The organism is Oceanobacillus chungangensis (assembly GCF_003369565.1).
In the GTDB taxonomy this organism is placed as follows: domain Bacteria; phylum Bacillota; class Bacilli; order Bacillales; family Amphibacillaceae; genus Oceanobacillus; species Oceanobacillus chungangensis.
The window spans coordinates 1-57,671 of the sequence record NZ_PIOD01000014.1; the positions used below are offsets into that span (position 1 = coordinate 1).

Here is a 57,671-nt window from a genome sequence, read left to right on the forward strand (position 1 = left end):
GATTAAGTCCAGTCGATTACCGAACTCAATCAACCCAATCAGCTGCATAATAAAAACTCTAACTTATAGGGGTAAGCACCATCCTCTTAAATAGAATCCAGTCTTTCTTCTTTATTTAGCCTTTAACGTTGTTATTCTTCTTAAAAATAGGAAGGAAAGACAATATACTACTATCCCTACACCAAGTAATTGATAGAAGAATGTTAATTCAATATCTGTGAATAATTCGACAACAAAGTCGATAATCCATCCCTGTGCAAGTCCTAGAAGTAAGACTACAACTAGCCCGCCAACTACAATTCCCCCACCTAATAATCCGTATTTATAAAATAGTAATCCAATGACAAACAAGAGTGAGAATGAGAAAAATAGAATGGACGTATCAATGACAACACGATTCAACCATGTATCTCCTAATAATTGAGCAGGATGAAAGAAATTAATCGAATAAATTTCTGTCACATTAACAAACTTGACGATAATCGATTGTAATGTATTTGCTAGTATTGCTTTAGCAAGCGCTAGGCCAAAGAAAAACAAACCAAAACTAATAAAAATATTCTTTCGAGTCGCTCCTAATTTTAGTGAAGACGGAACATTCTCTTTTACCATCAAGAATCCTGAAATACCCGCAAAAATATAAATACCGACTGATATGCCAAAATAGAATATGGTATCTCCAGTACCAAGTAAAAAATAGGAAATTGTTAATATAGCGACTAAACAACTTAGTAATATCGTCCAAAAGATTGTCAGCGAATAACGTATATCCGTAATAAAAAAGTATAGTAACCCATTTATTTGTTTTACCATTATTTATGCCCCCTTCTTTCTTTCCGTTAAATAAATCATTAACTCTTGAATAGGTACACCTTCTACTTTTAATCCATGCATTTTTGCTTCCTCGACAGTGCAATAAACATAAGCCGTCATCATGCCAGCAAGCTGCTTTTTCTCAATTACTTCTTTACCTGAGATGAATGCTTCAACTTCATCAATCGTTCCTGAAACTGCAATTGTGTTACTACGAAGGATATCTGATTCCTCCTGTAAAACTAAGGTTCCTTCCCGCAGAATCAGAACCTCTTCAAACAATAAGCTCACTTCATCAATTAAATGTGTTGAGAAGATAATCATTCGCGGTTCTTCCTGATATTCTTCAAGCATAATTTCATAGAATCTCTTTCTCGATGGTGCATCGAGACCAATATATGGTTCATCAAAAATTGTAATTGGTGCCTTACTTGCTAAGCCAACTGTAATTCCTAGTGCCGATTCCATCCCCTTCGAAAGCGTCTTGACCTTTGAATTAGGATCAAGATTATATTCTTTAATTAAGCTATCCGCAAGCACTTGATCCCAATTTGGGTAAAAGAAGGAATAAATCTTAAGCACATTCTTTACTTTTAAATCCTTTTTAAAATTCTGCCCTTCTTTAATTAAGCATATCGATTCGGTTAAGCGCTGATTATCGAATGGATCCTCTCCATCAATTAATATCTCTCCACTGCTTGCTGTGATATGCCCGGATAATATATCCATAAAAGTCGTTTTCCCAGCGCCATTCCTGCCAAGCAATCCATATATTTTTGGATCATCCAGTGCAAATGAAATATTATTTAATGCAAGCTTATTTCCATATTTCTTACTTAGACCTTTAACTTCAATTTTCATTAAACTCATCCTCTCTTTTCACCATGTCCATGAGTTCCTCTAGACTAATTTGTAACTTATTGGCCTCACTTTTTAATGGCAGCATATAGTTTTCATAAAACGTTTTCTTCCTGCTTTCAATCAATAATTGCTTTGCATCATCTGTTACAAACATGCCAACACCTCTTCTTTTAAAAAGAATCTCTTCCGCGACAAGCTCATTAATTCCTTTTGCTGCAGTAGCTGGGTTGATCTTATAGTAAGCAGCAAATTCATTCGTCGATGGTACACGTTCTCCTGCTTTAATTGTTCCATTGATAATGGAATCTTCTAGCTGCTCTTTAATTTGCAGGAAAATTGGTTTGCTTTCATCTAATGAATTTTTCATTTTAGTTCATTCCTTATATGGTTAATTACTTATGTAACTAACCATATAACAACATATCTAAATTGTCAATCTTTTATTAAAAATATTTTGGTAACGTTAATTGCAGTTGCTTATGCCAATTGTCTGATTGGCTTATGAATCATTAAAATGGGTTCTTTTACTAGACGCACTAGCAATCCTTACGTGTTTAGAAGAAGTGTTAATGGGAATATAACCATCATAACCGTTAAGGAGGTATTTTTAATGGCTAAACAAATTATTGGAAGTTATAGTACAGAAACCGGAGCTATTGCAGCAGTAAACAATTTCAAAGAGAACGGAATGCTGGCAGAAGACCTTACAATTCTTACAAATCACAGTGTAGATATCGACAGAATTGAAAACAATACAGATGTAGATGTAAAAGTAGGAGGAAATACTGCAGAAGATGAATCTTTCTGGGAAAGCATTAAGAAATTCTTTACAGATGAGACTACGGATGCAAATCCATATGAACAACTAACAAATCTTGGCGTATCGTCCTCTGATGCAGCGGCATATCAGGACGATTTAATTTCTGGGAATATCTTAGTAATTGTTGATGATGATACGAGGACAGGCTTTATCCCGGATACACCCGATAGTGGGCTATCTGCTTCTGGATTCAATGTAGCACCTGAAGATGAATTGGTCGGAAATAATGATCTTTACTCAGAAACTGAAAAAGTGAAACGTCGTGAAGAGGAACTTCAAATCAACAAAAATAAAGTTCAGAGCGGTGAGGTTCATATTGATAAAACGGTAACTGAAGATTTGCAGAATGTCCAAGTTCCTGTTGAAAAAAATGAGGTCCATGTTGAACGCAGAACTGTTACAGATTATGAAGAATCAGCTAAGCCTATTGGGGATGACGAATCAATCCGTGTTCCAATAGTAGAAGAAGAAATTGAAGTGAAGAAGAAGCCTGTCGTCAAAGAAGAAATTGTGATTGATAAATCAAAAAACCTTGACACTGAGCATGTCGCAGATACTGTAAAGAAAGAGCTTGTTGACGTAACAGATGAATACGGAATCGATCTTGAAGATAAAATTGGTAAGGACAAAAAATATCGGACGGGCACAGATAAGTTGGAAAGATAAAGCGAAGCATCATTCAGTCGGTGGTAGTTGAAGATTAGATTTTAACAGACAGTTTGATCCCTTTCCGAAAGCTTTGGTGAGGGATTTACTGCCTGTTACATACGTGATAAATTTAATAAACTGGTTTAATCTAGCCTCGGGATCATGTCTCAGGGCTTTTCCATTTTTCCAGATTCGACTCGTCTAGAGGGGGAAACTAGACGAGCCAAACATGTAAAAATAATTATATTCACAAGAAATAAGTCCCGCACACAATAAAGTGTACAGAACCTTATTCTTCTGTTTTCTTAGGTTCGTTTTTCGGCAGTCGCCCAGCCTTTTTGATCGACTCCCTTAATAAGAACTCCAAGTGACTATTTACGCTTCGAAATTCATCCTTTGCCCATGACTCTAAGATATCATATAGCTTCGGGTCTATACGCAATGGAAAATTCTTTTTCTTAGCCATAAAAACCCTCTTTTATTGATATAGTGTTCCAGTATTTACCACTGGTTGTGTTCCCTTCTCCGATACAATAGAAACAAGTAGATTATTAATCATGGAAACCTTACGTTCGTCGTCTAACTCAACAATTCCATCTTTCTCAATTCGTTCAATCGCATCCTGTACCATACCAACTGCCCCATCAACGATTTGCTTTCTTGCAGAAATTATCGCACTTGCTTGTTGGCGTTGTAACATTGCTTGAGCAATTTCAGTCGAATAAGCTAAATGGGTTAATCTCGCTTCAATTACTTCAACACCCGCAACCTTCAATCGTTCCTGCAATTCCACCGTTAATTCATTCGAAACTTCTTCAGCATTTCCACGTAATGTAAGCTGCTCTTCTCCAAAAGAATCGTAAGGATACTTCGTTGCAACCGTTCTGATTGCCGTTTCACTTTGAATTTCAACGAATTTCTCGTATTGATCCACATCAAATACCGCTTTAGCCGAGTCAATTACTTTAAAAACAATGACAGCAGCGATTTCAATTGGATTTCCATTGACATCATTTACCTTCATCTTATTGCTATTAAAATTTCGAACGCGAAGCGATATCGTTCTTCTTAATGAAAATGGGACAGTCACAACAATCCCTTCATGTCGGATTGTTCCCATATATTTCCCTAGAAATATTACGACTACCGACTGATTAGGCTGTACAATTGTAATACCACTTCCTAATGTGATTACCACAACTAATAAGATTCCGCCGATAATAAATTGCTGCCCAATAAAACTGAATACAGTAGCTGCTAAAAGGATTGCAATGATTAAAATACCTAACATTCCATTCAATGACCAAGCTTTTCTCTCCTGAATCATAAAACATCCCCCTCACTTATTATGAACTCTATTTGATACTATAATGATATCACTTTGGAATCATATTGTAAATTTTGAAGGAGGATTACTTTGCTATGTTTTCAATCGGACTTTTTTCAGGTATAATCATATAATTTTCTCCGTTTGTAATAATTCTCAAGCTACCAAATACTCCAGTCGAATAAATCTGCGCATCGATCCGATCTAAATTGTTAATAACCCTTTTAACTGGATGTCCATAGTCATTGCCGATTCGATATGTAAGTATGGCAATCTGTGGATTTACTTCATTCAGAAAACGGAATGCACTACTCGTATCTGATCCGTGATGGGCAATTTTAATTATTTCAGCTTCAAGGTTATGATTTTCTAATAAGTTCTTCTCCTGCTCCATTTCTACATCACCCATTAGTAAAAAATCCATTTTCTTAAAGCTGATTTTCAGGACAAGTGACGATTGATTATTGTTTTTGTTTTTTCCATTTGAATTTAAAACCTTTATCCGTAACTCTGGGTCCAACTGAATTCGATCATTTGTCTTTGCGACTTTTGTTGGTATCCCTTGTTTACGAATCTCCAATGCGTAATTTGCGTAAGTATTAGTGAAGTGCAATTTACCAGAATCTAGTATTTGTTTAACTTTCACTGCTTTCATGACTTCTTTAAGCCCACCAATATGATCGACATCTGGATGGGTAGCGATAAGCAGATCAATGTTATTGATTCCTAGTTTATTTAAATAGGCAACAACCTTTTTCCCTGCTTTAGGTGGACCGCCATCAATCAGAATCGTTTTTTCTGTTGGGGTCTGGATTAGAATGCTGTCGCCTTGGCCAACATCGATAAAGTGAACTTGCATTTCTGACAAGCTGTCACTACATAACTGATGTGACGGATAGAAAATAATAAAACTAATAGGTAATAGTAGCATGAGTGTAATCTTATTTTTCATCGGAGCCATCCTTTAATTAAAATGACGTTCGATATTAGCTTTTCACGAGGAGATTTAATTTATCCTAACGAAGTTAAAAAGAAGGCAAGAAGAATATTCAATGTGCGAGGCGACTCCATGTATATTAAAAAAAGTGGCTGTCACCAAGCCCTTCGATGACATCTTAAGTTGCACTTATTCGTTAAGCCAGTTCTTATTCTTTCTTAACTAAGAAAAACCCCGCTGAATATTATCAGCGGGGTTTTCTATCAAATACTATACCATTTTCACAACTATTTCGTCGTCGACTACTTCAACATTAACTTTTTCAACTTTGTCATGTTCCAAAATTAAATCAGTTAATTGATCTTCAATTTTATCTTGAATTACACGTCGCAATGGTCTTGCACCGAAGCGTTCATCATAACCGCTTCTTACTAATGCTTGTTTTGCTTCGTCTGTAATCATAATGGTCGTATCATTCTCTTCAAGTCTATCTTGTAATTCAACTAGCATAAGGTCAACAATCTTCAACAAGTTTTCTTCAGATAATTGATTGAAGTTAACGATTGTATCAAAACGATTTAGGAATTCAGGTTTAAAGTATGCACTTAATCTTTCTAATGTCGATACAGATTCGTGTTTTCCTTGATTAAATCCAACGCTAATTTGTTTATCACCTGTACCTGCATTACTTGTCATAATAATAACCGTTTCCTTAAAGCTAACTTTACGTCCTTGTGAATCTGTTAAATGTCCATCCTCCATAATTTGTAAGAAGGTATTCAACACGTCTGGGTGTGCCTTTTCAACCTCATCCAATAAAATAATGGAATATGGATTACGTCGAACACGTTCAGTTAATTGACCTGCTTCTTCATGTCCTACATAGCCTGGAGGTGAACCAATAAGTTTAGACACCGAATGTTGTTCCATATATTCACTCATATCAAGACGAATGATTGAATCACGGGAACCGAATAATTCATCAGCAAGTACTTTCGTTAATTCCGTCTTACCAACACCAGTTGGACCTACAAATAAGAAGGTACCGATTGGACGATTTTTAGATTTCAAGCCTGCACGACTGCGTCGGACTGCTTTTGCTACTTTATTTACAGCCTCATCTTGTCCAATAACCTTTTCACTTAATGCTTGCGCAAGGTTTTTCATTTTTTCTTGTTCATCTGCTTGCATTTTCGTTACAGGGATACCTGTTTTTTCTTCTACAATCAATTGAATGTCACTGACATCAACTTCAATTACTTTTTCATCATCTGATGCTTTTTCTAATTGTTTTTGTAGCTGAATTTCTTGATATCTCAAGTTCGCTGCACGTTCATAATCTTCTTTCTCAGCTGCTTGATGTTTTTCCTTTGTAATCTCATCAAGTCGCTGCTTAATTGAAGAAGAATCTACAGACGAATTTTTTAAATTTAATCTTGAACCAACCTCATCCATTAAATCAATGGCTTTATCTGGTAAGAATCGATCTTGGATATAGCGGCTAGACAAATTAACGAATGCTTGGATCACTTCATCTGAATAGTGAACCTCATGGTATTTTTCATATCGGTCTTTAATTCCATTCAAGATTTTCACTGTGTCTTCTTGAGTAGGCTCATTTACCGTTATTGGTTGTAAACGTCTTTCGAGTGCAGCATCTTTTTCAATTTGACGATATTCTTTTAATGTTGTTGCACCAATTAATTGTAAATCACCACGTGCTAACGCTGGTTTTAATATATTTCCCGCATCCATTTGTGAACCTTCTGCTGTTCCAGCTCCAACAATCAAGTGGATTTCATCAATAAATAGGATGACATCATCACGTGATTTAAGTTCATCAATTAATTTTTTCATGCGTTCTTCGAATTGTCCGCGAATACCAGTATTTGCAACTAGTGATGCAACATCTAGTAGATATACTTCTTTATTCAGTAGTTTCGTTGGCACATTACCTTCGACAATCTTCAATGCAAGTCCTTCAGCTATCGCTGTTTTACCAACACCAGGTTCACCAATTAGAACTGGGTTATTCTTGTTTCTTCTATTTAAAGTTTCGATTACACGTTTAATTTCATTGTCACGTCCAATTACAGGATCAATTTTACCAGCTCTTGCTCCATTGGTAAGGTTACTTCCTAATTGATCAAGTAAACTATTTCTATTGGCAGTTTGTTTTTGCTTTGTTTTTGCTCCCACTTTAGCATCTCCATTTCCATTACCTTGAGCAAAGAAATCCGAAGCATCATTAGCAAAACCGAATGGGAAACTAGTTGAATTCATCATTTGACCTTGGAGTTCACGGAAACAATCATTACAAAGGTGTATTTCCATTTTTTGATTATTCATCATCATTGCTGCGTTAATGTTGGCTTCATTGACACCACATTTTTGACATAGCATATTCCATTCCTCCTAGAAAAAATATATTTAAAGTTAAGTTTTTAATATTTGACTTTGACTATCTTTGACCTTATAAATCCATTATACTCTGACCTTTTTTGACTTTCAAGTATTTTGTTTATTTTTTTGATTTCCTTATATTAATGAATAGTAATCTTTGAGCAAGTGAATCAAGAACTATAAAGTCAGATGTCAATTATTGAATTTGACTATCTTTGACCTTATGAACATATTATAACTTGACCTTCTTTGACTTTCAAGTGTTTTGATTCACTTTTTTGATTTTTGAGAAGTGTTTATGAGGGTCGTAATTAGTGTTTTATAAACATAGTCGAACTAGTGTAGTGTGACAAGGGCTCTCGGACAATAACTCCAGAAATACACTTCGCTTTCCGCGGGGAGCTGGTGAGCCTTCTCGTGCTAACGCACTTCGTAGTCTCACCTAGGCTCTTCTTCCCGCAGGACAAGGAAAGCTTCGGCAGCGTTACATCGCACGAAGAAAATAGACCTTTATTTTCGAGGAGTCTTCTTGTATTTCTTCCGCTGGGGATAGGACTGAATCAATAAATCAGAACTACTTACCCAATAATTATTGTCGTTTATTTAGCGAAGAAATAAAGACTTTGCGTAGCAACAACTATCCAGATCTCAAATTATTTTTATTAGTTAACAGTTTATATTAACTTCTAATAACTATCCTTTCAATAAAAAATAGAGGCAGACTCAGTTATCTATACGAGTCTGCCTCTATTTTTTATTTAATTATTATAAATCCCTTTTGGCAGAAGATCCTTGAATAGTAGATCATCTAGGCTTTTAAAGGTGTACCCTTGCTTCTTCAGTTCTTGAATAATTTGCTCAAGCGCTGCAGCATTATCAGAAGAAATGGCGTGTAAAAGGATAATCGCACCTGGGTGGATCTGTGCCATAACCTGATCATATGCATATTGAGCGCCCTTTTGTCCCTTTACATTCCAGTCATTAAATGCTAGTGACCAAAAAACATGAATTAGCCCTAGCTCATTTGCCCATTGCAACGTTTGTTCACTAAAGGTCCCTCTTGGCGGCCTGAGAAATTTTATTTCTTTTTGCTTGGAGACGTTGGAAACAGCTTCTTCTAATGTTTCTAGTTCCTTTTTCATTGCATCTTTGGATAAAATCGTGAGATCTGGATGGTGATACGAATGGTTTCCTATTATATGTCCTTCATTGACCATTCGCTTAACTAGATCCGGCTCACTCTTTACATAATGTCCTGTTACAAAAAACGTTGCAGGTACAGATTCCTTTTTCAATACATCTAAAATGTCTGAAGTAAATCCATTCTCATACCCATTATCAAAGGTTAGATAAACATCCTTTTCTCCAGAATGATCCACAAAATATGCTCCATATTTTGCTAGCATTTCTTGATACTTACCGACTTCAGGTATTTTATGTTCGTTATTTTTCATATATCCCCAGCCAAATCCACCTGCCGCTACTTGAACAGGACTAAGGAAAATAAGACTGAAGATAAGAAGATAAATAAACGGTGTACTATTTTTTCTACCCATAACAACCCACCTATATTTTCTTCTTACCTTGTCCTATCTTAATCGAAATTATGCTATAAAATTAATGCTGCAACCCAGCCAAAGATAAACAACGGAATATTATAATGAATAAAGGTTGGGACACATGTATCCCAAATATGGTTATGCTTCCCGTCAGCGTTTAATCCTGCTGTTGGTCCAAGTGTACTATCTGACGCAGGTGAACCCGCATCTCCGAGTGCTCCAGCAGTACCGATAAGGGCAGCAATTGCTAATGGCGAAAAACCTGCCGCCGCACAGATAGGCACATAAAGCGCTGCAATAATTGGCACCGTTCCAAATGATGAGCCAATTCCAAGCGTTACAAGCAACCCAACTAATAATAGAATAAAAGCTATAAGGGCTTGATTGTCACCTAGAATGCCGGACGATACGTCAACAAGTGCTGTTACAGCGCCAGTTTCTTGCAAAATCATACCATAACCTGATGCGACTAGCATAACAAATGCAATGGTCCCCATCATTCCGATTCCCTCTGTCATCACTTGATCCCCTTTACGGAATGGAATGACGAGCAATATGAATAGCAATAGTAAACCAGTTAATGCACCAGCAATTAGATTATCAGTGATGATTTGAACAATAAAGGAACCAAGAATGGCGAAGAGCGTGAATAAATGCTTCTTATTAAAAGTAACTTCTATATCTTCCTCTTTAATATTGGTCGGTACTGCTCCACCAGCGCCAGGTATTGCATCGCGCTCCTTACGATAAGTGATAAAAATAGCAACTAGTAGACCGAAGATCATCCCAAGGCCGGGAATAAACATTGCCTTCGTGATCTCTCCTATCGTTATTGCTACCCCACTACTTTCCATTCCTTCCTTAATAATTCCATAAAATATAAGTCCAAAACCTGCTGGAATCATAATGTATGGCGTCTTCAAGCCAAAAGTTAGTGCAACTGCCACTGCGCGACGATCAATACGCATTCTATCAAATAATTTTAATAATGGCGGAATTAAAATTGGAATAAATGCAATGTGGATTGGCACAAGGTTTTGCGATAAGCAAGCAACACCTGCGATAACGAGTAGCAGCATCGTTTTCTTCCCTGTTAAGACGCGAATCAAATATTTAACTAACATCGTCATGATACCTGTATAACTAATTGCAACTGCGAATGCGCCTAATAAAATGTAGCTCAGCGCTGTATTAGCTGAACCTCCCATTCCACTAACGAGCATTTCAATTGATTCTGTGATTGATAAACCTGACATTAAACCTGCAACTATTGCTGCAGCAATAATTGCTATTATAACGTTTACGCGAAGTAAACTAAGTATAATCATTACTAAAACGGAAACTACAACAACCCATTCCATTCCATGCTTCCCCTTTCATGCTGTTTAGTAAACTAAGGCTTCCCTAAGCCTTAGTTGCAATTTTGTAGTAAGAGGTACTTTATACTTTCTTAACTACCAAAAATGATAACTTTAATACTTTACTATAATAAAGCAATGAAGTATTTTTTTCAAGTTCTTTTTTTAAAATAAGATTTGGGCCTGGAAAGGTGAGGATATTAGAAGATGATATAGTTAGGGATTCGCCAGGAGGTAATATATTCCAGCATGTCCTATAGTATCTCACTAGGAGAATATTTCTTTCAGACAAAAAAATAATCATCGCCACATGAACAGAAAATTATCCCCCATTAAACAAAATAAACTCTGTAATCAAATTACAGAGTTCTGTATTTTACTTTATTAGGTATGAAAATGATACGTAATCTTGAATTGGAATCCATGCACCAATTCCTTGCTTTGTTACATTCTTAATGACAAGACGTTTTTTCGTACCTTTTAATTCAATATAAACTTCACCAAAAGTAACCTGCCCTTTTTCATTTACCGCTGGTGCGAATGAATGTAGATAACCATATTTATTCACTGGGACGACGTATTTATTGTTCTTCTTTGTATTGCTGCCAATCGTACTAGTATATGCAAGTGGCAATTTTGTTTTTTCCGATGACTTTAAGAGCATCATTTTCTTAACTTCCTCTGGATTAGAAACCTTATTCGTTAGCGCACCCTTTATTTCTTTTTGAGTTTGTTGAACATAGTTCATTTCCTGATTCACATTTCCACCAAGATTATTTAACTCATTTGTATTTATTGGTTGATATTCCCAATTTATGGTCGTCTCCTTGGAGGCGTAATTTAATGGCCAACGTCCAAGATAGATCATACCCCGATAACCAATTCCTACTGGTGAAGGCTTTATGGAAGTTTCATTAAGTAGTTTAATCAAATCGGGATTTTCGATGGAAACTTTAATCCCATCTAATAATTCCTGCGCCTCCTCACTAGGCTCCATTATTTCTTGATCTTCTGACGAATTAGGAAAAGTATTTTCCTTGGATATATTTAATACATGACTTGGTATTTTGAACGAATCTACTTTCGTTTTCTCTTTTTCTTCCGCAAAAATTGTTAATGGCAATGTCATTATAATAAGGAGTGTCATGAGTATGGCGAGAACATGGTTTAATTTTTTCATAATTCGATCCCTCTCTTTTATAGTAGCTAGGAAAATCTATGCTTTACTATTATAGTTTTTGATTAATCCGGGAAATTATACGTCCTCTGAACGGATCATTTACTCAAATCAATTCCATTGATATTTATGATAAAAAGACTTAAATTTATAAGTGAACTTATATACATAAGAGTGAGGGACAACATGGTATCAACAAAAAATAGATTTAGAATTTTAATTTTACTCGTAATGATTTCTGGTTTTTCACAAGGGATGCTGATGCCACTAATCGCCATCATCTTGGAGCAGAACGGTATTACATCATCGATTAATGGACTACATGCTACAGGGCTCTATATCGGAATTTTAATTGCATCTCCTTTTATGGAAAAGCCGCTACGAAGATTTGGGTATAAGCCTGTCATACTAGTTGGTGGTGCCCTAGTCTTTATTTCAATAGCATTATTTCCTTTTTGGCAAGCATTGTGGTTTTGGTTTGTTTTACGAATGATTATTGGAATTGGTGATCAGTTGCTGCACTTCGGTACGCAAACATGGATAACGACAACAGCGACGAAGGAGAACAGAGGGAGACAGGTTGCCTTTTATGGTATGTTCTTTAGCCTCGGGTTTGCACTCGGTCCATTAATGACACGACTTCTTTCTATTAATGAAACCCTCCCATTCCTAGCTTCAGCAGTACTTAGTATGCTTGTCTGGTCTTCGATGCTATTCGTCCGCAATGAATTTCCAAAAGACGAAGAAATAACGAACGTCAATACATCAAACACTTTTGGCAGATTTATAAAAGCTGGAAAAATTGCTTGGGTCGCCCTCCTGCCAGCATTTGGTTATGGATTTTTAGAGGCTTCATTGCATAGTATCTTTCCTATTTATGGGATACGAATCGGGCATGATACCGCAACCCTATCTTTAATTATTCCTTGCTTTGCGGCTGCAAGTTTAATTACTCAAATACCACTAGGTGCTTTAAGTGATAGGATTGGTCGAAGAAGAACGTTAATTATCGTACTTTCAGGTGGATTCATTTGTTTTTCTGCAACTGGACTTCTGGAATCATCCGTTACAGCTTTATTCATTTTCTTTATATTAGCAGGAATGCTCGTCGGTTCAATTTATTCCCTAGGTATATCCTATATGACGGATTTATTGCCACACGCATTATTACCAGCGGGAAATATTATGATTGGCATGTCCTTTAGTATCGGCAGCATCAGTGGACCAGTCCTTGGAGGGATTTTCGTTGATCTCTTCCCTAGTACTTCATATTTCTATTTAATTGCTACTATCATTTTATTGATAGCAGCTGCTATTTTTATTAAAGGAAAAAAGGATTAAACTAGTGCTACTCTCCATAATCAGAAAAAGGTACTCAAATGAATGAGTACCTTTTCTTATACAAACTTACTATAGTGTTTTTCTAATTGCTCTTGCAAACAACCAATGGCGATACATAACGGCCAGTATATGAGTGCAACTAATATATACATTGTCATTGCATCAAACTCTCTTCCAGCTACAATTTGCGTCTTCTGGAAAAGCTCTGGTACGGTTATTACCGCAGCAAGCGAGGTCGCTTTCACGACATCCATGAAAATATTGGTCATCGGTGGTAGCGCAATTCTTACCGCTTGGGGCAGGATAATTCTTCTTAATGATTGCCAGTATCCAAAATTTAACACTTTAGCCGCTTCCCACTGTCCCTTATCCACACTATTTAATGCCGAACGATCAACCTCCGCAACAAAGGCTGAACTAATTAAGCCAAATCCTAATATGGCAGCAGTAGTTGCTTCGAGCTGAATCCCAACGACAGGTAACCCAAAGTAAAGAATAAAGAGAAATACGAGCATCGGTGTTCCTCGCATGAAGGAAATATATATTCTGGCTGGCCATCTAAGCAGAAAGGACTTCGAACTTCTTGCTAATGCAAGGAACAATCCCAGCACTAACGCCATTGCCATTCCTGCTATCGAAACAAGTAATGTCATTGGTAGACCTTCTAAAACAAAAGGTAAACTCTCGATTGCCAATTCAATATCAAATAAGCCACCAAAATCAAAACCATTGAAGTCCATCACTATTTTCCTCCTACAGCTCTAGACCTTCAATAACTTCAACTTCCTCTTCTGACTCTTTAGAAGCATCCTCTTCGTAGAACTGAATAGCTAATTCTGTTAGTGTGCCATCTTCATGCATTTCCCCTAATACTTTATTGATCTCATCTGTTAGCTTATCAGCACCTTTTGGTAGCACGACAGCTTGTTCTGTTGGATGGAACTTTAATGTAGGATGTAAATGCAAGTCAAAGTCCGGGAATGCTGCAACACCGAATTTTGTTAGAAAATAATCATTAATTACTACATCTGTTCTTGCATTACTTACATCACTTAAATAAGCTTCATTCGGTGCGTTACCATATGTAACAACCTCTGCACCATATTTCTCTGCGATTTGGCTATAAACTGTTGTTGCTCCACCGCCAGCTTTTTTTCCTTCTAAATCTTCTAATGATTCGATTCCTGAATTATCGGATTCACGAACAGCCATTACAGTATAAGAATATTTATACGGCTCGCTGAAATTAAATTCTTCTTTTCTTTTATCAGTTATGTCAATATTATTAGCAGCTGCATCAATTCTACCACTTTGAATAGCTGGCAGCATACTGTCGATTCCCATAATTTCAAATGAAATATCTAAATCAAGACGCTTTGCTATTTCTTTCATTACTTCTACATCATAACCAGTTAACTCGTCTGCATCGTCATAATAGGATGCAGCAATTAATGTACCAGAGGTTCCAACTACAAGTTCCCCTGCTTCTTGTATCTTCTCCCATCGCTCATCTGTTTCAGCTTCAGTATTCTCTTTTGCAACGTTTCCAGTCGATGAATTGCTTGTCTCTTTCTCACTTTCACTTGCATTTCCACAAGCACTAAGAATTGCAATAAGTACAAGTGAAATTAATAATAAACTAACTTTCTTCAACTTGACCCCTCCTATTGTTCTAATAAAATATATATTAGAACTATAACAGTTTTATATTACCTTTACAAGATACCAAAATCTGTTATTTCAGATAAGTATTATTAGATAATACAACTTTGAAGATGCATATCTTTCATTAGCAATATGCTTCGTTTTAGTCTAATTGAGAATAATAATCATTATTATATTTTGAACTAATAATGATTATCATTCCTATCCTATTGATAAACATTGACTTAAAAAATGTAAAGTATATAATAATATTAAATATCAAATTATAATTATTATAATTAACAATGAATATCATTATCAATAATTAGGAGGTAATTGAACATGGGAGTAGATTATCATTTGTTGAAATCCGGCAAAAAGCAGAATAGGTTCTTCCCATTACAAGGTTTTACATTCTTATCAAAATTTAAAGAGCATAAGGAATTAATTGCGGCTTTATTCAGCGGATTCCTTATCCTTGTTACTTGGTCATTAAGTAACTATTTATCAACAGCACCCTGGATTTTACTGCATCTATTAGCATTCGCAATTGGTGGTTATGCAAAAGCAAAAGAAGGAATTACAGAAACGATTAAATCAAAAAAACTGAACGTTGAAATGCTCATGATCTTTGCTGCTATTGGATCTGTGGCAATTGGATACTGGACAGAGGGAGCGATCCTCATCTTCATCTTCGCCCTTTCTGGTGCATTAGAAACCTATACGATGAATCGAAGCAATAAGGAGATTTCAGCTTTGATGGAGCTTCAACCAGAAGTAGCTTTTCTATTAAAAGATGGTCAAGAAATTAGGACACCAGTTTCCGATTTAAAAATCGACGATCGAATTATTATTCGCGCTGGAGAACGAATTCCTGCTGATGGAATCATTATGAAAGGTTCGACCGCCATTGATGAAAGTGCAATTACCGGAGAATCAATGCCGATTAATAAGTATAACAGTCATGAAGTTTATGCTGGTACAGTTGCACTAGATGGCACGATTACAGTAAAAATTACTACGAAACCAAGTGAAACCTTATTCCAGAAAATAATTCAACTCGTACAGACCGCACAGGATGAGAAATCCCCTTCACAGCTATTTATTGAAAATTTTGAGAGCAAGTATGTAAATATTGTTCTAATTACGGTTGCAGTTATGATGTTTCTCCCCTATCTTGCATTTGGCTGGACGATGTCTGAAAGTATTTACCGGGCAATGGTGTTACTTGTCGTTGCTTCACCGTGTGCATTAGTCGCTTCAATCACACCGGCAACATTATCAGCAATTTCTAATAGCGCTAAGAAAGGCATTTTATTTAAAGGCGGCGTTCATGTTGAAAAACTAAGTCATATTAAAGCAATAGCCCTTGATAAAACAGGAACCCTGACTAATGGTAAGCCAGAGGTAACCGCAGTATACTTTGATGAGAATCAAAATACAGAAGAAATTCTGAATATTATTCAGGAAATTGAAATGGAATCCACTCACCCATTAGCACAAGCAATTGCAAACTATCGCGCTGATAAATTAAGCGAGCGAAAGAAAAAGAACATTGACGTAATCAATATGAAAAATATAAGTGGGAATGGCGTTACTGCAATAGTGGATAACAAACGCTGGATGATTGGAAAGGCCGATTTCGTCGGCAAAGAAAGTGCAATGATTTTTCACAATGGGATTGCCAATTCATTAGCAGCAGAAGGAAATACAATCGTATTTGCTAAAGTTGAAGAGACAATTGTAGCCGTATTTGCATTGAAGGATAACATTCGCCAAACAACAAAGGATGCGATTAGCAAATTTAAGAAACATGGTATCCATACGGTAATGCTTACTGGCGATAATGAATTAACAGCAAAGGCTATCGCAGAGGAAGCTGAACTTGACCAGTATATTGCCAATTGCCTGCCACAAGAAAAAGTAGAGCATGTTAAAAGCTTAAAAAATAAATATGGAAATATTGCAATGGTCGGGGATGGTATTAATGATGCACCTGCATTAGCAAGTGCAAATGTAGGAATTGCAATGGGAGAAGGAACAGATGTCGCATTAGAAACAGCAGACGTTGTACTGATAAAAAATAATCTGGCAAAAATCACCGATGCAATTACATTATCAAGCCGGATGAATCGAATCATCAAACAAAATGTTATCTTCTCATTGAGCGTTATTTTCTTCCTAATTCTCACAAACTATTTTCAAGTATTGGACTTACCTTTAGGCGTAATTGGTCATGAAGGAAGTACAATATTAGTTATCTTAAATGGGTTAAGGTTGTTGAAGTAAGTGCTTTTTTCATATTTGTTTATTGCATTAATAAGTCATAGCTTGTAATGAATAGCAGATATACGATCTAAACTAAGCGCAAAGTCAATTTCTGCTTCGGACATTCGCATAACCTTAGGGCAACGGCAATGTGAGTGAAAATACCATCTCTTATCCGTTATAGTTAGATCTGTTAATTAATGGTAATATTAGCATTATCCTAGCGGAGGAAATACACGGAGACTCCTGCGGGAGGCTCACCAGCCGCCCGCGGAAAGCGTAGTGTATTTCCGCAGCGACTGGCCCGTGAGCAGTCATCTCCACAGTTTATACAGTAAGTGAAGACTAGCATTATCTTAATCGATAATCTCTCACCATTACATTAATAATCCCACCAATAATAATGATGATACCTAACAAGTAGAACCAAATCATTAGGACAATAACAGTTCCTAAGCTGCCATAATTCACCGAGTAATCAGCAATTATATTTATATAATAAGAGAACCCATAGGAAATCGCTTGCCATAATATTGTGCTAATGACTGCTCCCCAAACAGCATCTTTTATGTACATTGGCATATTTGGCGCTAGCTTATATAGTGCAAGTAGAACAATAAAGAAAATAATAGTTGAGATTCCCCAGCGAATGGTATCCCAAATAGCAAGAAAGCTTGACGTTAAGTTAAAAAAGGCGAAGATATGCTCGCCAAGCACTCTTCCAAATACAGGAAGCAACAGGGAGACAATAATCACTATTATCATAGCGATCGTTAAGACTATCGCGATTAACCTCGTTACGATAAAAGAGCGATTTTCATCAATATGATAGGCTTTATTAAATGCCTTTACAATCGCATGCACTGCATTTGATGCAGCCCACAGCGTACCGATAATTCCAATCGATAATAATCCTCCATTTTGCTGATAAAGTATCCGAGAAATATTTGTATTTATGAAGTTTACGATATCATCTGGAGCGTAATAGCCAATAAGATCGATAATCATCTGTTCATTAATTGGCAAATAGGCAATAAGATTAAGCAGAAACAAAAGAAAGGGAAAAAGGGACAACAAGAAAAAATATGCTAATTGTGCAGCTATCCCAAATACATCTACTTCTTCCATCCGCTGGAATAGCTGCTTCCAAATCACAATGATATTTTTCACTTAAACCGCTCCCAGAAGTTTTTTCTATAATTAAAGCCGGCATATAGAAATGCCGACTTTAAATTTGTACCAAATAAGAAAGTATAAAAATTACTAATACAATTCTCATGACAAGATTGTTCTGCTTTATCTCCCAGCAAGTCTTCTCTCACCTGTTGTCACGAAAAAGATGACTTGACGAGTGGTTACTCATGAGGCTTAGCTGCACTTATACCCTAGTGGTGAAAGTCCATCGAAGACGATTGTCGAACCATCCCACACCTTTAATAAGGCATGGAAGCTTTCCTTATCTTTAGGGAAAAGTTCAAGTTCATCTAACCAGACACTTATATCTTTATTATTAATTTACGACTTTAACTTCTTTTTTATTCACGAATTTATCTAAAGTACCTTCAACTTGCTCAAGAGCGTTAATTGTACTTTCAGCTCCGTTAGTAATGCTATGGTTCAATTGATCAACTGTATTTCTTACATTTTGAACTGCTTCTGCTGGATTTTGCAATACATAAGTTGCTCCTGATTTTGCATCATTGAGTTTTGTCTTTGCGTAAATCCTTGTTTCTTTATCTGCTAAAGTTGCCAATCCTCCTACTACCGCACCAATAATTACACCTAACATTAATTTTTGTCTACCCATTTTAATATCTCTCCTTTATGTAAGTGAATGTTTTTCTTTTATATAGTTAAGCAACTGAGTACATCCCTCAGAAACTAACTGATACGTATAATCGAAATTTCCAGTATAGTATGGATCTGGAACATTTTCTTCCTTAGGTTGATTGACAAAGTCCATAAGCCTTGCAATTACAACCTGATCATCTTGTGACTCCCTAATCAGATGAAGGTCTGCTATATTTTGCTCATCCATCGCAATAATATAATTAAAATCATCCCAGTCCTTTTCATTTACTTGACGAGCAGTGATTCCTTCATAGGAAATTCCTTCCCGATCTAACAACTGACTTGTACCCTTATGTGGTCCTTTGCCGATATGCCAATCACCAGTTCCACCAGAATCTACAGCAATCCTTTCCGCTAGATTGCCCTTTATTATCAAATCACGAAAAATTGCCTCTGCCATTGGTGATCTGCAAATATTACCAAGACAAACAAATAGTACACGTATCATTATCATAACACCTTTCTATCTATAACTACATTATACGCAATAAACGACCGTCTAAGCAAAAATTGAAACCAATCATTTGGTTAAAAAAATGCTAATTTGTCGTTTTCTCTATGCACCATTATTATGGCTTATTTTACCTCTAAATGTAAACCCTAAGAAAAAATCCTCTTGACATTCAATGAATTTTCATAAATATTAGATATATAAAAATATTCAACTAAGGAGGTAGGCAGGATGGAAGAAATAATTAAAGCTATTAGTGATTTTGTTTGGGGACCACCAACACTTATTCTAATCGTTGGTACAGGGTTATACTTCACTTTCCGTTTGGGTTTTCTACAATTTCGGACATTGCCATATGCTTTAAAACTCGCATTTAGCCCAAAAAGACAAGACAAGGAATCTAAGGGAGATATTAGTCACTATGAGGCCTTATCAACCGCTATGGCCGCAACAATTGGAACCGGTAACATTATTGGTGTTGCTACAGCAGTCGTACTTGGGGGACCCGGGGCTGTATTCTGGATGTGGGCTACTGCGCTTGTGGGAATGATCACAAAGTATTCCGAAGCCCTATTAGCTGTAAAATACCGTGTCACAAATACTAAGGGACAAATGTCTGGCGGACCAATGTACTATTTAGAAAGAGGATTGAAACAAAAATGGCTTGCAGTACTTTTCGCTATTTTTGGTTCATGTGCTGCTTTTGGAATTGGAAATATGGTACAAGCAAACGCTGTATCCAGTGCACTAAAAGTGTCCTTTAACATTCCTACTTGGGCTACTGGAATATTCTTAACCGTATTAACTGGTATCGTAATTATTGGCGGGATCAAAAGCATTGGTAAAGTAACTGCTTTTTTCGTACCTTTTATGGCCTTATTTTACGTTATTGGCGGCCTTATTATTATCGGAATGAATTTAGATATTGTCCCATCTATCATTAACATTATCTTTACTGATGCATTTACTGCACAGGCGGCTGGAGGCGGTATACTCGGTTCGGTCATTAGATGGGGGGTTGCCCGAGGAGTATTCTCTAATGAGGCTGGACTTGGTTCTGCTCCAATAGCAGCCGCAGCAGCAAAGACAGATTATCCTGCGCGACAAGCACTTGTTTCCATGACGCAAGTTTTTATCGATACAATCATTGTCTGTTCAATTACCGGTATTACAATTGTAATGGCTGGATTATATACTGGTTCAGGAGTTACAGCAGATACGTTAACCAACGCATCATTTTCTCTATTCTTAGGTGAAACAGGGGGATACATCGTTACTTTTGCTATTATCCTATTTGCCTACTCAACACTTGTTGGCTGGTCATACTATGGGGAAAAATGCTTTAGTTATCTTTTTACAGATAAAGCAATTCCATATTATCGATTTGTTTTTGTACTAGCCGTATTTTATGGCTCTATCGAAACTTTGGATATTGTTTGGGGACTTGCTGATATTATGAACGCATTGATGGCAATCCCGAATCTTATCGGACTTTTGGGACTGTCCGGTGTTGTCGTTTATGAAACGAAGAAATTTATGGAGATAGCGAAAAAGGAAAAAGAAGAGGCAAAAGCTGCCAAAGCCAAGTCAGCATAATTAATAAAGGGAAGGCCTATAAATGAAATGGCCCTCCCTTTGTTTATGCAATTGGCTCGATACACTGGGGATCATTATGTTTAGCAGCATTTACATAATTTCCAACATCATATGCAGTAAGCGCGTCCATCCCAATTGATTGCAAGAACTGCTTCGCCGTCTCTGGCTGAAGCTTTTGTGGACGGATCCATTCATCTTCCAAAGCCTTAGGTAAAATAATTGGCATCCGGTGATGGATATCCTGCATAAATTCATTGGAGTCCTTCGTTAAGATAGTACAAGTAAATAATGTTTTATCATCTTGGAGCCATTTATCCCAAAGTCCTGCAAAGGCAAATAATTTACGATCCTTTAGCTCAATGCGCTTCGGTTGTTTCTCACGCTCTGTTTTCTTCCACTCATAAAAACTATCTGCAACTATTAAACAACGTTTTTGCGCCATTAAAGATTTAAAACTCGGTTTCTCATGTGCAGTTTCACTTCTTGCATTGATCATTTTGTAGCCAATTTTTTCATCTTTTGCCCAGGATGGTACGAGTCCCCAACGTAAATACCCTGCCCGCTTTTCCCTGCCATTATGAATAATTGCTAAAACTTGCTGCCCTGGTGCAATATTATAACTTGTTTGATACGATTCGATTGGGTATTCTAAATCAAATTCCTGTAAAATTTCGAGTTCATCTGCAAGCAATGTATAGCGTCCACACATTTTCCCCACTCCCTTAACTTAAAATATACTCAAATCCCATTGATTCGCAATATGCCGCAATAAGCGAATGCCAGCAATGCTATTCCCCTGTTTATCAAGGGCTGGACCATATACCCCGATTCCACAACCATCAAGAAATGGCAACTGATGGTCCCTTGCACGTGGTGGTGCAACAGCGACAATCCCACCTGATACCCCACTTTTTGCTGGTATGCCAACATATGCGGCAAATTTCCCGGAAGCATCATACATCCCGCATGTCAGCATCAGAACTTTCGCAAGTCTTGCTACTTGCCTCGGAATAATTTCTTCTTGAGTACTTGGATCTTCTCCATCATTTGCAAGAATCATACCCAATCTTGCCAAATCATCAATCGTTATTTCAATTGAACATTGTTTAAAATAGGTTTCCAACGTGAGATCAAGCTCTGATTCTAAATAGCCCATTTCCAATAAATAATAGCCAATCGCCCTGTTACGCACTGAGGATTCATTCTCTGATTGATACACATCAATATTTAATGGTGGACGATAACCCAGTATCTTCTCAAGCAATTGATAAAATCCTTCGAGTTTTCGTTCAGCAGTATCGCCAATCAACATAGAGGTTATGGTAATTGCACCTGCGTTGACAAGGGGGTTAAATGGCTTCTTCACCTGTCTTGTCTCCAGATGCATAATTGAATTGAATGCTCCACCTGTAGGTTCGACATCAACCTTAGACAGTACGTAAGAAACTCCCCGTTGTATACAGGCAACAATGAATGTAAATACTTTAGAAATACTTTGGATGGTAAATGGAATTTCGACATTCCCGGATCTTATTTCCATTCCGTTAATCCCTAATATGGAAATTCCTAGATGCTGCTGATTCGCTTCTTGCAAAATCGGAATATAGGAAGCAACCTCTCCCTCATTCGTATTTTTCTGATAAAAATTCACCCAGTCATCAACATAATTTTGCAGCCATTTTTGTGTCGTCTGCGTATTCCAATTTACAATTCCCTGTACCATGAGATCCTCCTTTTTGGCTTAGTATGTGTATTGATAAATGTAATTATCATGGAGAAATACCTATTAATTCATTTTACCTTTCTAATGGTTGAATTACAAAAAGGGAGGGTTGTAAAAGTTATTTAAACAACCGCTCGCTGGCCGGAAGTCATTCATAATTACTTTTTTCTTATCATTTGTTGCTATTTAGATAAACTTTGGACTAACTAGGAACAAAGTGGTTTTCGCTCCGGACAGTCACTTTCCGCGAGTCGAGTCTCTAGCAAAGAACGCTATGGGCTCAACATCTTCGCTATTCATGCAGGAGTCACCTGCCTCCCACTACTATCAATAGCTATAAGAGAGGTAATACCTTCACATCTTGTAGAGTAAGATAATAAATATTGCAACCAACCAATCCCCAGCGGAAGAAATACACGGAGACTCCTCGAAAATAAAGTTCAATTTTCTTCGTGCGATGTAACGCTGCCGAAGCTTTACTTGTCCTGCGGGAAGAAGAGCCTAAGTGAGACTATGAAGTGCGACAGCGCAAGTAGGCTCACCAGCTCCCCTAAGGTGCGCGTAGTGTATTTCTGGAGCGACAGCCAAAGAAACAACTATCATTCACAGTCAGTCCATAATTTATATCAAGTATTCATCATTAACAATTTCTCGATTAAGTACTACCTTTTAGAAAACAGTCGATACAAAAAATGAATATAAAAAAAAGAGACTAGCCGACGCTAGTCTCTTAGTCTATTAATTATTTTCCAATAAATTGTTGTGTCCAGTAGTTGCCATTTTCCACGTATCCTACACCGATGTGTGTGTATTCGCCGTTTAAGATGTTAGCACGGTGACCTGGACTATTCATCCAACCTTGTACTACTTCTGCTGGAGTACGTTGACCCATTGCAATGTTTTCACCTGCAGTACGGTAAGTGATACCGAAGCTCTTCATCATATCGAATGGTGAACCATATGTTGGGCTATTATGATCGAAATAACCGTTTGTAGCCATATCTTTTGATTTTTCACGTGCAACTTTGCTTAATTCTGTATCAACTTGAAGTGCAGATAAACCTTGTTTTGCTCTTTCTTGGTTTGTTAATTCTACTACCTCTTGTTCAAATTGGCTTAATGCAGCGTTTTGGTTATTGTTTTGAGTTTTTTGCTCTGCTGGTTGTTCTTGAACTGGTTGTTGTGCTGGAGCTTTTGGTTGCTCTGCCTTAGCTGGTTGTTCTGCTTTTTGTTTTGGTTGTTCTGCCTTAGCAGGTTGTTCTGCTTTTTGTTTTGGCTGTTCTGCTTTAGCTGGTTGTTCTGCTTTTTGTTTTGGTTGTTCTGCTTTAGCTGGTTGTTCTGCTTTTTGTTTTGGTTGTTCTGCCTTAGCTGGTTGTTCTGCTTTTTGCTCTGCTTGCTTCTCTACATTACCTTGTTGCAACTGAATATTATAACGATTAATTACTTTATTTACTAAATCGTTAATTTTATCCTGTGATAATAATTCTTTTATGTTTGCATCTGTGATACTACCTTTTTCCCCGTTCACAGAATAATAGATTTTATATTGAACATTCGATTGATCAGCATTTGCTTGAGCATCTGCAGTTGATGTAAAAGCACCTCCAAAAAATAAAGCTGTTGATAATGCTGTAACGACACCTATCTTTTTAAGCATCTTCGTACACTCTCCTTTTGTTTTGTTTGCTTCTGTCTTGCAAAATTATCATAGCACGGTTTTTCTGTAATATTTGTGGCAGGTTTTCCCATGCTAGATAACTAGATTTGAGACTTTATTATCATTTTCCTAAACCCTTGTAAATACTAGATTTTGCATCTAATAGAATGAAAATAATATGGGAAATTCTTGGTTTTTTGGTATAAACTTCATTAAAGTTACAGTTGACACCTTTTAAAATCAGCTCTTTTATTACAAAACAGAGAAAAGTGTAACGGAAATGTCACTTGATTTGTACCTGCTTGGTGCGATAATTTAATAGTATCCTTTTTATATAAAGATACAATGAGGGAAATTGTAGTTGTTGCGAATTTTGCTTCAAACGAACATGGACCCCCAGAAAATATAGTCTAAAGTAGTAATTATATAGAAGAAACTGTCATTATTGGAGGAACCAAATATGTTTTCAAATGCAGAAATTGGAATAGATTTAGGTACTGCGAATATTCTCGTCTATTCTAAGACTAAAGGAATTGTTCTAAACGAGCCATCTGTTGTGGCTATTGATATTAATACAAAACAAGTTGTTGCAGTAGGTGTGGAAGCAAAAGAAATGATCGGAAAAACACCACAAAACATTATTCCAATTCGCCCATTAAGAGATGGCGTTATCGCGGATTATGATGTTACGTCACAAATGTTAAAGGCATTATTAAAGAAGGTAAGCAAGAAGATTGGTATCTCGATGCGGAAGCCCACAGTCGTTGTTTGTACTCCTTCCGGAAGTACAACAGTAGAACGACGTGCAATTCATAATGCTGTCACAAGCTATGGTGCAAAGCATGTCCATATAATTGAAGAACCCGTTGCCGCTGCGATTGGTTCTGATCTGCCAGTTGATGAACCAATTGCAAATGTTGTTATTGATATTGGCGGTGGGACAACTGAGGTAGGAATTATTTCATTTGGTGGCGTTGTCTCATGTAATTCTGTCCGTATCGGAGGAGATAAGATTGACGAAGAGATTATTCAAAATATCCGTAAACAATACAATATTCTTATCGGTGAACGAACTGCGGAAAATATAAAAATAGAGATCGGTTATGCTCATCCAAATCATAAGGAAGCAACGATGGAAGTTCGTGGCCGTGATATGGTTACAGGGCTACCTAAGACAATTACCGTATCATCAACGGAAGTATATGCGGCGATTAAAGAATCGCTTGAGCAAATTTTAGAAACGGTCCGCGCTACATTGGAAGATTGCCCACCTGAACTAAGTGGCGATATTGTTGATCACGGAATTGTGTTATCTGGTGGCGGATGTTTACTAAATGGGATGCAAGAATGGCTTGCAAATGAAATCAGTGTCCCTGTACACATGGCACCAAATCCACTAGAATCGGTAGCAATCGGTACTGGACGTGCATTAAAGATGTTGAACAAACTACAAAAAGCAGCAAAATAAATGAATGCTATCTTAGCCCCTATGCATCGTTGATGTATAGGGGCTTTATATGTGTTCAGCTTAACTAAATATGATTCCCTTTTCTTTCGTAATAATAAGCACTGCACAAGGAGATCAAAGTTAATAATACCAGCGTTCTAAAACAATTTTTCTGCACTTACGAAATAATTTGGGGGAGCTTCCGTGCGATTCCAACATTAAAAACGCTTCCCAGGATTTACTTCCTAATCTCAAATAAATAAGATAAGTATTCCACACTAGTAAACATCTAATGCAACCGCATAAATGCCTGTACCTTCTTCCCAAGTTGCCAATATTTCATATACTGACTTCCCTATTCTCTTTACGTCTTTAAAATCGTTGTAAGTTGCTACCATATTATCATTGTGATCGTAAACTCTTATTTCATAATGAAGTGGTTCCTTTTCGAAGTTTAGTATGATAGTTTTACTTAGATTAACAGTCACCGCATTTTCAATGTTAACTAATTCTGTCGCTGGCATAGAATCTGCTTCTATACTTATCATTTGTCCTGTTTTAGAATCCAAATAACTCCAACTGTAGCCACCTTGACTTGTTTTAACTGTTTCTTCGCCAAATGAAATTGTTAATGAAGGTGGTTTCTCATTATAAGTCCAATGATCTTCCTGGGATGCTTCATTACCACTTGAAGCATCATATTGTTCTGTACTGGTTTCAATAAAAATACTGCAACCTACTAGAGCACATTGCATAAAAATCACACTTATTATATAAAGTAATTTCAAAATATCACCTCTCTAAATTAGCCATTAAATTAGGGCTTATCGACATTACGGATATAACATTTCCCGATAACTTGACGGATCTTTATCGTGAATGATTGGTTCCTGTTTTCTGCTTGCTTATAGTTTTGAAACTGTTGGTGATTTTATATGTGTTCTATATTTCTACCTAGATCTTCTTCATTTACCTTTATAAAGAGAAGATAGACAGTAAGGTTTAATAAATCAATTAAAATCTTCATATAAACATTACGACTAATAGGAGAAAAGGTTTCATCTATCATTTCACTCACCTGACAAGTTATCTCAATAATTTAAAGTATATTATTCTATTCTTGACTAAGTGATAGTAGTGTATATAATAAAGGTAATTGCATATGGTAAATGTTTTCTAGGGTTCCGCAATGACTACTGTTATTGGCCTGGACCGAGAGAAAACTCACAGCTTAGCTGTGTCACGGAAGGATAAAAGCCTGGGAGAAACTGTTTATCAGTTTAGTTATCTCTAGGGCTTTTTTATTTTTTGGGTAAGTATAAAATCGGAGGTGCATTTTGCATGAATATGAACTGGGTTAAAGTAATTATCGCTGCTTTTTTCGAAGTTTTTTGGGTTATCGGATTAAAACACGCGGATAACTTTTGGACATGGACTGGAACGGTTATTGCTATTATCATTAGTTTTTATTTAATGATCATGGCTGGCAAAAAACTACCTGTTGGAACTGTTTATGCGGTTTTTGTAGGATTAGGTACTGCTGGAACTGTCTTTGCAGATATCGTATTCTTTGGTGAACCATTTAAATTAGCAAAGGTCATCTTGATTTTGGTCTTATTGGCAGGAGTAATTGGTTTGAAATTAGTTACTAAAGACAATGTTAAAGAAGGAGTTGAATCATAATGGCTTGGGCTTCTTTGGTTATAGCAGGTTTATTTGAAATGTTTGGAGTATCAATGATAAATAAATTGCATAGAGATCGTAATTTACAGTCAGTCGTACTGTTAATTATTGGCTTTGGTGCAAGTTTTCTATTTCTTGCTTATGCAATGAAATCACTACCTATGGGAACTGCCTATGCAATTTGGACAGGTATCGGTGCATCTGGCGGAGCCATATTAGGTATGATATTGTATGGTGAATCAAAAGATTGGAAAAGGCTTGTTTTTATTGCAATGGTTTTAGGTGCTGCAATTGGATTGAAGCTCGTCTCCTAAATAAAGTGTTAGTAACGGAACAATACATGCATAAAAAGGTTTCTCACTCTTAGTGTTTGAGGTGGAGTTTGAAATCTCAAGCTCCACCTCTCAATTCCCCTAAAGAAGCCTTTAGTTCAATAAGATATTTTTTAGCTTTACAGCAGCTTCTTTATTCAAAGTCCCGTATCCCTCTTCATTGTGATCGCTAATTATTTCTGCATAACTATTGTCACTAAACCAGACTCTATATTCATAAAGTCGCTCCGGTTCATTCTTATCCAAAGTGAAAAACAGTGTCACTAGTACGTCTTCCAATCTTGCCATTGATACTTCTGTATTAGGTTCCCATTTAACTTGAGTAAAGATTCCCTTAAGTTCAATAATCGTTTCTTCATCAATAATTATTTCAGTCTCCCCATAATTCCCCTCTAAGTCGACCGCTTTGACATCTACTCTTGTTAAACTATCATAATTTTGACTTGAGCAAGCGGAACAAACGATTAAAACGGAAAATAACAAAATAAATATCTTATTCATTTGAGCCTCCATATTAAACACCTATCTATTTGATTTTTAATGACTAGCAAATGATGAAAGTATAATTCTTATCTTTACAAATTGCATCAGTCAGTTGAACATCTACTTAAAAGGCATAAATGTTGAAGGATTTAGTTCTTCACTTTCAATTACGATAGCTGTCAATCCTTTCTCTGATTTCGTTTCATGCCACTCGCCTTTTTCCCAATATACAGCGTCTCCAGACTGGACTTTGAAATATTCTTCTTTCTCATTACGGACGTACCCTTCCCCATTTATGATGATCAGAAGCTGAGGTACTACTGCTTGGTGATATCCTATAACACCATTATCTTCTAGGTGCATATAGCCTATATTCGCAGGCTTATCCGTTTGAATAATACGAGACATAATAAAATTTGAATTAAATTTTGAGATTCTTTTACCATTTTCTTTATTAATACTATAAAATTCCATGATATACCTCCTACTAAGTCTCATTTACCTTAAAGCAGTGAGTAATTCCGTTATAAAGAATCCGCAGCAGTAAGCTTAATAATATTTATGTAATTTTACAGCAATACATTCATTATCAACTGTTCACCAATAGGTCCAATTTTTCTCTTGCTTGTATCTTGAAAACCAACTTTATAATATAACTTCTGAGCAGCTATATTTTTGTGATTAACTGCTAAAACAATTTCATTACAGTCTGGAAATTCATCAGAAACAAACTTCTTAAGTCTATTCATAGCTAGTTTTGCATACCCTTTCCCTTGCTTCGAGTAGTTGATTGATAATGAAGTTAACAGCATAGCCTTCTGATTATCTGAATACTCTCTTACCCGTTCGGTTGCGTGTAATAAAAAGAAGCCAACAGGTTCAGTATCATGAAGAATTACAATACGATGCTGTCCTTCTATTACCTTCTTATAATTTATTGGTAATGAAGTAAACTGTACTTGCTCCTCAGGAAGCTGAAAATTGCTCAACAGCTCTTTGTGTTCAATTGAAAAATGTTTTAACTCTATGAAATCAGTTTTTTCCACTTTCTATTCCTCCTCTCGTCATAATTTTATTACAATTCGATTACTTTTCTATCAAAACTTGAAAATCCTTAACATAAACTGCATTTCCAGTAATTTGAACATCTAACGATCCACTATTTTTTGAAACCTGCACTATCACTCGCCCATCTTTTTCAATTTCTTGTCCTTGCTCAACAATAAGGTTTAGAGGTTCATTAAAAGTGTTTTTTATGTATTTAGCATAATAGGCACCCATTACCCCTGAAGCAGTACCAGTTACTGCATCTTCAATCGTTCCTGAATATGGTGAGGAGAAGTGTCGGGCATGCATATCAGCATTAGAATCGTAGGTTTCCAGACAAAAAGGATGAACAGATGATTTTGGTATTTCCTTTAAAATTCCAGGAAACAGCTTATTATTCGGTTCCATTTTTTGAAAAGCATCCAGTTGTTTTATCGGTATTAGCAGTGTCCAAGTACCTGTACTACCATAAAGTATCGGTAAATCAGCTTGAAGGTCTGATTTTTTTAATCCGATTGCGTTCGCTAAGTCTTCTTTTGAACCTGTAAATTCCTTGAACTCTGGAACGGCCTGTTTCATTGTTATAGTGATTTTCTTATCAACAGATGTGTTAATTTTAATAGGTAGAATACCCGCATTCGTTTCAATCGTTAGCTCTGTTTTGTCTCCTAATATCCCTGTACTTTTTAAAGCATAAATAGTTGCCATCGTTGCATGACCACATAAATTCATTTCATGCCCTAGTGTAAAAAATCGAATTCTAAGATCCGCTACATCCGATTTTATTGGAAAAGCAGTCTCATTAAAGCCAACTTTTAAAGCAATCTCTTGCATTTCTCCATCCGTCAATTCATCACCGTTTAACACTACTCCCGCTGGATTTCCTTTATTAGGTTCTGTACTAAACGCATCATAATGATGAACCGTTATCGACTTCATTTCCCATTCCCCCTAAGTTCAGTAATTGTTCCTTTCATTGAAAATTAGATCAAAACATTATAAAAAAAGCACCAGTTTTACTTCGATTTAAAGTAAATTATTTCAGGGTCTCCTTCATCCAAGTTTTCAACAACTCCACTTTGTACGAAACCATTTGCTATAAAAACTTTTTGCATATCTTTGTTTGATAGATTGGTTGATGAAAATACTTTTTGCGTAGATGCAATTTTAACAAAATAATCTATTAAGGATGTTGCATAACCCTTACGTCTCGCTGTTGGTGATACAATAATCAATGATATAAAACTACAATTAAAGAAATTGGTATCAAAAATTAAAAAACCAACAATCCTATTGTCATTTTTAACTACAATACATCTATCTTCTTCAACTGCTTTTCTTATATAACCTCGTCTACTATTATTACTAGTTACTTCTCTATCAACTGCAACAATATTTTCGATATCTTCTAATTTAGGTTTTATTACATTTTTTAATTTCATATCAAACTCACCCTTTTAAGATTAGTAACTTCGCACTCCACCCCTACCGTTCCAATAATTACTCTCATAAATAACGATTCTTGTTTCTAACCAGTTTGTAAAAAAACATTAACCTTCATCGATCGCAAGGTATTTTAATATCTTTCCATCAGATTCAACAATCAGAATATCTCCTCTTTCCTTGGTTGAAAAAATCTTTGCACCAACAGGTAGCTTATTCGACATTTCATCTACAAAATCTGTACTTATATCATTTTTCGTTTTTATCTCGCCGATTTGAACATCTTTTGTTAATGATAAGTCTTCAACCCATTCAATGTTAGTCTCATAAATCACTCCATCATACTGAAATATATCAGCATCAGGATCTAATGTTAAAACTTCTTCAGCATCAATACTATCAATGGTTACTTCGTTTGTTTCTCCCAAATTAGAGCATCCACAGAGTATAAATAAAACTATTATAATCGATCCAAAAAATAATCTTTTCAACCCCATATTAGCCCCTCCCTTTTGCAAGACGGTAATCATTATACAATCATAGCCGTATGCTTTATTTAATCGAACTTTAGCTAATACCTCCTCACACTTTTAGTTTAATTTGCTTCAATGCAAAAAGAGATAGTAGTTTCTGATTTTTACTCTTGTACCAAATAGGACAATAACAATACTAGTCTGACAGTCTTATAATTGCTTCGTAAATAATATCTGTAATTTTAGATACCGTTAGAGAACCATCCACAATAATATCCGAATTCGGTTTAATCGACTTTAGCATTTCAAGATAGCCCCGCCTTCCAGCCGATACGTAGTTTTCCATTTCAATCAAGATACTTTTATTTGGGCTATTTTTGAAATCCCTTATTACTCGACGTGCCATTGCAATATCCAATGGAGTATCAATATAAACAGCTAGATCAATCAATGTACTAATCTTAGAATGTTTATAAGCAAAAGGAAAATCAATTACAATGTAGTCTAAGGGTTCAGCAAGTAACGATTCTATATCCCTGATTAATGGAGCTAAGTTCCATTCGTCATAATTAGCTCCATTATCAACCCATTCAATAATGTCATCAGGACCATCAAATTCGTAGTCATCAAAATATAGTGTTTTTGAATTATGTAATCTCTCGGTTAAATATTTCGCAATGATTGTTTTCCCTCCACCAGATACACCGGCAATGGAAATAATAAGTGGCAGCTTCAATAACATTCGCCTCTCTCTCAAATGTTTTTCTACAACAAACTGCGTCTTTAAGGATTCTCACAGAAGAAAAGGCAATCAAGTTCTGTGATTATCTTTTTAACTCCTTGTATCAGTTAGTGCAACAATAACATCATGTTAATTTCTCTATAATTAAGTAGTCCTTTGTTTTAGAAATGGGTAGTTCGTTATCGCTCGCAAAATCAATTAAATCAAGATAAATATTCATTGGGTAGAAATTAATAATCCTAAAATCCATTTTCCTGAACTATATAAAAATCGCATTACCCAAGCAACAAGCACTTCATTGAACCTGTTAGTTCAATAAGAATTTTCCCTATTTAACCAATTTTCTCTTGTTAATTTCATATTGATAGAGTCTATCCATTCTCCTTCAAATTCTAGTTCGTTCTCATCTATACTATCTATAACAAAACCAACTTTTTCATATACTTTCTTAGCCCTTGGATTGAATTCAAAAACACTTAATGTTAGTTGATTAAGTGTAGTGTTATTAAATACATAATCAATTATTAGTCGGCTCGCTTCCGTTCCTAATCCACGATCCCTTCCCCTTGGTCCAATAAGTATCCTAAAGTTCATACTATGCTTTTTTTCGTCATATAAGTTTACTACTGCTTCCCCAACTAAGATGGCTTGGGATTGGTCAACAATAGCAAGATCCAGTCGATCGGTTTGTTCATTTCTAGTGTTATACCATTCGTTGACCGATTCCCTATCAAAATCTGAATTGCTTCCTGTAAGTTTAATAACTTCAGAATCCTTTAAGCATTCTTCTAAATATGGAAAATCATCATTCTTAAAAGGTCTAAGAAGAACCTTTTCTCCCACAATAAATGGTTTATCACCTAAATACAGCATTTATCTCACACTCCATTTTCTCTATTTAACATTAATGGGGCTTTTCTTTTCTGTTTTATTAACATGGGGGACGTATAATTAAAGCAGTTCCAACAAAACCGATGTATGAAATACCCCTGATTTAAATTCCTATCTTTTGCTTTAAGAAACAAACTCTCCGAATTATTTTAACATAATTTTCCGAACCTTTTATATTAATTTACTGTGTACTATTAATTTATACTTGGATTTGCTCCATAATTCTCAATAAATTCACTTACCAGAAAAAATTCTCCGAGCACTGGTTGATAGTTTTTTTCATATATCAAAGTTAATAACATCGGGAAGCGTTTACAAAATATTGTAAATCGCTTATAATAGCATCAATGAAACGTGTAAAAACGAATTCCACGTTTAGAGCACACGTTCAATTGAATAACGAAATTTATGATGCTGCCTATTCTGCCAGGCGTCTCTAACAAAGACGCTAACAGCAGATAAAAGCCAGTTCAATGTCGATTACTTACACGTAATCTCTTTGAACTGGCTTTTTTGTATTCAGAAAGGAGGAAAAATATTGGCAGGTGCATTAGAGAATATTACAGTACTAGATTTATCTAGAGTGCTAGCAGGACCTTACTGTACGATGATATTAGGCGATCTTGGTGCTGAGGTAATAAAGGTGGAAGCTCCTGGTGGCAGTGATGAGACTCGAAAATGGGGACCACCATTCCAGCATGATACAAGCGCTTATTATTTATCGGCAAACCGCAATAAAAAGAGTATTACCTTAGATCTGAAGTCAGAAAAAGGTATCAAGATTATTAAACAGCTCGTAAAAATAAGTGATGTTGTCATTCATAATTTTAAAACAGGGACAATGGAGAAACTGGGAATCGATTACGATACCCTGTCGGCAATCAATCATAGCATCGTTTATTGCTCTATTACAGGATTTGGGGAAACTGGTCCAAAGAAAGATATGCCTGGCTATGATTTTATCATTCAAGCAATGAGTGGATTGATGAGTATTACTGGTGATGAAAAGTCAGGACCTCAAAAGCTTGGTGTTGCTATTACTGATATTTTGACTGGTCTTTACGCTTGTATCGGAATTCAAGCTGCATTACTAGAGCGAAAGTCTTCGAAGCTCGGCCAAAAGCTCGATATTTCCTTATATGACACAGCTGTGAGCTCACTTGTAAATATTGGCAGCAACTATTTAATGTCAGGGAAGATTCCTACCGCACTAGGAAATCAGCATGCGAATATCGTCCCATATCAAACGTTTCAAACACTTGATGGAGAAATGGTGATTGCCGTTGGAAATAATCGGCAGTTTAAGGCATTGTGTTCAATTTTAGAGCAACCACAAATCGCTATTAATGAACGTTTTGCTACTAATCCTGAAAGGGTGAAACATCGGGAGCAATTAATTCCCGTCCTGCAGCAAGTCTTGCTAACAAATACAACTGCTTACTGGCTGGAAAAATGCCATGAAAACAATATCCCTTGTGGACCAATTCAAAATCTCGAAGAAGTAACACTGGATCCGCAGCTCAATAAGAGAAATATGTTTATTGATTATGAGCATCCAACGGCAGGACCTATCAAAATGATTGGCAGTCCATTAAAGCTCTCACGGACTCCTGTAACTATGAGGCATCACCCACCAAATGCAGGAGAACATAATGAAGCAATTTTATCAAAGTTAAAAGATGAGGAGATGGAGAAATGAATTTTGAATTCACGGAAGAACAAACAATGCTGCGCAAAACCGTACGTGATTTTACTGATAAAGAAATCATGCCCTACATTGCAGATTGGGACCGCCAAGGGAAGTTCGATCCGAATCTTTTACCTAAGCTAGCAGCCCTTGGATTAATGGGAGTCTGTATTCCTGAGAAATATGGCGGCAGTGGCATGGATTATAATGCCCTTGCGATTGTTTGCGAAGAATTAGAACGTGGCGACACTGCATTCCGTACTGCTGTTTCCGTTCATACTGGATTGAATAGCATGACATTATTGCAATGGGGATCCGAGGAGCAAAAGCTTAAATACCTCGTCCCGCAAGCAAAGGGCGAAAAAATCGGTGCATTCGGACTGACAGAACCGAGCGCTGGTTCGGATGTTGCGGCACTGCAAGCAACCGCGAGTAGACAGGGTGATTACTATTTATTAAATGGGCAAAAGACATGGATTTCTCTGTGTGATATTGCAGATCATTTCTTAGTTTTCGCATATACGGGAGAGAAATCAGAAATGCATAAAGCAATCTCTGCATTTATTGTTGAGCGGAGTTGGGACGGTTTTTCTTCAAAAGCAATTAAAGGAAAGCATGGCATTCGTTCGGGCAATACTGGAGAGATATTTTTTGAGAATGTAAAGGTGCCAAAGGAAAACCTTCTCGGCAAGGAAGGTGAAGGATTTAAAATTGCAATGGCTGCACTGGATAACGGTCGCTTCACTGTTGCAGCAGGTGCTGTAGGGCAAATTATGGCTTGCTTGGAGGCAAGTATCAAATATGCCCATGAGCGGGAAACTTTTGGAAAGGAAATTGGCAGGCATCAATTAGTTCAACAAATGATTGCCAAAATGGAAGCCGGATTTCAAATGAGCCGATTACTCGTATATCGTGCAGGTGAATTAAAAAATCAAGGGAAGCGGAATACGAGGGAAACATCGCTTGCCAAATGGCAGGCATGTGATTTTGCCAATACAGCCGCAAATGACGCCGTCCAAATCCACGGAGCATATGGTTATTCTGATGAATATCCGGTCGAACGGTATTTGCGGAATTCCAAAGCACCTGTCATTTATGAAGGTACACGCGAGGTGCACACGATAATGCAAGCGGAGTATGTGCTCGGATATCGGCAAGATAAGCCGTTGAACAAAACACTCCCTGCTTGGGAAAATTAGGATTACTACTCTTCCCCATTCGAATTAATTGATAATAACAAAGGAAATGCGATATGCTTAATACAAAAGGGAGGTTTCTACATGTTTGATAAATTAACGAAAAGCATCTTTATTAATGGAGAATGGAAAAATGTTGATGATCAAAAAACAGAGACAGTTTATAATCCCGCAACACTTGAACGAATCACTGAAGTGGCACTAGGTGGGGCAACTGAAACGGATGAAGCAATAAAGGCCGCCACCAATGCATTTAAAGAATGGAGTACGATGACAGGCCGAGAACGTGGCAGTATTTTGTACAAAGCCTCACAGCTGATGTTAGAGGACGCTGAACGTTTAGCGGAGATTTTAACTATCGAGCAAGGAAAGCCTTTAGCCGAAGCAATCGGTGAAATAAAAATTAGTGCGAATTATTTATTATGGTATGCGGAAGAAGCTAGTCGAGCTTATGGCGAAGTAATTCCTTCGTCTAATAAATCGAAACGACTGCTTGTGATTCCACAGCCTGTTGGCGTTGTCGGCGCTATTACACCATGGAATTTCCCTTCGTCCATGATTACGAGAAAAATCGGTCCAGCATTAGCTGCCGGATGTACGGTCGTACTTAAACCAGCATCGGAAACACCGTTGTCGGCAATTGAGATTATGAAAGTAATGGAGAAAGCCGGAATCCCTGCTGGTGTTGTCAATTTAGTAACTGGTCACGCAAAAGCAATCGGTGAAAGCATGCTTTCTAATAAAGAAGTACGATTAATTACCTTTACAGGCTCAACAGCTGTTGGTAAATATTTAATGCGTGAAAGTGCAGAGCATGTGAAGAAAATCTCATTGGAGCTCGGCGGTCACGCACCAAGTGGCGTCTTTGAGGATGCCGATATCGACAAAGCCGCTACGCTTGTATTAGGAAGTAAATTTAGAAATGCCGGTCAAACGTGCATCTGTACAAATCGATTATATGTACATGAATCAATCGCCGAAAAATTTACTGCAGCACTAACTGAAAAAGTAAAACAAATGAAACTCGGATCTGGATTAGAAGAAGGAGTAGATATTGGTCCATTAATTAACGAGAAGGCTTCTGAAAAAGTAAAATCACATGTCGAAGATGCGGTTAATAAAGGAGCCAGAATCGTTTATGGTGGCGATACTGCCGATTGCGATTTAGATGGATATTTCTACAACCCTACTATTCTAGCAAATACTACAGATAATATGTTAGTAATGAACGAAGAGACGTTTGGCCCAGTGATTCCAATCCAAACCTTTAATAATGAAGATGAAGTTATTAATAAAGCAAATGATACAGATTATGGACTCGCTGCCTATCTATTCACAGAAAACACAAACCGTGCCGTTCGTGTTTCAGAAAAACTAGAATATGGTATTGTTGGTATCAATGATGTATATCCAGCAATTGCTGAAGGACCATTTGGCGGTATCAAACAATCAGGTGTAGGAAAAGAAGGCGGACATCATGGCATGGATGAGTTTTTAGAGAAAAAATTCGTATCGATTGGGATTGAATAAGAAATATCATAAATAACCCGCATGAAATGGTTTTTCAACCGAATTTCATGCGGGTTGTATATTTTTTCAGCGGCTAATTTGGGGAAATACCGATATATTTTAAATTACGCCGATATATGTTCGAAACTCGCCGATATATTCTATAAACTCGCCGATATATGCCCGAAACTCGCCGATATATTCTATTCAAGTGGCGCGTGCTTATTCTTTTTGGTATATCCCCTCATATTGCTTATATAAATCCTTTAGTGCAGATGCAAGTGCATTTCCTGCTTTCCCTAAATAATGCTCCTTTACGAGGTTCACTGGCTCTTCTATCCCATCTTGCAAACTGTACCCTCTAAGCAAGCTCCCGACAAATTCTCTGCCATGCTCTGTTGCTAAAGTACAGCTAGCAGCAATAATTACACCGTATTTTTTATCAATTTCTGCGGTGATTGTTAATGTTTCATAGACGCTTTTTGCAGCCATTCCAGATGGGAGGCGTGCATGCCCAGCGATAAATATCGTGTTCATCTCTGCTCAGATCCTTTTATAACATTCTTATTAGGAAGCTTCGGTTATTTTCATTCATTACAGGATGCTTTCCTTAATTATCACACCACGTTTTGCCATTTCATTAATATAGATATCCCCTGGTACGGCTTTCTCTGGCGGATGAACCCCTTTGTCTGAAATTGTTCCATTACCAATCATCTGGGCAACGACAGAAATCGTATTTGCGGTTGCTCTTGCCATTGCTGTTACATTCGTCTTTCTATCTTTATGGGTTGACATTTCATATTCATAGGTCCGGTGTTCTCCTTGTTTCTCACCCGATACGATGACTCGTAATAATACGACATCATCTTTATCACCGAGTTCGACAATTGGATCTAATACTTTTAAGAAAACCTCGCGCGGACTAATTTGTTCTCCATTTACTTCTACCTCATAGCCTTTCTTCATTAAATTCAAATCAACGAGTAATTTGAATTTCTCTGCATGACCTGGATAGCGAATTGTTTTATATTCTAATGTTTGTAGATTAGAATAGGTCAGGGACAATGTTGAGGTTCCGCCCGAGGTATGGAAGGCTTCCAGTGGACCAAATTTTTCAAAATAAATGGGTTCCACTTCAGATAATGATGGAACTTCCTGCTTCATTCCATTCCGAATAATTAAAGACGGGTCTGTGTAATGATCGAATACACCCTCCATTGAAAATACGTGATAATATTCTAATGGCGGCTGGGGTTTCAATGGTATTCCTCCAACATAAAGTCTAATTGCGTCTACTTTATCCAATTTCCCCGCACCATAGCCGGCAAGAATATTGATCATTCCTGGTGCAACACCAAGGTCAGGGATTAAGGTGACCCCTGCCTTCTCCGCTTCTTTTCCTAGTGCAAGAACCCTATCTGTCATATGACCAATATGTCCACCAAGATCAACGGAATTTACTCCTTCTTTAATCGCAGTTTGTGCAACGATTTCATTGAATGAATAGAATAAGGCATTGATGATGACATCAAATTTCTGAATATACTGCGCCAAATCCTGCTCATCCTTTGCATTCACTTGATATGCTGTTAGCTTTGGTGAATTCAAATGCTCGCAGACCTTTTGTGCACGTTCGAAATCGATATCCGCGATGCCAACTTCCGTAACACCAGCACTTCCGACCAAATCACGTGCTGCTTCCTTTCCCATTAAACCAGAACCGATTACCCCTACTTTCATCAAATCCCCCCCCGAACTTTACTCTACATCTATTTGTGCACGCTGCAGCTTGCCACTGTAATCCACATAAACTGCCTTCCATTCCGTAAACACATCGAGTGCTTGGATTCCAGAATCGCGATGTCCATTCCCAGTACCTTTTGTACCACCAAATGGCAAATGAATTTCCGCACCTGTTGTTCCTGCATTGACATAAACAATTCCCGTGTCGAGATCACGCTGTGCTTTAAACACACGATTAATATCATTCGTATATATCGAGCTTGATAAACCATACTCCACGCTATTATTTACCTCGATTGCTTCTTCAAAGCTTTTTACAGGAATTAAGGAAACTACCGGACCGAATATTTCCTCTTGTGCAATTCGCATCTCTGAACTTACATCGGTAAACAATGTTGGTGCAAAATAATGTCCTTTCTCATGCTGATTGCCTGTCAGTTCATATCCGCCTTCAAGTAAAGTCGCACCTTCGTTTTTGCCTATCTCAATGTATTGCTTGATTTTATCCAAACCTGCCTGATTAATAATCGGCCCAACCTTGATTGATTCATACAATCCATTACCAATTGTCAGCTTTTCCATAGCGCTCCGTAGACGTTCTTCCAATGCACCTTTAACTTTTTCGTGAACAATCACTCGACTGCACGCGGTACAACGCTGCCCACTCGTTCCAAAAGCACTCCATAATATCCCCTCTACTGCCAAATCCAAGTCTGCATCATCCATGACAATCACTGCATTCTTCCCGCCCATTTCTAGGGAAACCTTCTTTAATTGCCGCCCACATTGTGCCGCAATATTCCGCCCGACATTATTTGATCCAGTAAAAGATATGACCCGTATATCCGGGTGCTGAACCATTGCATCCCCCACTGTTCGACCTGAACCGAATACGACATTAATAACTCCCTTTGGCAAACCAGCCTCTTCAAATATTTTTGCCAATTCGTATGCCATGATTGGCGTTTCCGTTGCCGGCTTCCACACGACTGCATTTCCAGCAACAATTGCCGGGAATGATTTCCAAGTGGCAATTGCGATTGGAAAATTCCATGGGGTAATAATACCAACTACCCCTACTGGTGCACGCTGGCTCATTGCAAATTTTTCCTTTAGTTCAGCTGGTGTTGTTTGCCCAAATAAGCGCCTGCCCTCACCAGCCATATAAAATGCCATATCAATTCCTTCTTGCACCTCACCGCGTGCTTCTTCAATCACCTTGCCATTTTCTTGTGTCAAAAGCTGAGAAAGTCTCTCCTTCCTTTCTTTCAAAAGATAGCCAACGCGATATAGCACTTCCGCCCGTTGTGGTGCAGGAACTAGTGCCCATTCCTTTTGTGCCTTTTTTGCTGCAGCAACCGCTGCATTCACATCATTTGAACTGGATAAGGGAACTTGGACAATCTCCTCTCCCGTAGCCGGGTTCATTACAGAAGTAAACGTACTACCTTCCACCCATTCACCGTTAATAAAGTTAGATAATTTTTTCGTCTCTAATTGCACTGCCAAAAAAACCCCTCCTCATTACATGCAGATTCATCAAATAGTCAAGTTAGCCAATATGTAACACCATTGGACCAAAGCATTGCTAAACTTTAAAAATGAGAGAAATGGACTTTTAACCGAACTCATGCAAGCGCTTACTTAATATTAACCAATTAATTACCGACCTTACTAATTTTATATCCAGTCCATCTCTCCCTCGATTCACTGAGAAAAACAATCACAGTTATTATAAATGAATATCTAAATTTTTACAATTATTATAAACATAAAAAATATTACGTGAAAAGCTATTATTTCTCTAATGTTGCCTCCTCATTAGTTGCTATTTTCCTAAGCAGACTGTATAAAATAAGTAGCCCGAGGATGACAGTGACTAATCCTACCCAAACACTACCAGAAATGCCTAGCGTTAAATAACCCATCCCGGCAATTCCAGCTGCAACAAAAGCATATGGTAATTGGGTTGTCACATGGTCAATATGATTACAGCTGGAACCCGTTGATGAGAGGATTGTCGTATCCGAGATTGGCGAACAATGGTCACCAAATACTGCTCCAGCTAGCACGGCCGCCATCATCGGCAAAAGTAAGGTCACATCAGTTGCTGCGGCAATTTCACCAGCAATTGGCAAAAGAATTCCAAAAGAGCCCCAAGAAGTACCAGTTGCAAAAGCGATGAACCCAGCAATGATAAATACAATTAGTGGAAGAATCATCAAACTCAAATTGGAGGATTGCACGAGTCCCGCTAGATATGTTCCTGTTCCTAATGAGTCAATTAAGGCTGCAATAACCCAGGCAAAAATAAGAATCGTGAATCCAGGCAACATCGATTTTGTACCTTTTATTATCCCTGAAATAAAATGTTTAGCCGATAATTGTTTTCCTTGATAATGACGAATAAATAATAAAAAGGTTACCACAATACCAATTATTCCACCCCATAATAATGCAACTGATACATCCGCACTACCGAATATATTCATAATCGTTCGTTTACCTTCAACTAGACTAAGTCCACTCAAATATATAGCGCCAATCGTAGCAATAAAGAGAGTAGCAATGGGAATTAGTAAATCACTCACCCTGCCTGCGTCACTAGTAGGCAAGATTGAGACAGAACCTGCTGTTTCCTTTATTTCCGAGCGAGAGACCTCCCCTGTTTGTATTGCATGTTGCTCGTGAATTTTCATCGGTCCAAAATCTGCACGACTAAGAGCAATAATAAATACCATCCCAAGCGCTGCCCAAACATAGAAATTCATTGGGATCATGTAAATAAATGCACCTAGTGCAGTATATTCTGTAATGTTTTGCGTTACAAAAATCGTTCCAATGATCCCAACAATGTATGCCCCCCAGCTTGATATCGGAGCAACAACACATACTGGTGCTGCGGTCGAATCGACGATATATGCAAGTTTTGCCCTAGATACTCGATGCTTATCTGTCACTGGTTTTGCTATTTGCCCTACTGCTAAACTATTAAAATAATCATCTACGAACACAATAATTCCGAGAATTAATGTCATAATCTGAGCACCTGAACGCGTTTTTATCCGTCGAATCATCCATTCAGCAAACGCTCTTGTTCCACCCATCATACTCATGAAAGCAGTAATTATCCCAAGCATTAATACGAATAGCAGTATATACACATTCCAAGTATTAACCGCTCCGTCAGCATAAAACACACCACGAAATTCATTCCATATCAAACCTAATGAATCTGAAATGTTAAAACTACCAACAAAAAATGCTGCAGCAATAATTCCTATCCCTAATGATATTAAAACCCGCTTCGTTAGTAAAACCATCACGATCGCTAATAACGGTGGCACTAATGACCAAATCGTTCCTTCCATCGCTATCCCCCATTTTTTATCGATCCTATTTTACTTTCAGGTTTTCTTCGCTAGATGACTGCACAGTACATTCATGAATTAGATCCCCCTTTCTATTCTTATACTTTATTCTATTTTTGCCAGATCTCTTTTATACAGGAAAGAATGAACTCCTGTTTCTTTAAGTAAGAATTTATGCTAAGAAAATTGCTGCTTTTAAAAAATATGGTTTAGCCATTTCTTTAGGTGACAGCATCGGACTCGGGAAAGAAATTGCAGCGGTGGCCAGTCGTTCCCTGTGTTGGCGGCTAACAAGCAACTGTCCGTAGTGGAAATCAACATTTCTAATATAGCGACAAATAATACGAAATTAGCCTTAATTTATTTATAATTTATGACAATATTAAATGCTATGAAGTAGTGTTATAATGGTAAGATATTTTTCAACTTAGAATCAACTGGAAAGAAGGGAAAAAATGCAAAAGAAAAAAGAACAATGGTCATCGAAAATCGGCTTTATTTTGTCATCTTCTGGAGCCGCGATTGGCCTTGGTGCGATATGGAAATTTCCATATATGACGGGGATGAATGGTGGAGGAGCCTTTTTCCTATTATTTATCGCCTTTACCGTCATTATTGGTTTACCGATATTAATTGCAGAATTCATTATTGGCAGAGGAGCTGAGAAGGAAGCTGTCAGTGCATATAAAAAACTTGCGCCAAATTCACTTTGGACCTTTATTGGTAAATGGGGCGTTGTTGGTGCATTCTTACTTATGTCGTTTTATAGTGTCGTTGGTGGGTGGGTACTTGTTTATAGTGCACTATCTATCCCTGGACTAGTTATAAAGGAGAATGCAAACTATCCTGAGCTGTTTGCAACGATAACAGGAAGTCCTTTCATTACAATTCTAGGGCTCGCACTATTTTTACTAATCAATATTATTGTTGTTTCATTTGGGATTCAAGATGGGATTGAAAAGTCGAGTAAAATTTTAATGCCATTACTCTTTATCTTTTTCATTATCTTAGTCATTCGTTCGGTAACGTTTGAGGGTGCACTTGAGGGAATTCGTTTCTTCCTTCAGCCTGACTTCTCCAAGCTTAATGCTGAAAATGTCTTGTATGCACTTGGTCATTCCTTCTTCGCGCTTGCTGTTGGTATTTCCGTTATGGTTACCTATAGCTCATATTTAAAGAAGGATGTCAGTTTACCACTATCTGCAAGTTCTGTATCTGTTATGAATATCTTTGTTTCTCTACTAGCTGGATTGGCGATTTTCCCAGTAGTGTTTGCGTTCGGGCTAGAGCCAACCGAGGGTCCTGGACTATTATTTATCGTCCTTCCAGAGGCCTTTGCGCAAATGCCATTCGGAGAAGTATTCCTTAGTCTATTTCTTTTACTATTTTTATTCGCTGTTTTAACATCGTCCTTCAGCATGTTGGAAATCATTACAGCAGCATTCACAGAAAATAAAAATCGTTCACGTAAAAAGGTTGCGAGTATTGCTGGAATCCTCGTCTTTTTCGCTGGTATTCCAGCTGCATTATCATCAAATATCCTCGCTGATTTTAAAATTTTCGGTTTAACGGTCTTTGATGCAACGGATTACTTGGTAAGTAACATTATACTTCCTGGTGGTTGTTTATTTATCGCCCTATTTATTGGCTTTAAAATGGACAAGACCCTTGTTAGGCAAGAATTCTCATATGGAAACAACTTGTCCAACGGCATGTATCACGTATGGTTTCAATTAATGCGCTGGATTGTTCCAATAACAATTATTTTCGTGTTTTTAGGGTCAGTTGGGATTTTATAAATTGAGGTAGCATGTTGTCGTTCTAACGAAGTACTCTTGTGAAGTGTTAAAAATAAATACAGTTAAAGCTTAGGAGATATATTATCTCTAAGCCTTTAACTGTATTTTTGTTCTTAAAAACCTTTTATACAGATACCTACTATAAAAATAAGACTAGAAACAAAATATATATACGACATATTTTTGTTTCTCGATTGCAAATAATAAATCCCTAAGAAAAACATCGCCATTCCTAAGATAAAAATAGCAATATTATAATTAAAAAACACAGTAATGATTGAAATAAGGATAAGAATAAGACCAGTAATTCTCATTAAGTTATCTATACCTCCAATTGACAAACAAACTTCATGCAGGAATTATTTAACATATGAAACCATAAATATATATTACTTCTTCTGCAATTTCTTACTTACAAAATGCCCTATAAAAATGCTTCCCGCGGAAACTCCTAATGCGGTGGAAAATGCTGTTATCATATCCAAAGTAGATTTGAAAATGGCATTGAAAATTAAATTAATAATAAATAAAGCTGAAAATTAATATAAAGAAATGTAATATGATCCGATTCAAATGTTTTACCCCATCATCATGAATTTTAGTAATACCTTAGATTAACTATGGTACCAGTTAGCGAAAGAAAATAGCATATATTAGAAAACCAAATATTATTACAAGAATAAGTATTCCAGTGCCCTTCCAACCCAAACCACCTACTAAGTCAGCAAGGCTCCCATTAGCACCCCTATTTAATGAATCATTCAAGTTGCCAGTTGGGTTGTTTTTCCATTCTTGTTGTCTTAACCTCTCTCTTCTTTCTTCCGGTGATTCTCTATCGTTGTCCATATTTTGACCTCCTAAATTACTCAATCAATCGTTATTTGAATATAAGGTTAGGAAGATTGTTGTAAAAGTAAAAAGCGATTCCTAAAATGAATCGCGATTCTTATTTGTTTAATTAGATTGTAACTTCTTTATTAGTATTACTCCATTTGCAATAACTCCAATAAATCCGGTTATTGCGAGGATGTATGCTACAAACAGTGGTGTTGAAGAAAGTGATTCTGTAAGTATTCTAAACATACCAACAGTAAAAATAAGTAAACTACATACAAGTGTTATGATCGTTCGAGATTTATTTGTCACTTTGCAAACCTCCTAAAAGTAATTCTTAGTATCTCATTAAATTAGATCAGCAGATTAGTCTAAGAAAAAAACATTTTTTGATTAATATATATGTTTCTTATTTAAACTTTTATATAACCCAAATGAACTTTCAAGTGCAAACAAGATACCCAATATTAAATAAAGCAAGGCTCTATCCACCTCATTAAACCCAACAATAGATGATAGGATCAAACCGATGGCAAAAACAAAAATAATTAAATGGAAGCTTATCTTAAATTTTCTATACCCTTTAGTCACTTACGTATCTCCTCCTATATTTTTCATTACACAGGATTCAGCATCTCAAGGAGTGTATTCTAAATGCAATTCATGCGACATATAGCTATTACTTAAACAAGGCCAATATTTCCACGCACTAATCGCGCTAATTTTATCACATATTTCAGATTTATTCCAATACTATTATTATCCTTTTTTAAAGAAATGTCCTTTATTTTGAAACCTTTTTAACAATAAACCGTAATAATATTATCTAAAGAAAGATTGGGGATGAATATATGATCGGAATTTTAACAACTACATTGCTCTCATTTATTTTATTCTTTGTTGTAGCATTGTATTTTGTATTTAAAAATAAAGATCGAGCAACAACATTAAAAGGCATTGGTATTGTATTTATTATCTTATTTATTGTAGAGGCAGTCATTGTTTACTTTGCAATGCCTGCAGTTACGATACCAAATATCACGATCGCTAACCTTATCATTGGATTTGTTGGAATGCTGTCTCTATATGGCATTACAATGACACAGCCATTTACTAAAGAGAGCAGACAATTTGACTCAGTAACGGCAGTCATTGTGATTGTAGCAATTTTGGCAGTACCGACATTTTTCGTACTTGGAATCTTCGCCTTAAATGATACGTATGATTCTATCGCAAAAAATGAAGTACCAGAGGCTAAACCACTAGATAAAAACGCGACACCTATTGTTGTTTCACCGGAGTCGGCTCGTAATAAAGTACAAAAGTCTATGAGTGTCGTACCGAACACACAATTCTATGATTTAGGAAAACTTCAGGTTCAAAAAATTGGAGAAGATGTCGTCTTCATTGCACCTGTTGAATTTACAGACTTCTGGCGTTATTTCCGCGGAAAGGAAACAGAAGGATATTTCACTATTTCTGCAACGGATATAAATGCACAGCCACAGTTTGTTGAAAGCAAGATGCGTTATACCAATTCAAGCTTTTTCAATCACAATATTAAGCGAGTGATCTATAATGCATATCCTAATTATATTCAAAGTGGTGAAGCACAAATAGAAGTAGATGAAGATGGCAAGCCATGGTATGTACAAACACTTTATAAACCAATCGGCTTAACAAATAAACCAGATATGTCAAAACTGAATGTTGCAGTTGTAGACCCTGTAACAAGTGATGTATCCCTTTACGATACGGCAGAAGCACCTGAATTCGTTGACGGGTCCATTAGCTCGGAAATGGCATCTGATGAAAATGAGTATTTCGGAAAATTTGTCCACGGTTGGCTGAATTCCATCTTCGGTAAGAAGGACGTTAAAATTCCTAACGAATCCGGAACTGAAAGTAATGTAACACCAATATTTGATAATGATGGACAAATGCATTATTTTACCGATATGTCCTCACCTAAGGAAAATATTGATTCAGCTCTAGGCTACACATTAATTAATGCCCGAACTGGAGAACTCGTGTACTATAACGGGGATCAAAACAATGGAATAATGGATAGTAAAGGGGCTAGAGAAATCGTTGATAAGGAATTCCCAGAGAAGAACTGGGAAGGTTCTATGCCAATCTTATATAATATCGACGGAAATCCAACTTGGGTAGTCAACGTGCTAGATCCTAATGGTCTCTTTAAACAATATGCCTATATCAAAGCAGCCGATTCTGATTTTGTTGTCTTTGGTGATACTGCAAGTCAAGCACTTGATGCATATCGGCTTGCACTTGTTCAAGACCCTAGTAATGTAGGCTCAACAGGCGAAGCTTCCACATTAGAAACGATTAATGGTGAAGTAAATCGTGTAGTTGTTACAACACAGGAAACTGGGCAATTAATACAATTTTTACTAACTGACGACCAAACGATTTATACAATAAATGCTTCGAAGGCACCACTTGCTGTATTCATGCAAGCTGAAGATAGCGTAACGCTTGAGGCGAATGTTTTAGATAATGGAACAGCAATTGTGGAGTCACTTACAATTGAAGGATTAACGGAGTAAAAAGAACAAAAGCGGAAGCGCCCGTTTAGCGACGTACGGACTGCGCCCCCCAGTTTGGGGTGGTTCGACATGTCGAACATTCCTTCGTAGGAGATAAAGGAAACACGATGAGCGAAAGCGAATCAATGTTGACTTATCGTACGGAGGTGAGGGAAGTCTCGCTAGCAGCACGGGCGCTGGAGCTGGACGTGGCTTCTCTTGTCACGTGAATTGAAATAGGCAATTTTTTATACTTAAAAAGGGCAGTCCGAAAATTCGGGCTGCCCTTCTTTATTATTAATTCTTCTCTAATTCCTCAATCATTAACGAAAGTTCTTCCCAGCGTTCCATTTTTGCTTCAAGTGCCGCTTCGACTGCCTGCTGTTCCGCAAATAATGTTTGCACCTTCTCAGCATCACTCCCCGCATCAACGATACCTGCTTGTAATGCCTCTATCTTTTCTTCCAGCTCCATAATTTCGTCCTCAATCTTATCCCATTCTCGCTGGTCATTATAAGAAAGCTTCTTTCGAATTTTCTTTTGAGGAACTTGGACTTTCACTGGTTTTTCCTGTTTTACTTCGTTTCGCTGTTTCTCTTCCAAATACTCACTATAATTCCCATAGTAATGGTTAACCTTACCGTTGCCAACAAATACAAATAGATGATCCACGACACGATCTAAGAAATATCGGTCATGGGATACTGTAATTACAACACCCGGAAAATGATCGAGGTATTCTTCCAGTACACTTAATGTTTGTGTATCTAAGTCATTTGTCGGCTCATCGAGGAATAAAACATTCGGCTCGGTCATTAACACTTTTAGCAGATAAAGGCGACGTCTTTCTCCACCAGAAAGCTTGCGAATATAATTATATTGTTCCGATCTGTTAAATAAAAAACGCTCCAGCATTTGCTCGGCTGTGATTGTTTGGCCATCTTTTGTATAGATTACTTCAGCAACTTCTTTGATATAGTCGATAATCCGCTGGCTGCCATCTAGTTCTTCATCACCTTGTGTGTAGTAGCCAATCTTCACTGTTTCACCAATTTCAATCTCACCTTTATCTGGTGAAATCCGCTGGGCTATCATATTTAATAACGTTGTCTTTCCTGAGCCATTCGATCCAATAATCCCAATTCGGTCTCCTGGTACAACGAGATGACTGAAATCACGAAGCAAAATTTTATCTCCGTAAGACTTTTCAAGATTTTTAAGTTCAATTACTTTTTTCCCAAGTCTTGTCGACCCTACTTGAAATTCTACATTTTGCTTATTCGTGTCGAAAGATTTTTCTTTCATTTCTTCTACACGCTCAATCCTTGCCTTCTGTTTCGTCGACCGTGCCTTGGCACCGCGTCTTAGCCATGCAAGCTCACGTCGCAGTGTATTTTCATGCTTCTGTTCACTGCTCAGTTCCAATGCTTCTCGCTCAGCTTTTTTTTCAAGGAATATTTCATAGTTCCCCTCATAAATATACAGATTCCCTTTATCAAGCTCATAAATACGATTCGTTACCCGATTTAAGAAGTAGCGGTCGTGGGTTACTAGTAATAGTGACCCTTTATATGTTTGCAGGAATTTTTCCAGCCACTCAACGGTTTCATTATCCAAATGGTTTGTCGGCTCGTCCAATATTAATAAATCTGCTGGCTGATTGAGCGCCTTGGCAATCGCCACTCGCTTCCGCTGCCCACCAGAAAGTTCGGTAACTTTTTTATCAAAATCGGTAATTCCTAATTTTGTTAATACCGTTTTTGCAGTCGTACTTGCTTCCCATGCTTCTTCCTTATCCATTCGTTCCTGCATTTTCAGTAATTGCTGCTGTGCATTCTCATTCGTAGCATCCTTTTGAAGCTTGAGCAATGCCGCTTCATATGCACGTAATGTCTTCATGATTATCGATTCCCCGTAATAAATCTGTTCAATTACGGTCAAATCAGGATCGAGTTCTGGATCCTGTGCCAAATATTCAATTCGATAATCCTTTGCATGCTTAATCGTACCTTTTTCAGCTGATTCAATACCTGCAATTACTTTCAAAAAAGTTGACTTGCCCGTACCATTGACACCAATAACACCAATTCGTTCATATTCAGAAATCGTACATGTAATATCATCAAATAATACCTTATCACCGTACGATTTAGTTAAGTTCTCTATTGTAAGCATATGTATTCCTTCCTCACACTTTATTCCAAAAGGTTTTTCAAAAAGTCCGGTAAAAATGACACATCGAATTTCTCCGTTGGCTTGCTTTTCCGTTGCTCACGTATTAAGGGCATACGTTCCGCTACTCAACGCTACGCCGCCTCGATCTTCTCGGTCCTTTTTATCCTCTTTTTTGAAATTCATTCGAGCAACTATTTCGATTGTTCTTTGCGGTTATGTAACCATGTTTTTACTACCCCAACGATTAAGAATAGCATCCAGGATGTCACTAAGTAAAAGATTATTTTACTGCCTTCATTCATATCTGGAAAATAAAATGCCATTCCTAGCCATACCAGTGCAATTATTACAAGCTGTCCAAGTAATAGTTTCATGTTTTCTCCCCCGTGATTAAACGCTCTACCTTTTAGTTTAGCCTAGTCTCAGCGAAAATTCCACTTAGGCTAATGGCCCCGCTAATATATTTCTTAACTGCTGTATTTTGTGATACTTCATAAATGTCCAGTTACAGTAAAAAAGATCAGGATGAAACTGCTTATTGTAATATTCTACCGTTTAAATCATAACGTATTGCATCAAAAAAAGAGCCGAATCGGCCCTTTTTATGTACATCGTCTTTTGATTAATTCTCGAATGCTTTTACTAAATTTGCCATTTCAATTGCAGATGCAGCAGCTTCTGCTCCCTTATTTCCCGCCTTTGTTCCTGCGCGCTCGATTGCTTGTTCAATCGTCTCTGTTGTTAAAACTCCGAAAATAACAGGTTTGCCAGTATCGGTGGATACTTTGGCTACTCCCTTTGCAACTTCATTACATACATAATCAAAATGTGGTGTTGATCCACGAATGACTGTTCCGAGCGTAATTACAGCATCATAATTCGCATTTGCTGCCATCTTCCCAGCAATTAACGGAATTTCAAATGCACCTGGCACCCATGCTGTATCAATGTTTTCTTCACTTACACCATGTCTTTTAAGGGTATCAATTGCCCCATCCAATAATTTATTCGTAATGAATTCATTAAATCTAGCAACAACAATACCAACCTTTAAATCTGTTCCAACTACATTCCCTACAAATACGTTTCCCATTTCCATTCTCCTCTACTTTATCATTTATTTTTTAATACTTGTTTAAAGCAGTCTCGTTTTCTACTTTTTTCCGATACTCTATGAGATCCGCAATTGTAATTATTTTTACATCGAACTCCTTTGCCATCGTGATTAATTCAGGCAATCTTGCCATTGTCCCATCTTCATTAATAATTTCACAAATGACTCCTGAAGGAAATGTACCACTTAATCTCGCCAAATCGACAGCTGCCTCGGTGTGGCCTGGTCGAGTTAACACTCCGCCTTTTTTGGCAATAAGCGGAAACATATGCCCGGGTTGTTTAAAATCGGATATCTTTGCTTTCGGGTCTACCAAAGCTTGAATCGTTATTGAACGTTCATATGCACTAATCCCTGTCGTTGTATCATTATGATCGATAGACACTGTAAAAGCAGTCCCAAGCGGATCCGTACTTTTATCTACCATCATTGGTAGGCCAATGTTTTCTGCATGGTCTGCTTCGATTGGGACACAGACAAGCCCTTTTCCATGTGTTATCATAAAATTAATCACTTCCGGCGTTGCTTTGTCAGACAATGCGACAAAGTCACCTTCATTTTCTCTATTTTCATCATCAACAACGATAATCGGTTTTCCATTTTTTAAATCAATGAGTGCTTCTTCAATCGTATGAATCATCGTTATCCCTCCCTACATGAATCCATTGTTTATTAAAAATGCTTGATTTATGTCTTCTTTTGGCTGCAAATATTCGTTGCCCAGCATGTTCTGCACATATTTCGCGAGCATATCACATTCAATATTGACGATATCTCCCTTGCCCTTAGATCCTAAAATCGTTTCCGATGCCGTGTGTGGGATCAGCGATATCGTAAATGTATCCTTATTTACTGCAAAAAGGGTTAAACTTATGCCATCAACCGTGATAGAACCTTTATGCAACAAAAACTTCGCCAATTCTTCCTGTATCTTTATTTCATAATAAATCGCGTTTTCTTTCTTATATTTTGCTATAATTTCGCCGATGCCATCGACATGCCCCGAAACAAAATGACCACCAAACCTGCCATTTGCTGCCATTGCCCGTTCCAAATTCACTTTTGATCCTGGCCTTAATGCATGCAATGTAGTTGCCTTCAGTGTTTCTGGCATCGCATCAACTTGAAAGCTGATGCCATTAAAATTGGTAACTGTTAAACAGATGCCATTTACTGCAATACTATCGCCAATTTGCACATCCTGAATTACTTTATTTGAATCTATCGTTAATTGCACCGCCTGCATTGATACTTGATGGACACGCTTTACAGTTCCTTTTTCTTCTACAATTCCGGTAAACATCTTCGTCCTCCTTCCTATTCAGCTATTCATTTCTAGGGGTATTTTGAAAATAGGAAAAGCCCCTGAGAATTCTCAAGGGCTTAATGATTTAGAATTTTAGTAAGCATGTAACTTAAATAAATTGAATAACAGAAAAATACTGCCTTATCCGTACTAAATTTAGATACGAATAAGCAATACAATTCATCATCAAATCATTGCATGCCTAAAATTCCTTCTCTCATCCAGACTTTAACTGTCGGTTCTGGAGTTACACCAGATCAGCCATACGGTTGGAAAACCATACAGGTCGCGGACTTAGATATCGTATCATTACCGCCGATTGGGAATTTCACCCGACCCCGAAGGAAATTAAATTATGAACTTGTATTCTTGTTATAACTTAAATGCATTTATTCTGCAAGTTATTTGTCTCCTATTTCTAAATTCGGTTAATTAAAATCTTATGTAGAGAATTAGATTTTTTCTAAATTGAAATGCAAGGACAAAAAAGTAAGTCCTTGCATTTTTCAAAGGGAGCCTATTATATTTTGAATATCCCAAACCTTCTCAAGCAAAATGACTACTATTCCTAATAGACCTATAATATTATTTATTCATTACAACCAAGTCGCCTGCACTCTGATTTTATTTCTTCAATTTCATCTTTTATAATGTCTAGCTTTAAATTTAGGGTTTGAAGGTAGTTGTCAATTTCTAGTAATAATTCTTCCAATAAAAACACCTCTGAAGAAATATTATAAATGAATTCTATATTATTGTATACCTAGATAGGTATACAATGCTATTTTAGATGGCTTTATTAAGATTGCTCATTATTATTTTCTCTGTTCATGAAAACACCCTCTAATAACTTACTTTTGTAAGATTTTCTAAAAAATATCGTTCAGTTCCTTGTATAATTTTTTTTGTTAAAAACGCATTTTATAATTGTGTTATCAAACAAATTAAAAACCCACAACATCTCTTCCCAAGTGCTTTAATCCAACTTTTCAAGCTCTTCGGTCATCGTGTCATAACTCATCGCACCGAAAAACTTAAAACGGATTTTTCCATCAGAATCAATCATAATGGTGGTTGGAATTGGATTAATTTTATATAATTCAGAGATTCCCCCTGTCTTATCTAGCCCTATCGGAAATGTTAATCCGAACTCATTAACAAATGTCTTAACGTCCTTTTGGCTTATTTCCGAATCAGTTAAATTAACGGCCAGGACTATTATGTCTTCATTTTCATGGAGCTTCTGCATGTCCGGCATTTCCACTCGACAAGGTGGACACCATGTTGCCCAGAAATTTAATATCACACGCTTTCCGCGAAAATGCTGAAGATTAACTGTTTCTCCATCTAAAGTCTGTATTTCAAAATCTGGTGCAACATTGCCTATTTCCGTACCTACCTCGTCAGCAGCTTTTGATATATCAGCAAATCCGAACCATGAAATGATTGTTGAAAAAATTATCATTAAAATTAGTTTTTTTACCATGACAATCCTCCATTATCCTTCGTAAACATAGTTTGTCCATCACCATTTTGAATCATGCAGTGTATTTTATTGAATATATTAATCAATCGTTGTTATACTTTGTTTATCTTATTCGAAAAATTCTTATATATAGGAGATAGAATAATGGGATTACAAAAGGGGAAAGAAAATTGCATTACTGATGTTGATGGTATTAAGGTTGGCCATGTCACTTTATACGAGGAAATCGATGATAAAAAAACGATTTGTACTGGAGTGACAGCAATTCTCCCACATGCAGATAATCCATTTCGAAAAAAAGTCTATGCAGGAAGTGCGGTTATCAATGGATTTGGCAAAACTGCTGGACTTGTCCAGCTTGAGGAGCTTGGATTACTTGAATCACCAATTATGCTGACCAATACATTTAGCGTTGGCGCCGTTATGCAAGGTACATTGCAGTATATGCTTGAACAGACGGAAGAAATTGGTGACACGACGAGTACGATTAATCTTGTGGTTGGTGAATGCAATGATGGTTATTTAAATTCGATTCGTCTTCAAGCAATAAAACCTGTGCATGCCATAGAAGCTATTCGGAGTGCAACAGAATCTCCTGTTGAAGAGGGAGCGATTGGTGCAGGTAAAGGGATGGTATGTTTCGGATACAAGGGTGGGATTGGAACTGCATCTCGAATTGTTGAATTTGATGAACATCATTATACTGTTGGCTGCCTTGTGCTGAGTAATTTTGGAAAACGTGAACATGCACTGTTTGCCAATTTAGATCAGAATATTCATGATACACTAGATGGCTCTATCATGATGATTATTGCGACAGATGCCCCACTTTCTGACCGACAATTAAAGCGACTTGCTAAACGCTGTGCAGTCGGAATCGGCCGAACGGGCAGCAATATCGATAATGGCAGTGGCGATATTGCGATTGCATTTTCAACTGCAAATAAATATGACCATCATGCTACTGAGCCGATAGAATCGATAGAATTTATTCGTGATGATCATCCCATGACGAATCAATTATTTCAAGCCGTAATTGAAGCAACAGAAGAAGCAGTGATTCGTTCGTTAGCATTTTCCGAAACAACAAAGGGAAGAAAAGGAAGGTTAGTGGAGAGGGCACCGATTAAGAATTTGATCCATGAGTAGGGATTCCCTAGAATATTATTCACCTAGGTTGTTGGTAGTGGAGCTCTTATTCTTGTTCCAGAGCTCCACCATTATATTTTAAAGATCCAGTTTCAGAACTTGAGCTCAACTTATATTACTAAGAGCTCCATTTTCAGATCAAGAGCTCAAGCTACTTTACTAAGAGCTCCATTTCCAAACCAAGTACTCCTAATTTAGAACTACAGCCCTACACCACAACTAACTAAATTATTTCGTCTTAGCAAAAAACGACCTAGGCACATCCGCTTCAAATGATAATACCTTGCCTGTCGTCGGATGAGTAAATGCCAAGATTTTCGCATGAAGTCCGAGTCTGCGAATAGGATTTTCCTTTGAACCATATTTTTTATCGCCAACGACTGGGTGTCCCAAGTCTTGCATATGCACGCGAATTTGGTTCTTTCTACCTGTTTCAAGCTGGAGTTCTAGCAATGAAAAGTCTTGATTCGCTTGAATTAAGCGATAGCGTGTAACTGCTAGAAGTCCGTCATTCGGGGTATGACTTGAATATACTAAGTGTGTCTTGCTTTCCCTTAGCCATGACTTCATATACCCTTTTTCCTCGGTGACCTTTCCTTCAACTAACGCAACATAAGTCCGTTCTTTAACCATCGTATTCCAATTATTTTGCAATGTTTTCTTAGCCTGCTCATTTTTCGCGAATAGCATTACACCTGAAGTATCCTTGTCCAAACGATGAACGACAAAGATTCGGTTCTCAGGATCTTCTTTTCGTACATATTCCATCAATTGGTGGTGTGCAGTTGATTTCTTTTCCTTTGCCGTTGCAATTGATAATAATCCTGCTTCTTTATTAATTACAATAATATCGTCATCTTCATGTAAGATAGTCATGCCAATTAAGACACTTTCCTTGATTGCTGCTTTGTTTTTTAGGATTTTTACCGTTTGACCTGGATAGAGTGGATAATTATATTTTGTTTCAAGATGGTCATCGACAGTGACCTGGCCACGTGCAAGAATTGATTTAACTGAATTTCTGCTTCGATTAGTCATTACCTTTAATAGGAAGGCTAATAATTCTGCTTCTTCCTCTACTTTATATACGAATGATTTTGCATCATGTCGATATTTATTTGTCATTGGAAAACTCCTTTTATAGGATGTTCAATAAGTCCGGCAAAACGACACTTACGAATTTCTTCGTTGGCTCGCTATTTATCCTCCTATTGAACATATACTTTTTATAGAAAAAAATGTTAAGTTGGAACTACTTCTACATGTAGTTTAACTTAACATTATAGATAATTATATTTATATGCAAATGTTAGTCTTCATCCTTGACATCAATATCGTCAGGAATCGGCTCATTTAAGTAGTCTTGAATCATTCGTTGATATTTTTCAACCTGCTCAAAATGAGTAAAAAATTGCTCTTTATTTATTAGGTAGTCATTCCCATCATGAACGGCTCGAATTTTCCCTTCCATGATTAGCGCTGCTACTTTCTTTTCACTTGTAGATAAATACTCAGCAGTTTCCTGAACAGTTAGGTACATATTTCCTAGAACCTCTCTTTAAACATTTAGTACATCTAAGTATGCAGCATTTCCTTCTAGTTTATGCTTAGCATAAGGGCATAGTGGAAGGATTTTCTTCTCTGCTTCTCTAGCAAATAAAACCACTTGCTCAAGTAGTTCACCAGCGATACCCTGACCACGGAGTTCTTCTGAAACATAGGTATGATCAATGACAATTCTGCCACTCCCCGATTGCACAAACGTCATTTCAGCAATTGGATTTCGAATATCATCTCCAATGTAAAATTTATTTTCCCCTTTATTTATTGTAGTCATTATTGTTCCTCCTATTAAATAAAGCATGCTTCTAATAGTATACCTCATATTTTTACTATTTCTATGATTTTTTGTTCATTTATTTATGAATTATTTACAATAACTTAATATTTATCTGTTATAATTATCCAGAAACAGTCCAAAAGTACTAGTTAGAATTTACATATGATAAGGAGAATTTAAACTCTATGAGACGATTTTCTAATAGATTACTAAACAAGACTACACTGCGAACGAGACTATTAATACCATTCGTAACCTTGATGATAATCGCTGTTGTTGCTGTGGGTGTTACTTCATACATACAAGCTAAGAATATAACAACAACTACAGTCGAGGACAGACTCGCCCGTGAAACACAATTAATTGGTTATATCGCAGAACTCTTGAACTTTACATATGTAGGTCAAGAAGATTATTTCCTGCAACAGCTGAACGGTAATATTAGAACACAAAAAAACCAACTAGAAAAGGATGGAATAGAATCAGACTATTTCTATATCACAGATTCGACGGTTACTCCTTTTCCGATAAGTGAAAAAACATTACCAGAGATACCAGATTCATTAGTACAACATGTTATGGAAGAGAAAAATGGCCAAATACAACATACAATTAATGGGGAAAAATATTCAGTTTCCTTCCAGGAAATGAAAGAGATCAATGGAATTTATACTGTAATTGTTCCGACTAGTTCTTTCATGGGACCAATTAATGATATGGGCTATCTTTCAATTGGAATTATCGTAATAAGTATTGTAATTTCTACCCTATTGATTATTATATTTGTTAGATCCTTGACGAAACCTCTCTCTAACTTAAGTAAAACCATGCGTGAAGTGCGCAACGGGAATCTCAATTCCAATGTAACACTTAAGACGACGATTCCAGAATTCGTCTCACTTCACAAGAGCTACGATGCGATGATTAGCCATATG

General features: G+C 37.0%; 56 protein-coding genes, 1 pseudogene and 2 riboswitches (1 of these 59 running past the window's edge). Of the genes and pseudogenes, 14 read left to right on the forward strand and 43 right to left on the reverse strand.

The window, feature by feature from the left end; translation table 11 throughout:
- Positions 1–111: 111 nt before the first annotated feature.
- Genes CWR45_RS12450 through CWR45_RS12460 form a run of 3 tightly spaced genes read right to left on the reverse strand, consistent with a single transcriptional unit; the run spans position 112 to position 2,041 of the window.
- The gene (locus tag CWR45_RS12450; RefSeq protein ID WP_115750201.1) at positions 112–813 is read right to left on the reverse strand and encodes a hypothetical protein; all 702 of its coding nucleotides are present in this window, start codon (positions 811–813) and stop codon (positions 112–114) included.
- A gap of 3 nt (positions 814–816) precedes the next feature.
- A complete protein-coding gene (locus CWR45_RS12455) occupies positions 817–1,674 on the reverse strand; it encodes an ABC transporter ATP-binding protein (protein WP_115750202.1) in 858 nt (285 codons plus the stop codon).
- The gene (locus CWR45_RS12460) at positions 1,664–2,041 is read right to left on the reverse strand and encodes a GntR family transcriptional regulator (protein ID WP_115750203.1); all 378 of its coding nucleotides are present in this window, start codon (positions 2,039–2,041) and stop codon (positions 1,664–1,666) included. Before CWR45_RS12460 ends, CWR45_RS12455 begins: the two co-directional genes overlap by 11 nt.
- Positions 2,042–2,284: 243 nt before the next feature.
- Between CWR45_RS12460 and CWR45_RS12465 the strand changes: the two genes are divergently transcribed.
- Positions 2,285–3,160, forward strand: a complete 876-nt coding sequence (locus CWR45_RS12465; RefSeq protein ID WP_170138854.1) for a YsnF/AvaK domain-containing protein — start codon at positions 2,285–2,287, stop codon at positions 3,158–3,160.
- Positions 3,161–3,431: 271 nt separating this feature from the next.
- On the opposite strand, the gene CWR45_RS12470 is transcribed toward CWR45_RS12465, so the two are convergent.
- The 7 genes from CWR45_RS12470 to CWR45_RS12500 all read right to left on the reverse strand — a co-directional run bounded on the left by CWR45_RS12470 (position 3,432) and on the right by CWR45_RS12500 (position 11,906).
- Positions 3,432–3,608 carry a type II toxin-antitoxin system antitoxin gene (locus CWR45_RS12470; protein ID WP_115750205.1) on the reverse strand — a complete coding sequence of 59 codons (177 nt, stop codon included), beginning with the start codon at positions 3,606–3,608 and terminating at the stop codon, positions 3,432–3,434.
- A 12-nt stretch (positions 3,609–3,620) separates the two neighbouring features.
- The gene (locus tag CWR45_RS12475) at positions 3,621–4,469 is read right to left on the reverse strand and encodes an SPFH domain-containing protein (RefSeq protein WP_115750206.1); all 849 of its coding nucleotides are present in this window, start codon (positions 4,467–4,469) and stop codon (positions 3,621–3,623) included.
- Positions 4,470–4,554: 85 nt separating this feature from the next.
- Positions 4,555–5,421 carry a ComEC/Rec2 family competence protein gene (locus CWR45_RS12480; protein WP_115750207.1) on the reverse strand — a complete coding sequence of 289 codons (867 nt, stop codon included), beginning with the start codon at positions 5,419–5,421 and terminating at the stop codon, positions 4,555–4,557.
- A 255-nt stretch (positions 5,422–5,676) separates the two neighbouring features.
- Complete coding sequence (locus CWR45_RS12485; protein WP_115750208.1) at positions 5,677–7,809, reverse strand: ATP-dependent Clp protease ATP-binding subunit; 2,133 nt, start codon at positions 7,807–7,809, stop codon at positions 5,677–5,679.
- A gap of 758 nt (positions 7,810–8,567) precedes the next feature.
- On the reverse strand, positions 8,568–9,365 hold the full coding sequence (pdaA, locus tag CWR45_RS12490) for a delta-lactam-biosynthetic de-N-acetylase (protein ID WP_115750209.1): 798 nt from the start codon (positions 9,363–9,365) through the stop codon (positions 8,568–8,570).
- 53 nt (positions 9,366–9,418) lie between these two features.
- Positions 9,419–10,729: a Na+/H+ antiporter family protein gene (locus tag CWR45_RS12495; RefSeq protein WP_115750210.1), complete on the reverse strand. Its 1,311-nt coding sequence runs from the start codon at positions 10,727–10,729 to the stop codon at positions 9,419–9,421.
- A gap of 373 nt (positions 10,730–11,102) precedes the next feature.
- Positions 11,103–11,906, reverse strand: coding sequence for a YfkD famly protein (locus CWR45_RS12500; protein ID WP_115750211.1), 804 nt, complete (start codon positions 11,904–11,906; stop codon positions 11,103–11,105).
- A gap of 183 nt (positions 11,907–12,089) precedes the next feature.
- On the opposite strand from CWR45_RS12500, the gene CWR45_RS12505 reads away from it, so the two are divergent.
- Positions 12,090–13,244 carry an MFS transporter gene (locus CWR45_RS12505; protein ID WP_115750212.1) on the forward strand — a complete coding sequence of 385 codons (1,155 nt, stop codon included), beginning with the start codon at positions 12,090–12,092 and terminating at the stop codon, positions 13,242–13,244.
- A gap of 56 nt (positions 13,245–13,300) precedes the next feature.
- Here CWR45_RS12505 and CWR45_RS12510 read toward each other — a convergent pair whose 3' ends face one another.
- Both CWR45_RS12510 and CWR45_RS12515 read right to left on the reverse strand, forming a co-directional pair.
- Positions 13,301–13,984, reverse strand: a complete 684-nt coding sequence (locus CWR45_RS12510) for an amino acid ABC transporter permease (protein WP_115750213.1) — start codon at positions 13,982–13,984, stop codon at positions 13,301–13,303.
- A gap of 13 nt (positions 13,985–13,997) precedes the next feature.
- Positions 13,998–14,897 carry a transporter substrate-binding domain-containing protein gene (locus CWR45_RS12515; RefSeq protein ID WP_115750214.1) on the reverse strand — a complete coding sequence of 300 codons (900 nt, stop codon included), beginning with the start codon at positions 14,895–14,897 and terminating at the stop codon, positions 13,998–14,000.
- Positions 14,898–15,230: 333 nt separating this feature from the next.
- On the opposite strand from CWR45_RS12515, the gene CWR45_RS12520 reads away from it, so the two are divergent.
- Positions 15,231–17,177: a heavy metal translocating P-type ATPase gene (locus CWR45_RS12520; protein WP_115750215.1), complete on the forward strand. Its 1,947-nt coding sequence runs from the start codon at positions 15,231–15,233 to the stop codon at positions 17,175–17,177.
- A gap of 330 nt (positions 17,178–17,507) precedes the next feature.
- Here CWR45_RS12520 and CWR45_RS12525 read toward each other — a convergent pair whose 3' ends face one another.
- The 3 genes from CWR45_RS12525 to CWR45_RS12535 form a co-directional block, all read right to left on the reverse strand.
- On the reverse strand, positions 17,508–18,326 hold the full coding sequence (locus CWR45_RS12525; RefSeq protein WP_115750216.1) for a YihY/virulence factor BrkB family protein: 819 nt from the start codon (positions 18,324–18,326) through the stop codon (positions 17,508–17,510).
- Between the two features lie 340 nt (positions 18,327–18,666).
- Positions 18,667–18,963, reverse strand: a complete 297-nt coding sequence (locus CWR45_RS12530) for a YtxH domain-containing protein (protein WP_115750217.1) — start codon at positions 18,961–18,963, stop codon at positions 18,667–18,669.
- Positions 18,964–18,978: 15 nt separating this feature from the next.
- Positions 18,979–19,455 carry a low molecular weight protein-tyrosine-phosphatase gene (locus tag CWR45_RS12535; protein WP_115750218.1) on the reverse strand — a complete coding sequence of 159 codons (477 nt, stop codon included), beginning with the start codon at positions 19,453–19,455 and terminating at the stop codon, positions 18,979–18,981.
- A gap of 234 nt (positions 19,456–19,689) precedes the next feature.
- Here CWR45_RS12535 and CWR45_RS12540 point away from each other — a divergent pair, with 234 nt between their 5' ends.
- Positions 19,690–21,054, forward strand: coding sequence for an alanine/glycine:cation symporter family protein (locus CWR45_RS12540; protein ID WP_115750219.1), 1,365 nt, complete (start codon positions 19,690–19,692; stop codon positions 21,052–21,054).
- Positions 21,055–21,097: 43 nt separating this feature from the next.
- On the opposite strand, the gene CWR45_RS12545 is transcribed toward CWR45_RS12540, so the two are convergent.
- The 3 genes from CWR45_RS12545 to CWR45_RS12555 all read right to left on the reverse strand — a co-directional run bounded on the left by CWR45_RS12545 (position 21,098) and on the right by CWR45_RS12555 (position 24,434).
- Positions 21,098–21,763 carry an SOS response-associated peptidase gene (locus CWR45_RS12545; protein WP_115750220.1) on the reverse strand — a complete coding sequence of 222 codons (666 nt, stop codon included), beginning with the start codon at positions 21,761–21,763 and terminating at the stop codon, positions 21,098–21,100.
- A gap of 18 nt (positions 21,764–21,781) precedes the next feature.
- A complete protein-coding gene (locus CWR45_RS12550; protein WP_115750221.1) occupies positions 21,782–22,777 on the reverse strand; it encodes a glutaminase in 996 nt (331 codons plus the stop codon).
- Between the two features lie 742 nt (positions 22,778–23,519).
- The gene (locus CWR45_RS12555) at positions 23,520–24,434 is read right to left on the reverse strand and encodes a CAP domain-containing protein (protein WP_115750222.1); all 915 of its coding nucleotides are present in this window, start codon (positions 24,432–24,434) and stop codon (positions 23,520–23,522) included.
- A 460-nt stretch (positions 24,435–24,894) separates the two neighbouring features.
- Here CWR45_RS12555 and mreBH point away from each other — a divergent pair, with 460 nt between their 5' ends.
- The gene (gene mreBH, locus CWR45_RS12560) at positions 24,895–25,902 is read left to right on the forward strand and encodes a rod-share determining protein MreBH (RefSeq protein ID WP_115750223.1); all 1,008 of its coding nucleotides are present in this window, start codon (positions 24,895–24,897) and stop codon (positions 25,900–25,902) included.
- Positions 25,903–26,159: 257 nt separating this feature from the next.
- Here the strand turns inward: mreBH and CWR45_RS12565 are convergent, their stop codons facing one another.
- Positions 26,160–26,669 (reverse strand): hypothetical protein, encoded by a 510-nt coding sequence (locus CWR45_RS12565; RefSeq protein ID WP_115750224.1) that lies wholly within the window; start codon positions 26,667–26,669, stop codon positions 26,160–26,162.
- A gap of 377 nt (positions 26,670–27,046) precedes the next feature.
- Positions 27,047–27,148, forward strand: a riboswitch (guanidine-I (ykkC/yxkD leader).
- 74 nt (positions 27,149–27,222) lie between these two features.
- On the opposite strand from CWR45_RS12565, the gene CWR45_RS12570 reads away from it, so the two are divergent.
- On the forward strand, positions 27,223–27,564 hold the full coding sequence (locus tag CWR45_RS12570; protein WP_115750225.1) for a DMT family transporter: 342 nt from the start codon (positions 27,223–27,225) through the stop codon (positions 27,562–27,564).
- The gene (locus CWR45_RS12575; RefSeq protein ID WP_115750226.1) at positions 27,564–27,878 is read left to right on the forward strand and encodes a DMT family transporter; all 315 of its coding nucleotides are present in this window, start codon (positions 27,564–27,566) and stop codon (positions 27,876–27,878) included. Before CWR45_RS12570 ends, CWR45_RS12575 begins: the two co-directional genes overlap by 1 nt.
- A gap of 111 nt (positions 27,879–27,989) precedes the next feature.
- On the opposite strand, the gene CWR45_RS12580 is transcribed toward CWR45_RS12575, so the two are convergent.
- From CWR45_RS12580 to CWR45_RS12615, 8 genes are all read right to left on the reverse strand, one after another.
- Positions 27,990–28,397: a hypothetical protein gene (locus tag CWR45_RS12580; protein ID WP_115750227.1), complete on the reverse strand. Its 408-nt coding sequence runs from the start codon at positions 28,395–28,397 to the stop codon at positions 27,990–27,992.
- 102 nt (positions 28,398–28,499) lie between these two features.
- Positions 28,500–28,853: a cupin domain-containing protein gene (locus CWR45_RS12585; RefSeq protein ID WP_115750228.1), complete on the reverse strand. Its 354-nt coding sequence runs from the start codon at positions 28,851–28,853 to the stop codon at positions 28,500–28,502.
- A gap of 95 nt (positions 28,854–28,948) precedes the next feature.
- Positions 28,949–29,425, reverse strand: coding sequence for a GNAT family N-acetyltransferase (locus CWR45_RS12590; RefSeq protein ID WP_115750229.1), 477 nt, complete (start codon positions 29,423–29,425; stop codon positions 28,949–28,951).
- Between the two features lie 40 nt (positions 29,426–29,465).
- Positions 29,466–30,365, reverse strand: a complete 900-nt coding sequence (locus tag CWR45_RS12595) for a PhzF family phenazine biosynthesis isomerase (RefSeq protein WP_115750230.1) — start codon at positions 30,363–30,365, stop codon at positions 29,466–29,468.
- A 77-nt stretch (positions 30,366–30,442) separates the two neighbouring features.
- Positions 30,443–30,868, reverse strand: coding sequence for a GNAT family N-acetyltransferase (locus CWR45_RS12600; protein WP_115750231.1), 426 nt, complete (start codon positions 30,866–30,868; stop codon positions 30,443–30,445).
- Positions 30,869–30,976: 108 nt separating this feature from the next.
- Entirely contained in the window at positions 30,977–31,297 is a 321-nt protein-coding gene (locus tag CWR45_RS12605) for a hypothetical protein (protein ID WP_245975419.1), read from the reverse strand.
- Positions 31,298–31,538: 241 nt separating this feature from the next.
- Positions 31,539–32,078, reverse strand: coding sequence for a nucleoside/nucleotide kinase family protein (locus CWR45_RS12610; protein WP_425453627.1), 540 nt, complete (start codon positions 32,076–32,078; stop codon positions 31,539–31,541).
- A 318-nt stretch (positions 32,079–32,396) separates the two neighbouring features.
- Complete coding sequence (locus CWR45_RS12615; protein WP_115750234.1) at positions 32,397–32,957, reverse strand: GNAT family N-acetyltransferase; 561 nt, start codon at positions 32,955–32,957, stop codon at positions 32,397–32,399.
- A gap of 556 nt (positions 32,958–33,513) precedes the next feature.
- Here CWR45_RS12615 and CWR45_RS12620 point away from each other — a divergent pair.
- The 3 genes from CWR45_RS12620 (at position 33,514) to CWR45_RS12630 (ending at position 37,388) form a co-directional block, all read left to right on the forward strand.
- Positions 33,514–34,674, forward strand: coding sequence for a CaiB/BaiF CoA transferase family protein (locus tag CWR45_RS12620; protein WP_115750235.1), 1,161 nt, complete (start codon positions 33,514–33,516; stop codon positions 34,672–34,674).
- Positions 34,671–35,861 (forward strand): acyl-CoA dehydrogenase family protein, encoded by a 1,191-nt coding sequence (locus CWR45_RS12625; protein ID WP_115750236.1) that lies wholly within the window; start codon positions 34,671–34,673, stop codon positions 35,859–35,861. Before CWR45_RS12620 ends, CWR45_RS12625 begins: the two co-directional genes overlap by 4 nt.
- Positions 35,862–35,942: 81 nt before the next feature.
- Complete coding sequence (locus CWR45_RS12630) at positions 35,943–37,388, forward strand: NAD-dependent succinate-semialdehyde dehydrogenase (RefSeq protein ID WP_115750237.1); 1,446 nt, start codon at positions 35,943–35,945, stop codon at positions 37,386–37,388.
- A gap of 201 nt (positions 37,389–37,589) precedes the next feature.
- Here CWR45_RS12630 and CWR45_RS12635 read toward each other — a convergent pair whose 3' ends face one another.
- The 4 genes from CWR45_RS12635 to CWR45_RS12650 all read right to left on the reverse strand — a co-directional run bounded on the left by CWR45_RS12635 (position 37,590) and on the right by CWR45_RS12650 (position 42,484).
- Entirely contained in the window at positions 37,590–37,904 is a 315-nt protein-coding gene (locus CWR45_RS12635; RefSeq protein WP_115750238.1) for a DUF3870 domain-containing protein, read from the reverse strand.
- A gap of 57 nt (positions 37,905–37,961) precedes the next feature.
- The gene (locus CWR45_RS12640) at positions 37,962–39,110 is read right to left on the reverse strand and encodes a saccharopine dehydrogenase family protein (protein WP_115750239.1); all 1,149 of its coding nucleotides are present in this window, start codon (positions 39,108–39,110) and stop codon (positions 37,962–37,964) included.
- An 18-nt stretch (positions 39,111–39,128) separates the two neighbouring features.
- Positions 39,129–40,622 carry an aldehyde dehydrogenase family protein gene (locus CWR45_RS12645; RefSeq protein ID WP_115750240.1) on the reverse strand — a complete coding sequence of 498 codons (1,494 nt, stop codon included), beginning with the start codon at positions 40,620–40,622 and terminating at the stop codon, positions 39,129–39,131.
- Positions 40,623–40,909: 287 nt separating this feature from the next.
- Positions 40,910–42,484 carry a Na+/H+ antiporter NhaC family protein gene (locus tag CWR45_RS12650; protein WP_115750241.1) on the reverse strand — a complete coding sequence of 525 codons (1,575 nt, stop codon included), beginning with the start codon at positions 42,482–42,484 and terminating at the stop codon, positions 40,910–40,912.
- Positions 42,485–42,939: 455 nt separating this feature from the next.
- Here CWR45_RS12650 and CWR45_RS12655 point away from each other — a divergent pair, with 455 nt between their 5' ends.
- A complete protein-coding gene (locus tag CWR45_RS12655) occupies positions 42,940–44,283 on the forward strand; it encodes a sodium-dependent transporter (protein ID WP_115750242.1) in 1,344 nt (447 codons plus the stop codon).
- A gap of 630 nt (positions 44,284–44,913) precedes the next feature.
- On the opposite strand, the gene CWR45_RS12665 is transcribed toward CWR45_RS12655, so the two are convergent.
- The 3 genes from CWR45_RS12665 to CWR45_RS12675 form a co-directional block, all read right to left on the reverse strand.
- Positions 44,914–45,129 carry a DUF6366 family protein gene (locus tag CWR45_RS12665; RefSeq protein WP_115750244.1) on the reverse strand — a complete coding sequence of 72 codons (216 nt, stop codon included), beginning with the start codon at positions 45,127–45,129 and terminating at the stop codon, positions 44,914–44,916.
- A gap of 108 nt (positions 45,130–45,237) precedes the next feature.
- Positions 45,238–45,429: a hypothetical protein gene (locus CWR45_RS12670; protein ID WP_115750245.1), complete on the reverse strand. Its 192-nt coding sequence runs from the start codon at positions 45,427–45,429 to the stop codon at positions 45,238–45,240.
- An 81-nt stretch (positions 45,430–45,510) separates the two neighbouring features.
- Entirely contained in the window at positions 45,511–45,708 is a 198-nt protein-coding gene (locus CWR45_RS12675; protein ID WP_115750246.1) for a hypothetical protein, read from the reverse strand.
- 260 nt (positions 45,709–45,968) lie between these two features.
- On the opposite strand from CWR45_RS12675, the gene CWR45_RS12680 reads away from it, so the two are divergent.
- A complete protein-coding gene (locus tag CWR45_RS12680; protein WP_115750247.1) occupies positions 45,969–47,687 on the forward strand; it encodes a DNA-binding protein in 1,719 nt (572 codons plus the stop codon).
- Positions 47,688–47,963: 276 nt separating this feature from the next.
- Here CWR45_RS12680 and CWR45_RS12685 read toward each other — a convergent pair whose 3' ends face one another.
- From CWR45_RS12685 to CWR45_RS12710, 6 genes and pseudogenes are all read right to left on the reverse strand, one after another.
- A complete protein-coding gene (locus CWR45_RS12685) occupies positions 47,964–49,841 on the reverse strand; it encodes an ABC transporter ATP-binding protein (RefSeq protein ID WP_115750248.1) in 1,878 nt (625 codons plus the stop codon).
- Between the two features lie 191 nt (positions 49,842–50,032).
- Positions 50,033–50,215: a hypothetical protein gene (locus CWR45_RS12690; protein ID WP_115750249.1), complete on the reverse strand. Its 183-nt coding sequence runs from the start codon at positions 50,213–50,215 to the stop codon at positions 50,033–50,035.
- Between the two features lie 248 nt (positions 50,216–50,463).
- Positions 50,464–50,934, reverse strand: a complete 471-nt coding sequence (ribH, locus tag CWR45_RS12695) for a 6,7-dimethyl-8-ribityllumazine synthase (protein WP_115750250.1) — start codon at positions 50,932–50,934, stop codon at positions 50,464–50,466.
- A gap of 58 nt (positions 50,935–50,992) precedes the next feature.
- Positions 50,993–51,595: pseudogene (ribB, locus tag CWR45_RS12700) on the reverse strand (3,4-dihydroxy-2-butanone-4-phosphate synthase); the annotation flags it as partial.
- Positions 51,596–51,607: 12 nt separating this feature from the next.
- On the reverse strand, positions 51,608–52,258 hold the full coding sequence (ribE, locus tag CWR45_RS12705) for a riboflavin synthase (protein ID WP_115750252.1): 651 nt from the start codon (positions 52,256–52,258) through the stop codon (positions 51,608–51,610).
- A gap of 208 nt (positions 52,259–52,466) precedes the next feature.
- Positions 52,467–52,611, reverse strand: a riboswitch (FMN riboswitch).
- A gap of 626 nt (positions 52,612–53,237) precedes the next feature.
- Positions 53,238–53,747 carry a TlpA family protein disulfide reductase gene (locus tag CWR45_RS12710; protein ID WP_115750253.1) on the reverse strand — a complete coding sequence of 170 codons (510 nt, stop codon included), beginning with the start codon at positions 53,745–53,747 and terminating at the stop codon, positions 53,238–53,240.
- A 144-nt stretch (positions 53,748–53,891) separates the two neighbouring features.
- Here CWR45_RS12710 and CWR45_RS12715 point away from each other — a divergent pair, with 144 nt between their 5' ends.
- Entirely contained in the window at positions 53,892–54,896 is a 1,005-nt protein-coding gene (locus CWR45_RS12715) for a DmpA family aminopeptidase (protein WP_115750254.1), read from the forward strand.
- A gap of 228 nt (positions 54,897–55,124) precedes the next feature.
- Here the strand turns inward: CWR45_RS12715 and CWR45_RS12720 are convergent, their stop codons facing one another.
- The 3 genes from CWR45_RS12720 to CWR45_RS12730 form a co-directional block, all read right to left on the reverse strand.
- Positions 55,125–56,021 carry an RluA family pseudouridine synthase gene (locus CWR45_RS12720; RefSeq protein ID WP_115750255.1) on the reverse strand — a complete coding sequence of 299 codons (897 nt, stop codon included), beginning with the start codon at positions 56,019–56,021 and terminating at the stop codon, positions 55,125–55,127.
- A 184-nt stretch (positions 56,022–56,205) separates the two neighbouring features.
- Positions 56,206–56,436: an excisionase family DNA-binding protein gene (locus tag CWR45_RS12725; protein ID WP_115750256.1), complete on the reverse strand. Its 231-nt coding sequence runs from the start codon at positions 56,434–56,436 to the stop codon at positions 56,206–56,208.
- Positions 56,437–56,454: 18 nt separating this feature from the next.
- Complete coding sequence (locus CWR45_RS12730; RefSeq protein WP_115750257.1) at positions 56,455–56,733, reverse strand: GNAT family N-acetyltransferase; 279 nt, start codon at positions 56,731–56,733, stop codon at positions 56,455–56,457.
- 188 nt (positions 56,734–56,921) lie between these two features.
- Between CWR45_RS12730 and CWR45_RS12735 the strand changes: the two genes are divergently transcribed.
- Positions 56,922–57,671 carry the 5' end (the start) of a methyl-accepting chemotaxis protein gene (locus CWR45_RS12735; RefSeq protein WP_115750258.1) on the forward strand. 933 nt of this gene lie beyond the right edge of the window, so only the first 750 of its 1,683 coding nucleotides appear in the window; the start codon lies at positions 56,922–56,924; its stop codon lies beyond the right edge, outside the window.

Excerpts from the sequence above, each read along its gene's own strand:
- CWR45_RS12450 (WP_115750201.1), bottom strand. The coding sequence starts at position 813 with ATGGTAAAACAAATAAATGGGTTACTATACTTTTTTATTACGGATATA.
- CWR45_RS12455 (WP_115750202.1), bottom strand. The coding sequence starts at position 1,674 with ATGAAAATTGAAGTTAAAGGTCTAAGTAAGAAATATGGAAATAAGCTT.
- CWR45_RS12460 (WP_115750203.1), bottom strand. The coding sequence starts at position 2,041 with ATGAAAAATTCATTAGATGAAAGCAAACCAATTTTCCTGCAAATTAAA.
- CWR45_RS12465 (WP_170138854.1), top strand. The coding sequence starts at position 2,285 with ATGGCTAAACAAATTATTGGAAGTTATAGTACAGAAACCGGAGCTATT.
- CWR45_RS12470 (WP_115750205.1), bottom strand. The coding sequence starts at position 3,608 with ATGGCTAAGAAAAAGAATTTTCCATTGCGTATAGACCCGAAGCTATAT.
- CWR45_RS12475 (WP_115750206.1), bottom strand. The coding sequence starts at position 4,469 with ATGATTCAGGAGAGAAAAGCTTGGTCATTGAATGGAATGTTAGGTATT.
- CWR45_RS12480 (WP_115750207.1), bottom strand. The coding sequence starts at position 5,421 with ATGAAAAATAAGATTACACTCATGCTACTATTACCTATTAGTTTTATT.
- CWR45_RS12485 (WP_115750208.1), bottom strand. The coding sequence starts at position 7,809 with ATGCTATGTCAAAAATGTGGTGTCAATGAAGCCAACATTAACGCAGCA.
- pdaA (WP_115750209.1), bottom strand. The coding sequence starts at position 9,365 with ATGGGTAGAAAAAATAGTACACCGTTTATTTATCTTCTTATCTTCAGT.
- CWR45_RS12495 (WP_115750210.1), bottom strand. The coding sequence starts at position 10,729 with ATGGAATGGGTTGTTGTAGTTTCCGTTTTAGTAATGATTATACTTAGT.
- CWR45_RS12500 (WP_115750211.1), bottom strand. The coding sequence starts at position 11,906 with ATGAAAAAATTAAACCATGTTCTCGCCATACTCATGACACTCCTTATT.
- CWR45_RS12505 (WP_115750212.1), top strand. The coding sequence starts at position 12,090 with ATGGTATCAACAAAAAATAGATTTAGAATTTTAATTTTACTCGTAATG.
- CWR45_RS12510 (WP_115750213.1), bottom strand. The coding sequence starts at position 13,984 with ATGGACTTCAATGGTTTTGATTTTGGTGGCTTATTTGATATTGAATTG.
- CWR45_RS12520 (WP_115750215.1), top strand. The coding sequence starts at position 15,231 with ATGGGAGTAGATTATCATTTGTTGAAATCCGGCAAAAAGCAGAATAGG.
- CWR45_RS12530 (WP_115750217.1), bottom strand. The coding sequence starts at position 18,963 with ATGGGTAGACAAAAATTAATGTTAGGTGTAATTATTGGTGCGGTAGTA.
- CWR45_RS12535 (WP_115750218.1), bottom strand. The coding sequence starts at position 19,455 with ATGATACGTGTACTATTTGTTTGTCTTGGTAATATTTGCAGATCACCA.
- CWR45_RS12540 (WP_115750219.1), top strand. The coding sequence starts at position 19,690 with ATGGAAGAAATAATTAAAGCTATTAGTGATTTTGTTTGGGGACCACCA.
- CWR45_RS12545 (WP_115750220.1), bottom strand. The coding sequence starts at position 21,763 with ATGTGTGGACGCTATACATTGCTTGCAGATGAACTCGAAATTTTACAG.
- CWR45_RS12550 (WP_115750221.1), bottom strand. The coding sequence starts at position 22,777 with ATGGTACAGGGAATTGTAAATTGGAATACGCAGACGACACAAAAATGG.
- CWR45_RS12555 (WP_115750222.1), bottom strand. The coding sequence starts at position 24,434 with ATGCTTAAAAAGATAGGTGTCGTTACAGCATTATCAACAGCTTTATTT.
- mreBH (WP_115750223.1), top strand. The coding sequence starts at position 24,895 with ATGTTTTCAAATGCAGAAATTGGAATAGATTTAGGTACTGCGAATATT.
- CWR45_RS12570 (WP_115750225.1), top strand. The coding sequence starts at position 27,223 with ATGAATATGAACTGGGTTAAAGTAATTATCGCTGCTTTTTTCGAAGTT.
- CWR45_RS12575 (WP_115750226.1), top strand. The coding sequence starts at position 27,564 with ATGGCTTGGGCTTCTTTGGTTATAGCAGGTTTATTTGAAATGTTTGGA.
- CWR45_RS12580 (WP_115750227.1), bottom strand. The coding sequence starts at position 28,397 with ATGAATAAGATATTTATTTTGTTATTTTCCGTTTTAATCGTTTGTTCC.
- CWR45_RS12585 (WP_115750228.1), bottom strand. The coding sequence starts at position 28,853 with ATGGAATTTTATAGTATTAATAAAGAAAATGGTAAAAGAATCTCAAAA.
- CWR45_RS12595 (WP_115750230.1), bottom strand. The coding sequence starts at position 30,365 with ATGAAGTCGATAACGGTTCATCATTATGATGCGTTTAGTACAGAACCT.
- CWR45_RS12600 (WP_115750231.1), bottom strand. The coding sequence starts at position 30,868 with ATGAAATTAAAAAATGTAATAAAACCTAAATTAGAAGATATCGAAAAT.
- CWR45_RS12615 (WP_115750234.1), bottom strand. The coding sequence starts at position 32,957 with ATGCTGTATTTAGGTGATAAACCATTTATTGTGGGAGAAAAGGTTCTT.
- CWR45_RS12625 (WP_115750236.1), top strand. The coding sequence starts at position 34,671 with ATGAATTTTGAATTCACGGAAGAACAAACAATGCTGCGCAAAACCGTA.
- CWR45_RS12630 (WP_115750237.1), top strand. The coding sequence starts at position 35,943 with ATGTTTGATAAATTAACGAAAAGCATCTTTATTAATGGAGAATGGAAA.
- CWR45_RS12635 (WP_115750238.1), bottom strand. The coding sequence starts at position 37,904 with ATGAACACGATATTTATCGCTGGGCATGCACGCCTCCCATCTGGAATG.
- CWR45_RS12640 (WP_115750239.1), bottom strand. The coding sequence starts at position 39,110 with ATGAAAGTAGGGGTAATCGGTTCTGGTTTAATGGGAAAGGAAGCAGCA.
- CWR45_RS12650 (WP_115750241.1), bottom strand. The coding sequence starts at position 42,484 with ATGGAAGGAACGATTTGGTCATTAGTGCCACCGTTATTAGCGATCGTG.
- CWR45_RS12655 (WP_115750242.1), top strand. The coding sequence starts at position 42,940 with ATGCAAAAGAAAAAAGAACAATGGTCATCGAAAATCGGCTTTATTTTG.
- CWR45_RS12665 (WP_115750244.1), bottom strand. The coding sequence starts at position 45,129 with ATGGACAACGATAGAGAATCACCGGAAGAAAGAAGAGAGAGGTTAAGA.
- CWR45_RS12680 (WP_115750247.1), top strand. The coding sequence starts at position 45,969 with ATGATCGGAATTTTAACAACTACATTGCTCTCATTTATTTTATTCTTT.
- CWR45_RS12685 (WP_115750248.1), bottom strand. The coding sequence starts at position 49,841 with ATGCTTACAATAGAGAACTTAACTAAATCGTACGGTGATAAGGTATTA.
- CWR45_RS12690 (WP_115750249.1), bottom strand. The coding sequence starts at position 50,215 with ATGAAACTATTACTTGGACAGCTTGTAATAATTGCACTGGTATGGCTA.
- ribH (WP_115750250.1), bottom strand. The coding sequence starts at position 50,934 with ATGGGAAACGTATTTGTAGGGAATGTAGTTGGAACAGATTTAAAGGTT.
- ribE (WP_115750252.1), bottom strand. The coding sequence starts at position 52,258 with ATGTTTACCGGAATTGTAGAAGAAAAAGGAACTGTAAAGCGTGTCCAT.
- CWR45_RS12710 (WP_115750253.1), bottom strand. The coding sequence starts at position 53,747 with ATGGTAAAAAAACTAATTTTAATGATAATTTTTTCAACAATCATTTCA.
- CWR45_RS12715 (WP_115750254.1), top strand. The coding sequence starts at position 53,892 with ATGGGATTACAAAAGGGGAAAGAAAATTGCATTACTGATGTTGATGGT.
- CWR45_RS12720 (WP_115750255.1), bottom strand. The coding sequence starts at position 56,021 with ATGACAAATAAATATCGACATGATGCAAAATCATTCGTATATAAAGTA.
- CWR45_RS12725 (WP_115750256.1), bottom strand. The coding sequence starts at position 56,436 with ATGTACCTAACTGTTCAGGAAACTGCTGAGTATTTATCTACAAGTGAA.
- CWR45_RS12730 (WP_115750257.1), bottom strand. The coding sequence starts at position 56,733 with ATGACTACAATAAATAAAGGGGAAAATAAATTTTACATTGGAGATGAT.